General features: G+C 41.2%; 38 protein-coding genes and 1 tRNA gene. 32 read left to right on the top strand and 7 right to left on the bottom strand.

Annotation, left to right across the window (positions count from 1 at the left end):
* The 4 genes from WKF69_RS03475 to WKF69_RS03460 form a co-directional block, all read left to right on the top strand.
* Positions 1-3,698: response regulator (locus WKF69_RS03475; RefSeq protein ID WP_340379516.1), on the top strand; the 3,698-nt coding region annotated here is incomplete at its 5' end.
* 19 nt (positions 3,699-3,717) lie between these two features.
* The gene (locus tag WKF69_RS03470) at positions 3,718-4,938 is read left to right on the top strand and encodes a hybrid sensor histidine kinase/response regulator (RefSeq protein WP_340379515.1); all 1,221 of its coding nucleotides are present in this window, start codon (positions 3,718-3,720) and stop codon (positions 4,936-4,938) included.
* Between the two features lie 103 nt (positions 4,939-5,041).
* Positions 5,042-5,257, top strand: coding sequence for a hypothetical protein (locus tag WKF69_RS03465; RefSeq protein WP_340379514.1), 216 nt, complete (start codon positions 5,042-5,044; stop codon positions 5,255-5,257).
* Between the two features lie 97 nt (positions 5,258-5,354).
* Entirely contained in the window at positions 5,355-6,308 is a 954-nt protein-coding gene (locus tag WKF69_RS03460) for an acetyl-CoA carboxylase carboxyltransferase subunit alpha (RefSeq protein ID WP_340379513.1), read from the top strand.
* Between the two features lie 121 nt (positions 6,309-6,429).
* On the opposite strand, the gene WKF69_RS03455 is transcribed toward WKF69_RS03460, so the two are convergent.
* Positions 6,430-9,585 carry a DUF2723 domain-containing protein gene (locus WKF69_RS03455; RefSeq protein ID WP_340379512.1) on the bottom strand — a complete coding sequence of 1,052 codons (3,156 nt, stop codon included), beginning with the start codon at positions 9,583-9,585 and terminating at the stop codon, positions 6,430-6,432.
* 287 nt (positions 9,586-9,872) lie between these two features.
* Here WKF69_RS03455 and WKF69_RS03450 point away from each other — a divergent pair.
* From WKF69_RS03450 to WKF69_RS03425, 6 genes are all read left to right on the top strand, one after another.
* Positions 9,873-9,946, top strand: a tRNA-Gln gene (locus WKF69_RS03450).
* A gap of 96 nt (positions 9,947-10,042) precedes the next feature.
* A complete protein-coding gene (locus tag WKF69_RS03445; RefSeq protein ID WP_340379511.1) occupies positions 10,043-10,987 on the top strand; it encodes a ribose-phosphate pyrophosphokinase in 945 nt (314 codons plus the stop codon).
* Positions 10,988-11,153: 166 nt separating this feature from the next.
* On the top strand, positions 11,154-11,729 hold the full coding sequence (locus WKF69_RS03440) for a 50S ribosomal protein L25/general stress protein Ctc (protein WP_340379510.1): 576 nt from the start codon (positions 11,154-11,156) through the stop codon (positions 11,727-11,729).
* 90 nt (positions 11,730-11,819) lie between these two features.
* Entirely contained in the window at positions 11,820-12,380 is a 561-nt protein-coding gene (gene pth, locus WKF69_RS03435) for an aminoacyl-tRNA hydrolase (protein ID WP_340379509.1), read from the top strand.
* A 112-nt stretch (positions 12,381-12,492) separates the two neighbouring features.
* Positions 12,493-12,843, top strand: coding sequence for an ArsC family reductase (locus tag WKF69_RS03430; protein WP_340379508.1), 351 nt, complete (start codon positions 12,493-12,495; stop codon positions 12,841-12,843).
* A gap of 62 nt (positions 12,844-12,905) precedes the next feature.
* The gene (locus WKF69_RS03425) at positions 12,906-14,915 is read left to right on the top strand and encodes a M1 family metallopeptidase (RefSeq protein ID WP_340379507.1); all 2,010 of its coding nucleotides are present in this window, start codon (positions 12,906-12,908) and stop codon (positions 14,913-14,915) included.
* 601 nt (positions 14,916-15,516) lie between these two features.
* On the opposite strand, the gene WKF69_RS03420 is transcribed toward WKF69_RS03425, so the two are convergent.
* Positions 15,517-17,958, bottom strand: coding sequence for an HRDC domain-containing protein (locus WKF69_RS03420; protein WP_340379506.1), 2,442 nt, complete (start codon positions 17,956-17,958; stop codon positions 15,517-15,519).
* A gap of 533 nt (positions 17,959-18,491) precedes the next feature.
* On the opposite strand from WKF69_RS03420, the gene WKF69_RS03415 reads away from it, so the two are divergent.
* The 8 genes from WKF69_RS03415 to WKF69_RS03380 all read left to right on the top strand — a co-directional run bounded on the left by WKF69_RS03415 (position 18,492) and on the right by WKF69_RS03380 (position 29,162).
* Entirely contained in the window at positions 18,492-21,605 is a 3,114-nt protein-coding gene (locus tag WKF69_RS03415; protein WP_340379505.1) for a TonB-dependent receptor, read from the top strand.
* Positions 21,606-21,711: 106 nt separating this feature from the next.
* On the top strand, positions 21,712-23,331 hold the full coding sequence (locus WKF69_RS03410) for a RagB/SusD family nutrient uptake outer membrane protein (RefSeq protein ID WP_340379504.1): 1,620 nt from the start codon (positions 21,712-21,714) through the stop codon (positions 23,329-23,331).
* 82 nt (positions 23,332-23,413) lie between these two features.
* Positions 23,414-24,331, top strand: coding sequence for a sugar phosphate isomerase/epimerase (locus WKF69_RS03405; protein WP_340379503.1), 918 nt, complete (start codon positions 23,414-23,416; stop codon positions 24,329-24,331).
* Positions 24,332-24,335: 4 nt separating this feature from the next.
* Positions 24,336-25,142 carry a DUF1080 domain-containing protein gene (locus tag WKF69_RS03400; RefSeq protein WP_340379502.1) on the top strand — a complete coding sequence of 269 codons (807 nt, stop codon included), beginning with the start codon at positions 24,336-24,338 and terminating at the stop codon, positions 25,140-25,142.
* 107 nt (positions 25,143-25,249) lie between these two features.
* The gene (locus WKF69_RS03395) at positions 25,250-26,596 is read left to right on the top strand and encodes a Gfo/Idh/MocA family oxidoreductase (RefSeq protein WP_340379501.1); all 1,347 of its coding nucleotides are present in this window, start codon (positions 25,250-25,252) and stop codon (positions 26,594-26,596) included.
* A gap of 134 nt (positions 26,597-26,730) precedes the next feature.
* Positions 26,731-27,795 (top strand): PmoA family protein, encoded by a 1,065-nt coding sequence (locus tag WKF69_RS03390; RefSeq protein WP_340379500.1) that lies wholly within the window; start codon positions 26,731-26,733, stop codon positions 27,793-27,795.
* A 35-nt stretch (positions 27,796-27,830) separates the two neighbouring features.
* Entirely contained in the window at positions 27,831-28,295 is a 465-nt protein-coding gene (locus tag WKF69_RS03385) for a VOC family protein (protein ID WP_340379499.1), read from the top strand.
* A 78-nt stretch (positions 28,296-28,373) separates the two neighbouring features.
* Entirely contained in the window at positions 28,374-29,162 is a 789-nt protein-coding gene (locus WKF69_RS03380) for an NIPSNAP family protein (RefSeq protein WP_340379498.1), read from the top strand.
* A 41-nt stretch (positions 29,163-29,203) separates the two neighbouring features.
* Here the strand turns inward: WKF69_RS03380 and WKF69_RS03375 are convergent, their stop codons facing one another.
* Both WKF69_RS03375 and WKF69_RS03370 read right to left on the bottom strand, forming a co-directional pair.
* Positions 29,204-30,919, bottom strand: coding sequence for a DEAD/DEAH box helicase (locus tag WKF69_RS03375; protein ID WP_340379497.1), 1,716 nt, complete (start codon positions 30,917-30,919; stop codon positions 29,204-29,206).
* Positions 30,876-31,850, bottom strand: coding sequence for a hypothetical protein (locus WKF69_RS03370; RefSeq protein ID WP_340379496.1), 975 nt, complete (start codon positions 31,848-31,850; stop codon positions 30,876-30,878). Before WKF69_RS03370 ends, WKF69_RS03375 begins: the two co-directional genes overlap by 44 nt.
* Positions 31,851-32,080: 230 nt before the next feature.
* Here WKF69_RS03370 and WKF69_RS03365 point away from each other — a divergent pair, with 230 nt between their 5' ends.
* The 10 genes from WKF69_RS03365 (at position 32,081) to WKF69_RS03320 (ending at position 40,518) form a co-directional block, all read left to right on the top strand.
* The gene (locus tag WKF69_RS03365) at positions 32,081-32,698 is read left to right on the top strand and encodes a Uma2 family endonuclease (protein ID WP_340379495.1); all 618 of its coding nucleotides are present in this window, start codon (positions 32,081-32,083) and stop codon (positions 32,696-32,698) included.
* Positions 32,699-32,709: 11 nt separating this feature from the next.
* On the top strand, positions 32,710-33,336 hold the full coding sequence (locus tag WKF69_RS03360; protein WP_340379494.1) for a Uma2 family endonuclease: 627 nt from the start codon (positions 32,710-32,712) through the stop codon (positions 33,334-33,336).
* A gap of 52 nt (positions 33,337-33,388) precedes the next feature.
* Positions 33,389-33,661, top strand: coding sequence for a DUF2442 domain-containing protein (locus WKF69_RS03355; RefSeq protein WP_340379493.1), 273 nt, complete (start codon positions 33,389-33,391; stop codon positions 33,659-33,661).
* Positions 33,648-33,908, top strand: a complete 261-nt coding sequence (locus tag WKF69_RS03350; RefSeq protein ID WP_340379492.1) for a DUF4160 domain-containing protein — start codon at positions 33,648-33,650, stop codon at positions 33,906-33,908. Before WKF69_RS03355 ends, WKF69_RS03350 begins: the two co-directional genes overlap by 14 nt.
* 311 nt (positions 33,909-34,219) lie before the next feature.
* A complete protein-coding gene (locus WKF69_RS03345; protein ID WP_340379491.1) occupies positions 34,220-35,320 on the top strand; it encodes a hypothetical protein in 1,101 nt (366 codons plus the stop codon).
* 487 nt (positions 35,321-35,807) lie between these two features.
* Positions 35,808-36,221 carry a 30S ribosomal protein S12 gene (gene rpsL / locus WKF69_RS03340; protein WP_340379490.1) on the top strand — a complete coding sequence of 138 codons (414 nt, stop codon included), beginning with the start codon at positions 35,808-35,810 and terminating at the stop codon, positions 36,219-36,221.
* A 19-nt stretch (positions 36,222-36,240) separates the two neighbouring features.
* Positions 36,241-36,708, top strand: a complete 468-nt coding sequence (gene rpsG / locus WKF69_RS03335; protein WP_079703558.1) for a 30S ribosomal protein S7 — start codon at positions 36,241-36,243, stop codon at positions 36,706-36,708.
* Between the two features lie 15 nt (positions 36,709-36,723).
* Positions 36,724-38,829, top strand: a complete 2,106-nt coding sequence (gene fusA / locus WKF69_RS03330) for an elongation factor G (RefSeq protein ID WP_340379489.1) — start codon at positions 36,724-36,726, stop codon at positions 38,827-38,829.
* Positions 38,830-38,990: 161 nt separating this feature from the next.
* Positions 38,991-39,296, top strand: a complete 306-nt coding sequence (gene rpsJ, locus WKF69_RS03325) for a 30S ribosomal protein S10 (protein WP_090706153.1) — start codon at positions 38,991-38,993, stop codon at positions 39,294-39,296.
* A gap of 64 nt (positions 39,297-39,360) precedes the next feature.
* Complete coding sequence (locus WKF69_RS03320; RefSeq protein WP_340379488.1) at positions 39,361-40,518, top strand: MFS transporter; 1,158 nt, start codon at positions 39,361-39,363, stop codon at positions 40,516-40,518.
* An 81-nt stretch (positions 40,519-40,599) separates the two neighbouring features.
* On the opposite strand, the gene WKF69_RS03315 is transcribed toward WKF69_RS03320, so the two are convergent.
* The gene (locus WKF69_RS03315) at positions 40,600-41,085 is read right to left on the bottom strand and encodes a hypothetical protein (RefSeq protein WP_340379487.1); all 486 of its coding nucleotides are present in this window, start codon (positions 41,083-41,085) and stop codon (positions 40,600-40,602) included.
* Positions 41,086-41,200: 115 nt separating this feature from the next.
* Complete coding sequence (locus tag WKF69_RS03310; protein WP_340379486.1) at positions 41,201-41,719, bottom strand: hypothetical protein; 519 nt, start codon at positions 41,717-41,719, stop codon at positions 41,201-41,203.
* 363 nt (positions 41,720-42,082) lie between these two features.
* Here WKF69_RS03310 and WKF69_RS03305 point away from each other — a divergent pair, with 363 nt between their 5' ends.
* The 4 genes from WKF69_RS03305 to WKF69_RS03290 are packed head-to-tail and all read left to right on the top strand — an operon-like array spanning position 42,083 to position 46,317.
* Positions 42,083-43,357, top strand: coding sequence for a gliding motility-associated C-terminal domain-containing protein (locus tag WKF69_RS03305; RefSeq protein WP_340379517.1), 1,275 nt, complete (start codon positions 42,083-42,085; stop codon positions 43,355-43,357).
* Between the two features lie 3 nt (positions 43,358-43,360).
* Entirely contained in the window at positions 43,361-44,296 is a 936-nt protein-coding gene (locus WKF69_RS03300; RefSeq protein WP_340379485.1) for a type IX secretion system membrane protein PorP/SprF, read from the top strand.
* 5 nt (positions 44,297-44,301) lie between these two features.
* Positions 44,302-45,078 carry a hypothetical protein gene (locus tag WKF69_RS03295; protein ID WP_340379484.1) on the top strand — a complete coding sequence of 259 codons (777 nt, stop codon included), beginning with the start codon at positions 44,302-44,304 and terminating at the stop codon, positions 45,076-45,078.
* Between the two features lie 60 nt (positions 45,079-45,138).
* Entirely contained in the window at positions 45,139-46,317 is a 1,179-nt protein-coding gene (locus tag WKF69_RS03290) for a hypothetical protein (RefSeq protein WP_340379483.1), read from the top strand.
* On the opposite strand, the gene WKF69_RS03285 is transcribed toward WKF69_RS03290, so the two are convergent.
* On the bottom strand, positions 46,314-46,498 hold a 185-nt coding region (locus tag WKF69_RS03285; protein ID WP_340379482.1), incomplete at its 5' end, for a hypothetical protein. The two genes, WKF69_RS03290 and WKF69_RS03285, sit on opposite strands and share 4 nt — an antisense overlap.

The following is a 46,498-nucleotide window of genomic DNA, read 5'->3' as shown; positions in this document are numbered from 1 at the left end:
GAACGTGGAAGGATTTAACCGATTCGGTTAATAAGATGGCGGGTAATCTTACTGCCCAATTAAGGAATATAGCAGATGTTTCCATCGCTGTGGCGAATGGTGACTTGTCTAAGAAAATTACGGTGGATGTACGTGGTGAGATCCTTCAGTTGAAGGAAACCATCAATACGATGGTGGATCAGCTTAGAGGTTTTGCCTCTGAGGTAACCCGGGTGGCACGTGAGGTGGGAACGGATGGTAACCTTGGGGGCCAGGCCTTTGTGCCGGGTGTAGCGGGAACCTGGAAAGATTTAACTGACTCAGTGAATCAGATGTCCAGTAACCTTACTTCGCAAGTGCGTAACATTGCTGAGGTAACTAAAGCTGTGGCGGGGGGTGACCTTTCCAAAACGGTGATAATCGATGTAAAAGGTGAAATGATGGATCTGAAAAACACCATTAATACAATGGTGGATCAGCTAAACTCATTTGCATCTGAGGTAACGCGTGTTGCGCGTGAGGTAGGTACGGAAGGAAAGTTGGGAGGCCAGGCTCAGGTAAAAGGTGTAGGTGGAACCTGGAAAGATTTAACGGACTCTGTAAACCAGATGGCTTCGAACCTGACGGGACAAATTCGTGGTATTTCTAAGGTGGCAACAGGTATTGCGAAAGGAAATCTGAAGCAAAGGCTTTCTATTAACGCCCTTGGTGAGGTTGCCCAGTTGACAGATACCATCAACGAGATGATTGATACGCTCGCAGTTTTCGCTGATCAGGTAACAACAGTTGCCCGTGAGGTGGGTGTGCAGGGACGTCTCGGTGGCCAGGCAAGTGTGCCGGGCGCTTCAGGAACCTGGAAGGATCTCACGGAAAACGTAAACCAATTAGCTCAGAATCTTACCACACAGGTGCGTTCGATTTCTGAGGTAGCCTCCGCGGTAACAAAGGGTGACCTTACCCGGACTATTCGTGTGGATGCAAAAGGGGAGCTCGAGGCCTTAAAGGATACGATTAACCAAATGATTGCCAATCTGAAAGATACAACATTAAGAAACCACGAGCAGGATTGGCTGAAATCCAACCTTGCGACGTTTGCTCAGATGCTTCAGGGACAGCGGGACAGAAATGCTGTTGCTAATAACGTACTTTCTGAACTTGCAGAATTGGTGAATGCCCGATACGGGGCATTTTATATTCTGGAACAGCCTGAGTCTTCTGACGACCCTAAACTGAAACTGATTGCTGCATATGCCCAAAAAGGTAAAATTGTACGGAACCAGGAGTTTGCTTTAAATGAAGGATTAGTCGGGCAGTGTGCTTCCGACAAAGAGCAGATTAGATTAAGCAATGTTCCCGGTGAATATTTACAAATAAGCTCGGGAATTGGAAATGCCCCTCCCCTAGACCTGGTTATTTTGCCGGTTCTGTTTGAGAATAATGTCAAAGCGGTTATTGAACTGGCTTCTTTTGAAAGCTTCAGTGATACACATATCGATTTCCTGGATCAGCTGACCGAAAGTATCGCGATCGTACTTAATAACATTGAAACGAATACTCGTACAGAAGAACTGTTGTCTCAATCGCAGTCGCTGGCAGGCGAGCTTTCATCGCAACAGGAAGAGCTGAGACGGGCAAATGATGAACTCCATGATAAGGGAAGATCTCTGGAAGAAAAGGCAGAACAGCTTACGCTGACTTCCAAGTACAAGTCTGAATTCCTCGCCAACATGTCTCATGAGTTAAGGACTCCGCTTAATAGTTTATTAATATTAGCGCAGCAACTCTTTGAGAATCATGAAGGGAATTTGAATGAAAAACAGATCAGCTATGCTAAAACCATCCATTCATGCGGGGATGACCTGATACAACTGATAAATGACATTCTTGACCTGTCTAAGATCGAATCTGGTGTAATATCAGCGGATTTCATGTCGGTAGGATTCAGAGAGATCGCATCATTTGTTGAGTCAACGTTCCGCCCTCTTTCCGAAGCGAAAAACCTTCAATTCGAAATTGATATCGAGGAGGGTCTTCCTGAAGTAATGGAGACGGATATTCAGCGCTTGAATCAAATCCTGAAGAACCTGCTTTCTAACTCCTTTAAATTCACCGAGAAAGGCAGTATAAAACTTAATATTTACAGACCCGATATAGAAAAGTCTAACCCAATCCCAGGTGCCGATTCAGTGATCGCTTTCGCAATCGAAGATACCGGAATCGGAATATCGCAAACTACACAAGGCATAATCTTCGAAGCATTTCAACAGGCGGAGGGTTCTACCAGCCGGAAGTACGGAGGTACGGGTCTGGGCTTATCGATCAGTAAGGGTTTTGCGGAGCTTTTGGGCGGAACGATCGATGTTCAAAGCGATCTGGGCAAGGGAAGTACATTTACGCTATTCCTGCCATTGAAATATAGTGAAGTTCCCGTACCTGCTATATTAAATGATCTGAAGGCTAAAGAAGATTACACTCCGGTTCACTCGAAAGTAATTCAAACCGAGCCGGTTGAGATGGTTATTGATGACGACAGACATAATATACTGCCGTCAGATAAAGTTCTGCTGGTAATTGAGGACGATTTACGTTTTACTAAGATTGTTATCGAAAGATCTCATAGTTACGGTTTAAAAGTAGTTGTTGCTACCCATTATCTGGAGATATTTGACGCTCTAGCTAAATTTAACCCTATTGCTATCACGCTGGACGTGAAGATGCCTGAATCTAACGGGTGGAAAGTGCTAAAGGCATTGAAAAATAGTCTCAAGTTCAGGCATATTCCCGTGCATCTGATCTCAGGGGAGGATGATAGGTCGGCGGCAATGAAATTCGGTGCAAGAAGCTTCCATTTAAAGCCACTTTCAAATAGTGCCCTTGACGAACTTATTATTGGAATTGTCAATTTCCATGAGCAAACCAAAAAGAAAGTTCTGTTGATAGAGGACAATGAAGTGGAGTTGGAGCATTTGTCAAAATTGTTGGTGAACGATCATGTTTTAGTCGTAACTGCAACTACGGCCAAGAAAGCCATAGCTGTCCTCAAGAAGGAGATATTCGATTGTATAATCGTTGACTATACACTTCCGGACGCCAAAGGGTTGGATTTACTTAAGCAAATAAACTTATTTAAGAGCCCGCAAGCAACAATTCTCTTGCATTCAGCCAGGGATTTTACGTCAAACGAACTCATTCAACTGAAAAGGCTTACTTATAAATTGATAACGAAGACACCTACTTCACATGGTACCATCCTTGAGGAAGTATTGAATCTTCTTCATATTGATGTGAAAACATTAAGTACTACTAAACTAGACCTGATCAACAAAGTCAGGGGTAATACAGATATACTTGACGGAAGAACAGCTCTTGTTGTTGATGATGATGTGCGTAATTTATTTGCTCTTACCGCAGCATTTGAGCGATCAAAGCTAAATGTGATCACAGCGGAGAGCGGCAGGGAGGCATTAGAAATATTAGCCAGTCAAAAGGGCATAGATATTGTACTGATGGATATAATGATGCCTGAAATGGATGGTTATGAGACAATACAGTGGATGCGCAAAGAGAACAAAAATAAAAACTTACCTATTATCGCAGTGACAGCCAAGGCAATGATCGGGGACAGGCAGAAATGCATTGCTTCCGGTGCATCAGATTATATTACCAAACCAGTGAAAACAGATCAGCTACTATCGTTAATGCGTGTTTGGCTGTACTAACTAGAAGACGCTAAATAATTTGGATCCGGTTAAAATACTTCTCGTAGACGATAATGCGGACAATCTTATGTCCATGCAGGTTGTTTTGGAAAAAGATGATTATGCTTTCGTGACGGCAACATCAGGCCGTGAAGCTCTTTCAATTCTTTTGAAAGAAGAGGACTTCTCTCTGATACTGCTTGATATCCGTATGCCTATCATGGATGGTTATGAGACGGCAGAGGTTATATACCAGCGTGATAAGCTTAAGAATATCCCTATAATTTTTATCAGTGGTCAGGACGATGAAGAGGCAGCAATATTTAAAGGTTATCAAGCTGGCGCGGTCGACTATATCCGTAAACCGGTTAATACTCAGATCCTTCGATCTAAAGTTGCGATTTTCGTGGAGCTTTATCGCAAGAATAAAATATTGAAAGCCCAGGAAGACAAACTTACACGTATTAATGGTGATCTGCGGAAGCTAAATCAGGAACTGGAAGATCGTGTGAAAGATCGGACAAAGGAGCTGGAAGACTTGAATCATGAGCTTAAAGATTTAAATCTTTCAAAGGATAAGTTTCTGTCGGTTATATCGCACGATCTAAGAAATCCTCTAACTGCTTTATTAGCATCCTCAGACAGACTGAAAAAAAGCAAGACCGAGAGCCCTGAGGAAACCCAGCACCTCGCTTCGATAATTCACCGGACATCAAATAAGATTTTGGAGCAGTTAAATGAGCTTGTAAATTGGGCGAAAAATCAGCGCGAGAAAACTGCCTTTAATCCGGTTAGTATCCAGCTTAGAAATGGAATCGACGTGTCCCTGGAGATACTAAAGCCGAATGCTTTACAAAAAGATGTAAAGCTTGAAAACAATATTCCTGAGAATATTTTCGTGAAAGCAGATGTGTTTATGCTTCGTTCGATACTTCAAAATTTGGCAATGAATGCCATTAAATATACTCCTGAAGGCGGAATAGTCACCGTGTCAGCATCTTTTACCGATCACATGGTTGAAGTGTGTGTAATGGATACAGGAATTGGAATGACTCCGGAAGTACAACAATCACTATTTAAAAGCATTAGCCCGGTTTCTATAACAGGTACCAACAATGAACAAGGATCTGGCTTGGGCCTCTTATTGGTTCGTGATTTTGTTGCGCAGCATGGTGGATCAATTCATATTGATAGTGAGCTTGAAAAAGGTACTTGTTTTAAATTTACTATTCCCGCCGACGATGTTGCTGCTACCGTATGAAGCGAGTTGTATGTTTTAAGTGAATCATAACCGATATGGAGCTTGTAGCCTTTTACCGCGTTTAGTAACTTAAAACTTAGAACGTACAACATATAACTCCCTTATGATAGAAGGCATAAAATTTATTACAGATGAGAAAGGCAACCAAAAGGGGATCATTCTCGAACTGCCAGCTTTGAAGAAACATAAGGTCAAAGCGTCAGAGGTAATCGAAGCTCTTTCCGGTTTGCAGGAATTAATAGATAATGCTGAGCTAGATACCCAAAAAGCCAGCAATTGGGATCTTGCAAAAGAGCACCTGAAAAATCTACGTCCCTGATTCGCAAATAGGTAATTATTTGTGGTATATTCAATTTGAAAGGTTCTGTTGAGATAGTTTTAATTTCCCTAATTTAGCCGGCTCACTAATATTTACGATGACTACAACATTCGATTTTGAAAAACCTATTGCCGATCTTCAACTACAGATTGATAAGGTCAATCAGGTAGCTGATAAGACCAAAGTTGATATGTCTGTTACGCTGACAGAGTTGGAAGCAAAGATCGAAGCAACAAGGCAAAATATATATTCTAATTTAACAGGCTGGCAAAAAGTTCAGATATCCCGCCATCCCGAACGCCCATATACTTTATCCTATATCGAAATGATCTGTGATGATTTCATCGAGATGCATGGCGACCGTACGGTGAAGGATGACAAGGCGATCGTAGGAGGTTTTGCAAGTATTGGGGGAGAAACCGTGATGGTTATTGGCCATCAGAAAGGCGTTAACACCAAGATGAGGCAGTATCGCAATTTTGGTATGGCAAATCCAGAGGGTTATCGCAAAGCTTTAAGATTAATGAAGCTTGCCGAAAAATTCAATAAGCCAGTGATTACATTTATAGATACTCCGGGGGCATACCCGGGTCTGGAGGCCGAAGAACGGGGACAAGGTGAAGCTATTGCAAAGAACCTGATGGAGATGTCTGTATTAAGAGTGCCTATTCTTTGCTTCATTGTAGGAGAAGGCGCTTCTGGTGGGGCCTTGGGAATAGGTATTGGCGACAGAGTTTACATGCTCGAGCATACCTGGTACTCCGTTATCTCACCTGAATCATGTTCGTCAATCTTATGGCGTAGTTGGGATTTTAAAGAGAAGGCGGCCGATTGCCTCAAACTTACTTCCGAAGATATGTATCGTAATAAGTTAATTGACGGGATCATACCAGAACCCCTTGGAGGAGCACATCATAATCCAGAGCGAATGGCTAAAGCCGTGCAGGAAAAGATAATAAAAGACCTTAGAGAATTAAAACCCAGAGATATTGATTCAGTTATTAGCGACCGTATCGACAAGTTTTGTGCGATGGGTGTGGTTGTGGAATAGTTATACGTGTTACGTTATACGTTTTACGTGTATAACGGTTGAAGCCACGTTTATACTCATCGGAACACGAACCTTCTAGCAGCGTTTAGAAACTTAAAACGTAGAACGTATCACGTACAACTTATTTCAGTCCCATAAACTTACTATCCATTGCACTATATCTCGCCTGCAATTTTTTATTCAGGTCGGCCTGATTGTTCTGAGCCGTCAGCTTAACCATTTCTGCAATTACATACATTCCGAGTTGCATTTCACGGACATTCAGATTTTCCTTAGTTTCAGCAATAGCCGACAGGTACGTCAGCTGATCTTCAATATATTCTGCCGTGTTTGTAATAAGTTCGTTTGCCTTTGCCGGTTCCTTTACTTTATAAAGCAGGTCGGCCATGTAAAATTTCCGGATGGTGAAATTTAATGAGTAATTATTATCAGGCACTACTGCGATACATTTTAACAAGGCTTTACGAGCCTCTTCAATTTTGCCTTGCTTATATAAGTTCTCAGCCAGAATGTTGAAATGGTTAATTATTGTAAAGCTCATGCGCAATGACTCAGGATCTAAATAAGAAGCATTTTTCATGTTGCCCCATTTAAACTTGGTCATCATATTAGTATACATCGCATCTGTATTAGTCAGATCAGGTTTCTCGCCTGCCGCTGAGTCTGCCACCTGAGGCTTAAGGGGTAATAAGCGATACGCAAAACCTTCATTATACAAGTAGTTGTCCAGACCGATATAATTATCTGAAGGGACAGTAATTGCGAAATATATTGGCCTCTTCCAGTCATTGTGGGCAAGGATATCGATTAACGCAAGCTCTGTTTTGGTTACGTAGTTTTTATTGTAAGACCAATCTATGGACGGTGCCAGCAGTCCCAGGTATTCAGAAGGCACAGTCTTAGAAGCTGTAACCTGAGCTGGGTCAACGGTAATCTTAAAATTCTTAGTAGGAAGGAAGTTTTCTTTTGATCCGTCCTGGTAAGTTGCTTTGTCGGCTTCATCTTCAGATGTCAGAATGTCAAAGAGATTTTTTAATTCGACATTTCCCTGAACCTGATAATCCTGATACCCCATTACATCGCGGACACCCTGAACGAATTTTTCATCCGCCATTGTAATTGGCAAGGCATCTGCCTGGTTCACTTTCTTTTTCATTTGTCGGATATACCAGTCTGTACCAAGGAGACTAAGGTTGACTACCCTGACGTCCGGACGGATATTCTCAACCTCCTGCGCGTACCATAGCGGGTAAGTATCATTATCGCCATATGTAAAGAGGATTGCATTTGGTGCACAAGATTCCAGATAATCTGCCGCCATGTCCCGTGCGGTAAATTTCGTGGACCGATCATGGTCATTCCAGCCGTCTTTTGCCATTAGCATTGGAGCAGCTAGTAATCCAATTACAGTGGCAAGTACAGCTGCAGTGGGTGTTTTGATCTTCGAACGCAGGAAATCGGCAATTCCGGCAACTCCAAGTCCGATCCAGATTGCAAAAGCATAGAAAGATCCTGTGTAAGCATAGTCCCTTTCTCTTGGCTGCAGAGGATTTTGATTCAGATAAAGAACAATCGCAACTCCCGTGAAGAAAAACAGCAGGCCTACAATGCCGGCGTCCTTTTGATTCTTTTTAAAGTGCCAAAGAGCCCCGATAATTCCCAAAATGAATGGTAAAAAATAATATCTGTTATATCCTCCGTTCTCAATCTGGCTTTTTGGAAGATCATACTGGCCCCCCAAAAGCATATTGTCGATAAACTTTATACCGGAAAGCCAATTCCCCTGGGTGTAATTACCATGACCCTGCTCGTCATTCTGCCGTCCAATAAAATTCCATGCAAAATAACGTGCATACATGAATCCGGTTTGATAACTCATCAGGAATCCAATATTATCGACGAATGTCGGCGACTGAGTTTCACTCATGCCCATCCAGTCGCGGTAGGTTGCTGCATGTTGAGGGTCATCGCTGTACATCCGAGGCATTATGGTATTACGATCATACACACGCTCGTATTTCTGACCGGCTGACTCATATTTCTCTTTTCCCTTGCGATATATGATATCACCTTGCTTACTATCGATAGGCTTCGAATCAAAATACTGACCATAAGCCAGCGGTCTGTCGCCGTACTGCTCACGGTTTACATAGCTTAATAAAGAAAAAGCGTTGTCGGGATCATTATTATTTAACGTCGGATCAGCTTTGGCCCGTATAACGATCATTGCAAACGAACCGTATCCTAATATGATGAACACTACTGATATTAGAGCAAGATTTAATACACGTCGCTTTTCCCGAATCTTTAGCATGTACTCCAATGCTGCCAAAATAATACCTGATACTATCAGACCTCCGATGCCGCCGCCTATGGTCATAAGAGCTACAAATGAAATTACTGCAGCGAGAAGGTGGGATTTCTGACCGTTAATTGTATAAAGTATACCGGCAGTAAGAGCTGTAATTATAAGAATTCCGAAGAAAACTACACCGGTTCCAAAGCCTTCGCCCAGGGTATTAACAAAGAACAGATCAGAATAGGCTGCGAATTTGATTGTGTATTGAACAATTCCGTATTGTATAAAAGCCAGAATTATAATCCCCGCGAGCAGGGTTAGGAGAGTTCCGGAAGAGGTCCTTGTAGTTGATCTTCGGAAGTAATACACCAAAGAGATAGCCGGAATAGCAAGCAGGTTTAGCAGGTGAACGCCTATTGAAAGCCCCATGACATAAGCGATAAAAACGAGCCATCTGTCGGCGTAAGGCTCATCGGCATGCTGATCCCATTTTAAGATGGCCCAGAATACAACAGCCGTGCATAATGAAGAAAGTGGGTATACCTCAGCTTCAACAGCAGAGAACCAGAATGAATCTGAAAATGTGTAGGCGAGAGCACCAACAAGGCCAGAACCCATGATCGTAATCATTTCACCCTGAGTAAGGCTGACACCAGGTTTAACAATAATCTTTCTTGCAAGGGCTGTGATCGTCCAGAACAGGAAAAGGATAGTGGCAGCACTGGCTAGTGCCGAACAAATGTTTATCCAGAATGCAACCCGACTCGTATCCCCGCCTGCAAGAAGTGAAAAAACCTTGCTTACCATCAGATATAACGGTGCTCCGGGTTGGTGTACGACCTGTAATTTATAAGCTGAAGCAATAAACTCCCCGGAATCCCAGAAACTGGTAGTCGGCTCAAGAGTAAGAGTATATACAATTAATGCTGTCAGGAAACTTAGCCATCCTAACAAGTTATTAGTTCTATTATAGTTCATATATTTCAGTTCAAAATACTGCTGCCGAAAATAGTGAATTTGATGTAGAAATGTGGTAAGGTTTAACACTAATTAACTATCGAAGATCTGAAGTCGGAGGTCATAAGCCTGAAGTAGGAAGTATGCACATAAGGTGGCTGACAACTGGGATATTCTTTCCAACGAGGTAAAGCTTCCTCAGACCTCAGACCTCCGAACAAACAAAAATCAATTTTTCATTTGCACATTATAGTTTATCAAGCTATATTTGCATTCCATTTCAAAAAGACCTTCTTTTTGATTTTGATTGCCCGATAGTATAATGGTAGTACAACTGTTTTTGGTGCAGTTTGTCTAGGTTCGAATCCTGGTCGGGCAACCATAAAAATTTCGAGTTTCGGAATTGTATTGATAATGAGGCCTTAACAGGCCAGACATGTTAAGTATCTGCTTTTAATCATCGATATCCGAAACAAAAATGCCTCTATCTTTTAATCCTATCAAGTTATTTTCAGGCTCAGGCACTATTGACCTTGCGACTAAGATTGCTGCTGCATATGGTAAGAGCTTAGGCGATGTCGTTCTTTCAAGGTTTAGCGATGGTGAATTCCAGCCACATTTTAATGAATCAGTACGTGGCTGTGATGTTTTTCTGATCCAGTCAACAAATCAGCCGAATGATAACCTTGTTGAGTTGCTTTTGATGACTGATGCGGCTAAAAGAGCTTCGGCACATTACATTACTGTAGTCGTTCCATATTTTGGGTTGGCAAGACAGGATAGGAAAGATAAACCAAGAGTTGCAATTGGAGCTAAACTCATGGCCAATTTGATCACGGCTGCTGGCGCTCACAGGATCATGACAATGGACTTGCACGCAGCACAGATACAAGGTTTCTTCGATATACCGGTAGATCATTTGGATGCGTCGGTGATTTTCGTCCCGCATATAAAGAGCCTTAACCTCCCAAATCTTACGATAGCATCGCCAGATATGGGAGGATCGTACAGAGCAAGGACCTTCGCTAAATATTTTAATGCTGAGGTCGTTATCTGTGACAAGCAAAGAAAGCGTGCAAACGAAATAGAATCAATGTCGATCATTGGAGATGTAACCGGAAGAGATGTGGTTTTGATCGATGATATTTGTGATACGGCAAGGACGCTGGCAAAAGCTGCCGAACTTATCATGGAAAATGGAGCGAACAGTGTAAGAGCAGTATGTACTCACCCGGTTTTATCTGGGGATGCATATAAAACGATAGAGAAATCTGCTTTAGCAGAAATGATAGTTACCGATACGATAGCCGCGAGACAAACCAGTCCTAAGATCAGTGTGCTTTCAACAGCGGATCTTTTCAGCCGGGCTATAGCCAATGTAAATGAGCACGGATCGATGAGCGCTTTATTCAATATAGATTAAGGGACAAAGAACCAGGAGTCAAGACTGCATAGCTGTCATTGCGAGCCTGCCTGTCCGGTAGGCAGGCGGAGCGCGGCAAAAGGAACAAAGAACAAAGACGTTAGTTAGGGAGTTGGATGTCCAACAACTAACAACTAATAATAAACAACTAATAATAAACAAAATAATGAAATCAATTGCTATTAGCGGTTCTCCAAGAGAGAACGTAGGGAAAAGAGACGCTAAAGAGCTGCGTTACGAAGGCAAAGTGCCAGCAGTTCTTTATGGTGGAAAAAATCAAATCCACTTTTCTGTGTCTGCATCTGATTTGAAAAGTTTGGTGTATACACCAGAAGTTTCATTCGTTGCGCTGGAAGTTGCTGGTGTTAAAGCACAAGCTATCATCCAGGATGTACATTTTCATCCATTAACTGATCAGCCACTTCACGTGGACTTTTTAGAGCTTGATGAAAAGAAACCAGTTGTTATGCAGATCCCTGTAAAACTTACGGGAACTTCACCAGGTGTAAAGACTGGTGGTAAGTTAGTTCAAAAGCTGCGTAAGCTGCGTGTCAAGGCTTTGCCTAAAGATATGCCTCAGTATGTTGAAGTGAGTATTGAGAAACTTGATGTTGGTAAATCAGTTGGTGTGGGAGAATTGGAATTTGACAAGTTCAAAGTAACCAACAATGCCGACGACACTATTGTATCTGTTACGATGTCACGTGCATTAAAACAAGCAGAAACTGAAGCTAAGAAATAATTCTTCAGAACCTATTTTTAAAAGATCCCGCACTTGCGGGATTTTTTTTTGCTGTAGTAATGCCTCAAACTTTCTTCATATTTGCATTACATGAAATACCTTATTATAGGATTAGGAAACATAGGCCCCGAGTATGCAGACACACGTCATAATATCGGATTTATGATCGCTGATGAACTTGCCAAACGGGAGCATTCTTCCTTTTTTAATATGAGGCTGGCTAATTACACCGAGTTTAGCCATAAAGGTAGAAAGGTACATGTGATCAAACCTACAACCTATATGAACCTCAGCGGTAAAGCGCTAAACTATTGGATGCAGGATCTTAAAATTCCTGTGGAAAATGTGTTGGTTCTTGTGGATGAACTGGCACTTCCACTTGGTACGATAAGGCTTAAGCCCAAAGGCAGCGCCGGAGGACACAATGGCCTGAAGAGTATAGAATTGGCCTTAGGCCATTCTGATTACTCCAGGTTACGGTTTGGGATTGGAGATAATTTCCCTAAAGGACGTCAGGTAGATTATGTTCTAAGTGGATTTGATGAGGACGAACAGCCAGAGCTGCCGGCATTAATAGACCAGTCGGTAGAGATGATAAAGAGCTTTATCTCCGTTGGAGCCGAGCTCACAATGACCAGGTTTAATAAATAGCTGGAGATAAACCTGACAAGTATAGTATTAAGCAGAATAAAAAAGGCTTGAACAATGATGATGTTTCGGGCGGATGTTCGGGCGCCACACAGTAATTTTTATATTTGCCTTTATGAAAGTATACGGAATTAAGAACTGTAATACAGTAAAGAAAGCTCTTGACTGGCTGAGAGAAAACAACATCGAATACGATTTTCATGATTTTAAGAAGCAGGGAATAACAGAACCCAAACTGGAAGAATGGACATCAAAATTGGGTTGGGAGCCTCTCGTCAACAAGCGTGGAACTACCTGGAAGCAGCTTGAGCCAGAAAGACAAACAACTGTAAGCTCGAAGACAGAAGCTTTCAAACTAATGCAGGAAAAAACAAGCGTTATAAAGAGACCTGTTATCGAAACTGAGAGGGGAATACTTCTCGGTTTCGATGAGGCAGCTTATAAAGAACTGTTTGAGATAGCTTAAGCTTAGTTTCATCTCAGATGTCATAAGATTTTCTTTAATTTGTCTCTTTAAAATTTATTCAGATGGGCAGATTAAAGTTTTTAACACTAACGTTAATATCGTTAGGTGCGGTATTCAATGCATTTTCACAACAAACGGCGACAACAGGACAGAATGTTTCTTTGCAACCCGCTACGAAGTATGATTACCATGACACCTTCGGACCTGTTTTTTATACAAAAAACGGGAACGATATCAGGTCAGCGGGTGGCCAGCCGGGACCTAAATACTGGCAAAATCGAGCGGATTATAAATTATCTGTACGGCTTAATGAGCAAACAAATGAGATTTCAGGAACAGAGATTTTAACCTACACAAATAACAGCCCGGATAAGATGTCGTTTATCTGGATGCAGCTGGACCAAAACTTGTTTAAAGAAGACTCGCGGGGCCACGCTCTTATATCTCCGGGAGGGAGCAGAAGCGGTGCCCAAGGCCAGAAGTTCGATGCAGGCTACAAGATAAAATCAGTAAAGATTGTAGAAACTGAAAATGGCAGAGCCGTTGAGAAGGATCCAGAGTACTTCATAGAAGATACTCGTATGCAGATATATCTTCCTTCAGAGCTTGCAGCCACCGGAGGAAAGTTGCAGGTTAAAATTGAATATTCTTTTGTTTCACCTCAGTACGGTTCTGACAGAATGGGGATACTGAACACCAAAAACGGTAAGATATTTTCTGTTGCGCAGTTCTATCCAAGAATGTGCGTTTACGATGATGTATCCGGGTGGAACACGATCCCATACATGGGTCCTAGCGAGTTTTATCTTGAGTATGGCGATTATGACATTAGCGTAACTGTTCCGGCAAGCCATATCGTGGTTAGTTCGGGAGAACTCATGAACCCTAAGGAAGTTTATACAGCCGAACAGCAAAAGCGCTGGGCTGCTGCCGCTCAAAGTGATAAGACAGTCATCATCAGGTCGGCATCTGAAGTAAAGGATGCTGGGTCAAGACCTACAGGAAAAGATGAACTTACATGGAGATTTAGTTTGAAAAATGCCCGCGATGCCGCTTTCGCAACATCAGCAGCATTCATTATCGATGCAGCCCGAATGAACCTTCCAAGCGGAAAGAAGTCGATGGCTATTTCCGCCTATCCGGTTGAAAGTGACGGTCCAGAGGCTTGGGGGCGATCTACTGAATACAATAAAGCTTCCAACGAGTTCAACTCCAAAAAGTGGCTTGAATTCCCATACCCTGCAGCTACAAATGTTGCCTCAAACGTTGGAGGAATGGAATATCCGGGAATCGTATTTTGCGGTGCGACAGCAAAAAATGCCGGGCTTTGGGGAGTAACAGACCATGAATTCGGTCACGCCTGGTTCCCTATGATAGTTGGCTCTAATGAGCGTGTGCACGCCTGGATGGATGAGGGTTTTAATACATTCATCAACTCACTGGCGAGTGAAGACTTTAATAACGGAGAATATAGACCGAAACCTTATGACTGGCATGTTTACGGAAAACTGTTAACTAATTCAGTATTTGAGCCTGTAATGAGCAGCCCGGATAATATGAAAGAGCAAAGTATCGGATACCTGGCTTATTACAAACCAGCTGCCGGACTAATATTGCTCCGTGAACAAGTGATAGGGCGGGATCGATTTGACCGGGCTTTTAAAGAGTATATCAAGCGTTGGGCGTATAAGCATCCCACACCAGATGACTTCTTCCGAACGATGGAAAATGTTACGGGTGAAAATCTTGCATGGTTTTGGAGAGGCTGGTTCCTGAATAACTGGAAGTTAGACCAGGCGGTAGCTGGTGTCGCTTACGTTAAGAATGATCCAAAGCAGGGAGCCCATATAACACTGGATAACCTGGAGAAGATGGCTATGCCTACTATTCTTCAGATCGAAACAAAGAGTGGTAAAATTAGCCGGATTAAATTACCAGTAGAAGTTTGGGAGCGAAATCTGCGATTCACTTTCCTTTATCCCTCAGATGAGGAGATCAAATCAATAATATCAGATCCCGATAAGGTAATGCCTGACTCTAATTCTGCTAACAATACCTGGACCGCGCCCTGATTATTAGTGACAAAAAGGAATTGCATCCATATCGTTTTAGATGCAATTCTTTTTTAGAAAATATTGATAATCCTGCGAGCCTGACGTTGAATCTTCCTTGATTTTTTGATTTTAGATCGGTCGGTTTTCCCTTTCCTGTAGACTCGCGCAACCTTTCTGACCACTTTTTTAATTTTTCTTTTTTTTACTCGTATACTTCTGGACGAGCTATTTTCACTTTTGCCGAATAAAAGACTGATTACACTACTTGAAATGGTGTTAGTTGCCGTTTCACTCCGGGCTTCTGGCAATACCGCCGCAAAAAGGAAAAGGAAGATAAGGGAGAAGATGCTCTTTTTCATTTGTGTATAGTTTGTTGTTTAATGTCTATGAACCTGCCTGCCGGCAGGCAGGGCTTGCATGTGCCTGCCTACCGCAGGCAGGCTTGATTTCATGTCCTGTGCAATCGGTAAGCTCATGCAGGTTTAATACGGTTTGTGCTTTAGGTGTAAATATTCAATAGCTTTTATAAAAAGACGCACGGCTTGCAGTTTAAGTTGCATCGATCTGGCAAATAAAAAATGTTTGCTGCAGCAAATATGTTGTAGATAGAAGGAAGCCTTTAAAATTCCCCACCTTGGATGAACTGAAGATGGTTCATCACTGCCTTCAACTCACCATAGGAGATAGTATCGCCAAGCTCCATTTTAGTCTCGTTTGTTGACTTGCCAGGGTTTTGAACTATAAATGCCATGATTCGTGCTACTTTAATTTTACTCACGATATCAAAGACAGATACTTCTCCGCTAGTTATAAAGTTAGCCAAGTGTGATTCAATTGTACCAGCTGTTAATCCCCTTTCGCTGGCAATATCAGAAACGGTTTTCCCTGAGTGAAAGAGGCTAAGAGAAACTTGTTTAGTATCAACCTTTATCCGGGATTCTTTGATTGGGATTTCGATTACACTTTGTTCAATACCCTGATCACGACAGTAGGAGTCTATAATCTCTAAAATATCCGACCCGAACTGCTTAACCTTCATCTTGCCAATTCCTTTGATACTCTCAAGTTCTGCTAGTGTTGAAGGAAGCATTTTCACAAGCTCCAGTATAGATTTCTGGGCAAGGACAAGATATACAGGGACATTTTTTTCTTCCGCAAGTTCATCACGCCAGGCTTTCAGTAATTGATAGAGCTCCGGATGACTGATGTTTTTTAATGTTGCGGCCTTTGGTGTTGCACTCACTTTTGATGCTGACTGATCAATCTCTATATCGGCCTTTGTTTTCAGATAGGAGGAAGTGGAAAAGCCACCGGAACAAAGTTTCATCAAAGCTGTCTTAACGTTAATATCCTTCGCCAGAGCCTCCATTATGGCACTCATGGTAGCTTTTACAGCTTTATTATCGGTGTCGGTGTTTAGTTGGTGCAAGCCCACTTTTAACACTGAGCTTATTTTGTCTAAGAAATATGTGCTTGCTTTTTTAACCCTCGTTTGCAGATCGGAATTTTCTTCAGGAAGAGAGTTCTCGCTGAGCAAGCTTCGAATCTGTCTTTTAAATATATCACCAACCTCAAAGATCTCTTTTTCACTCGCAGCTTTTAATTCGTTTAAAACATTATTGAACTCCGGATCAAGAATAGTGTGATGGTCTTCAAATACCTTCCTGAGCTGAAAGAAAAGTGCTTTTGTAGATGTGAAGTCATATAGCTCATATAAAAGGTCTTGCTGAAAAGCGATCTTGGCGTCAGTGAGATCCTGTTCATTAGGCTCATTGGCATTCCGTGTGTATTCTGCAACCGTACCATCAGTTTTTACACTATTAAAGTTTATCGGCGATCGCAGAACCATTCCCTCAAAGCTTTTGCATCGGCTTAACGCAACGTATACCTGCCCGTGGGCGAATGCCAGATTAGCATCTATAATGGCTTTCTCAAACGTTAAGCCCTGACTTTTATGGATGGTTATGGCCCAGGCTAGTTTAAGTGGATATTGAGTAAAGGTACCGATCACTTTTTCCTGGACCTCCTTTGTCTGAGGGTCAAGCACATATTTTATGTTCGTCCATTCTACGGGACTCACAGCTATTTCAGAATATTCACCCGGACACTTAACAAAGATTGTGTCATCCGTGATGTTGGTAACAACCCCAATCTTACCGTTATAATACAACCGGTCGCGAGACGAGTCGTTTTTGACGAACATAACTTGTGCCCCCTTTTTTATTTCAAGTTCGGGAATGGTAGGATAGGAGTATTCGGGAAAATCATCCTGGATACGTGCGGTGAAAAACTTTCCGGGTTTATCTATTTCGGCAAGTTTAGTTTCATTTATATCATGGGCGGTCTTATTATGCGTGGTCAGGATAATATAGCCTTCGTCATCGGATGGATTAAAGTCCGGTATGTGACGTTCATTAAGCTTGTTCAGGACGTTCTGATCTATCTCGTTTTGACGCACGCTGTTCAGAAGATCAATGAAATTCGCATCAGCCTGCCGATAGATGTGTTTTAATTCAATACTGACAGGCTTCGTCTCGCTTAGTGCCCTGCTGCTAAAGAAAAACATGTTTGGATAAAAATCTTTAAGCATCATCCAGTCTTCGTCTTTTACCACCGGAGAAAGCTGATGCAAATCGCCGATCATCAAAAGCTGAACACCTCCAAATGGCTTATGATGATTTTTATAACGCCTCATCACCTCATCAATATGGTCAAGCGTATCTGCCCTTACCATACTAATCTCGTCAATAACGAGCAAGTCCAGACTTCTGATCAGATTTATTTTATCCTTGCTAAATCTCTTATGTTGTCCGTTTTTATTAGTTATTCCGGGTATATAGGGACCAAAAGGCAGCTGAAAAAATGAATTTATCGTAACCCCTCCTGCATTTATTGCAGCAACTCCGGTGGGGGCAACAATGGTCATACGCTTTGGAGATGACTTCTTTAGGTTGTGCAGAAATGTAGTTTTGCCGGTACCTGCTTTTCCCGTAAGGAATATGTTCCGGTCTGTATATTGGACGAAGTTAAAAGCCAGTTCAAGCTGGGCATTTTGTTCCATTTTGTCTTTTTCGGGAGATGTCAGACAAGATAAAAATTTAATTTATATAGATCCGGATGAGATACCATTCGCTAATCAACTCATACCGGTCAGGCCCCGCTTTTCACTTCCGGCCCGTGAATCGATTTTCGGGATTGTTTGCGCGTTTTTTTAAGAGATGTAATTCATTTTATAAATACTTATCGAAATTCAAAAAAAAAGAAAATCAGAAATAGCAATTAGACGTAAATAGAAATAGGTACATGTTCCGATCGAAATGTTTTGCAATTCTTTTCGGTTTCATTGCGTCGGCAACGATTGCATAAATTTCTGTATCGGAATGTTTTTTTTTATTAAATTTACTTCTTACACTAACTAAAAAAATGGAATGTTCAAGAAAAATTAATCTTCATAAAATCAGTGCTGTTGCATTATGCGTTAGACATCACAAGAGTGTAAACGGCCTTCACGTAATATTTCTATAAAAACGAGTTTTACTTTCTGAAAGGTTTTTCTATCTCACACCGTTTCATCAACATTTAACTTCTTAAATTATGACAAAATTTTTACGCTTTAGGCAAATAAAAATTTGCTTTATTCTTTTAGTATCCTTGTTTTCAAAAGAAGCATTAGCTCTCAACAGTAATGAGGACGCTTACGGCTCGACTCGAGTGACTCGAATTGCCTATGCTGCACGTGTAAATTGGCCAATCACTGGAAAAGTAATTTCAAATGGTGAACCACTCCCGGGTGTTAGCGTAAGGCTAAAAGGAACGAATATTGGCGCCACCACCGGAGCTGATGGTAATTACACAATAAATGTCCCTGAAAATGGAGGAACCTTGGTATTTTCTTTTTTAGGTTTCATCAGTCAGGAAAAGACTTTTTCAAGGGCAAGTACGATCGACGTCAGTTTGATCGAAGATTCTCAATCACTAGATGAAGTATTGGTAGTTGGTTATGGAACCCAGACAAAGAGTCAGGTAACCGGAGCAATTTCTTCAGTTTCAGCAAAGGAGATTTCTGAACTGCCAATAACAAATGCCCAGCAGGCTTTGCAGGGTAGGGCAGCTGGGGTGGAAGTGCTTAGTTCTGGCAACCGTCCGGGTGACGGAGTTAACGTGCGGATAAGAGGACGACGATCGTTTAACGCCGGCAATGATCCTCTTTATGTTGTAGATGGTATCCCTCTTTCCGGCGGCATCAATGATATCAATCCTCAGGATATACAATCCATGGAGATCCTCAAGGATGCATCTTCAACTGCAATTTACGGTTCAAGAGGGGCAAACGGTGTTGTAATCATTACAACTAAAAAAGGTGCACCTGGAAAAACAAATATCGATTTTGATAGCTATTACGGAATTTCCAAGCCCATTAATCTATATGATGTAATGAACGGCGAGCAATTCGCTGAATATAAAAGAGAATCACGGCGAGCAATCGGGAAGTATAACGATGCAGATCCAGTGGCGGCTGATAAAGCACTATTTGAAGCTATAGAACAGGAATCTCTGGCCCTTGGCCGGAGCACAGATTACCAATCTTACCTTACTCAAACGGGCGGTACTCAGAACTACCAGCTCGGTATTTCGGGAGGAAGTGAGAAAACACGTTTCGTAGTATCGTTTAATCATTTCAAAGATAAAGGCGTGCAAATTGGTCAGGATTTTAACCGTGATAACATAAGGGTTAATCTGGATCAGGAAATAAGTCCTAAGTTAAAGTTTGGAGTGTCTTTACTAACCAGCTTAAACCAACAAAATATAGGTTCGAATCCCTGGGGAGTTACATTAAGAGAAAACCCTCTTGGTATTCCATTTGATAAAGACGGAAAGTTGCTGTTCCGGAATACTTCGGATGGGGCACAAACCAATCCATTACTCGAGGTTCAAAAAAACGCATTGATTGATCAAAATCGTCGTACCAGGGTTTTCGCCAGTTTATATGCAGAGTATAAAATAGTAGATGGGCTGACCTATCGATTAAATTTTGGACCAGATTATTCAGTTCGCCGGTTTGGACAGTTCCAGGCAGCCTTAACGAATGCCAGAGGGAATGGTACTGCTTTTGCCCGAAATGACTATAATCAGCAGTTTTCTTACACGGTTGAAAATATTTTAAACTACAGCAAAAAATTCAATAAGATTCATGACTTGAATTTTACGGGCTTATTTAGTGTGCAGAAGCAGAGAAATGAATTTTCCAGTATCAGGGCCAGCGGTTTACCTTACGAATACCAATTGTTTTATAAGCTTTCTTCAGCACCAACCATTGAAGGGGTTGATAGTGACCTGAACGAAAGTGGCTTGTTGTCCTACATGGGGAGGATAAATTACGGATTGAAAGATAAATATTTGCTTACTCTTACAACCAGAATTGATGGTTCTTCCAAATTTTCAGGAGAGACGAGTTTATTTGGAGATACTAAAAAGTATGGATTCTTTCCGTCGGCAGCCCTGGCATGGCGTATTTCAGAAGAGCCTTTTATGAAAGGGATCACTGCTATTGAGAACCTGAAATTAAGAGTCAGTTACGGACTTACTGGAAATGAAGGAATAAGTCCTTATGGAACACAAGGATCACTTAGCCGGACTACTTATGTATTTGGTCCAACAAGTGCTTTCGGTTATCGACCTAATTCTTTGGTTAATCCGGATTTACGATGGGAAACCACTGCTACTACCAACATTGGTCTTGATTACGGATTGTTGAATAACCGCATATCTGGTTCATTGGAGCTTTACGAACAGGACACTTTTGACCTTCTAATGCCAAGAAATCTACCATTTACCAGTGGATACGGTAGCGTTTTGCAAAATGTAGGCAAAAGTCGCAATAGAGGTATTGAGTTTACCGTCTCTACAGTAAATATTGATAAAGGCGGAGATAATGGATTTCAGTGGACGACTGATTTCAATGTGAACAGTAATAAAGAAGAGATTGTTGAAATTTACAGTGGTAAAAATGATGATGTGGGCAGTCTGTATTTTATTGGTAAGCCCTTAACTGTTTATTATGATTTCGAGAAGACAGGTATTTGGCAGACTGAAGAGGCCGCTGAAGCATCGAAATACACACAAAAACCCGGAGAGATCAAGGTTAGGGATCAAAACAACGATGGAGTTATCAATGCTCTCGACCGTGTGATTCTTGGATCAGATATCCCGAAATGGTCAGGCGGTTTTACTAACCGGTTTAGCTTTAAAGGAGTAGACCTTTCGATATTTGTATTCACCCGCCAGGGTAGTATGATACGAAGTAGTTTATATACGAGCGGTGTAAATGCATTGGCTGGCCGTTACAATAATCTGAATGTAGACTACTGGACGCCTAAAAACCCAACAAACGCTTTCCCGCGGCCGAATCAGAACCAGGAGAATCCGTTGTACAGCAATACGATATCTTATTTTGACGGATCATTCACCAAGATCCGTAACATTAACCTCGGATACAACATTCCAAGCACTGTAACTACCAGGTTGAAAATGTCTTCACTTAGGTTATACGCAAGCGCTCAAAATCCCTTCATATTCTCAAAGTATGGCGACAATCTTGACCCTGAGCAGGCACGTGGGAGGAGTAATAACCGTGAGCAAACTAATGAGGTTGGCGTCGGTGTTCCTTCTACACGCCAGTTTATTTTCGGTCTAAATGCTAAATTTTAATTAAAAAAGACAATTGATGAAACCATCATGATTTTGCCAAACCCGCAGGGGTATAATTATCAAATCATGATAGATTCATCACAGTTAAAAAACAAAAAATAAACAGATGAAAAAGATTATATTAACCATGTGTTGTTTGGCTTTAATAAGTCAATCTTGCAAAAAAGTATTAGAAGAGGATATAGTTTCAAATATCACCCCAGAGTATTATAAATCAGCCGCAGGATTTGAAGATGCAGTAAAGGCTTCATACGAGCCGCTTCGTTCCCACTACGGTACTCAAAGAGGTTTTACTCTTACCGTCTTCGGTACAGATACCTATACTAAAGGAGCAGATGGTGGTTTTAAGCATATTAACGATTATACATCTGGCTTTAATTCCCAAGACTCATATATCCGGGACTTATGGAACGATTTCTACAGAGCTATCAATACCACGAACACCGTGATTGACCGCGCTCCGACTGCAGATGTTCCAGCCGCTTTGAAAGCTCAAAGGGTTGCAGAAGCACGTTTCCTGCGAGCACACTATTACTTCATTCTGGTTCAAACATATGGCCCGATACACTTAAGCTTAAAAGAGACAACAGAAATTCAAACAACAGCCACTCGATCTCCTGTAAAAGCAGTTTACGATGTGATTGTTGCAGATTTGGAATTAGCGATTACAGGATTACCTGCAAAACAAAACGATTATGGCAGGGCAAGTAAGGCAGCGGCTGAGCATATGCTTTCAAAGGTACTTTTAACAAGGGCGAGTATCCCTTCGGCCGCAAAAGCTGACGATTATCAGAGGGCTGCAGTCCTTGCTAAAAGTGTGATCGCCAATTATGGACTTAAACTTTTACCGGTATTTGCAGATGTTTTTGATCAGGCTAAACAGGAGCATTCTGAAGTAGTTTTCGCTGTACAGTATACCAACGATTTATTAACTAATGGTGGTGGCAACAGTGGTCATCTTTATTTTATTATGGAATATGATGCAGGACACAAAGGAACTCAACGCGATATCGCTAACGGGAGACCATTTAAGCGTTTCAAGCCAACTATGTATACACTTGATTTGTTTGACCGCACCAAAGATTCCCGGTACAACGGGTCTTTCAAGCAAGTGTTTTTTGCCAACAACGCGGCAACTCTGGCGACAGGAATGAAGTTAGGGGATACAGCTATTTATGTTGCACCCGTTAATGTGTCAGCCGCTGTGAAAGCATCGAAAAATTACCGGACTATCGACCGTGCAGAAGTACTCTCATCAGGAAACTACCGGTATTTTCCAACATTAAGTAAGTTTTTAGATCCGCTTCGTCCTTCAGTTCAGGAAGAAAGAGGCTCACGCGATTATATGGTGGCCCGACTTGCAGAAACTTATTTAATCGCGGCTGAAGCATTGTTTAAATCAGGGAATACTACTGAAGCTTTGACATTTATCAATGAGGTTAGAAAGCGTGCCGCATTGCCTGGCAAAGAGCTGGCAATGCAGATAACCGCTTCGGAATTAACGATGGATTTTATTCTGGACGAAAGAGGACGTGAATTACTGGGCGAAATGGATCGGTGGTTTGACCTGGTCAGAACAGGAACTTTGGTAGATCGGGTAAAGAAACACAATCCGGATGCTGCACCTAATATTCAACCATTCCACATTCTACGTCCTATTCCGAGTGATCAGATTGACAGAACCGAAGGTGGGGTAACGAATTTTCCTCAGAATACAGGGTATTAAAAAGTGTATATACATAATCCAGCCGACCTAACAGTTAGAAAATAAACTGTCAGGTCCCAGGATTTTAATCTTTCGTTAATCTATGAATTCCGAACTATCTCGCAGAAGATTTTTAACCCAGTTAGGTGTGGCAAGTATTGCTATGCCCCTATTTTCATGCAAAGCTGTTAATGTATTGAGTGCTCAGCGACTTCCCGGACTAAAAGTAGGCTACTCGGCAATCACCTGGGGTGGAAATGATGTGCAGGCAATGAAAGATATCTCCTCGTTAGGTTTCAAAGGAATTCAACTGAGATCTAATATTTTAAAAGAATATGGTAGCAAACCAGAAGCGATAAAGGATTTGTTAAATCAGTACAAACTGGATTTTCCGATGTTTTCAAGTGGCAATGCAAATATCAATACAGGGAATGATGCGGGAGTGATTCAAATGCATCTGGATAATGCAAAATTTGTAAAGGCAGCAGGAGGTAAATTTATCCAGGTTACCAATTCTTCCAGACCAAAAAATGGTGTTCCAAGTCGGGTGGATTTGAAAAAATATGCCCTGCTCTTAAATGAAATTGGTAAAAGAACCAGTGATATTGGGATTCAAACAACCTATCATAACCACATGCATCAATTAGGGGAAACTCCCGGAGAAGTGCAAACAATTCTGGAAAATTGCGATAGCAATGTTAAATTTCTACTTGATATTGCTCATTATCATCAGGGGGGTGGTGATCCGGTAAAAGCTGTACGGGATTATAAAGACCAGTTAGTTGCTTTGCACCTTAAGGACGTTAGACCCAAAGGGGGTTCCGATCCTAAAGCCTATACATTTGTGGAGCTTGGGCAAGGTAAAGTTGATCTGCCCGGTGTATTCAAATCTCTGGAAGCAATAAATTTTAAAGGCTGGGGAATTGTAGAACTGGATTCCGTTCCTGACAAAGAGAAATCACCTCGCCAGTGTGCTGAAATTACGATGGCTTACCTTCAAAAAGCCGGCATCAAAATTTGATTCTATGAATATATTCAATAATATGTTTCAAAGTAAATATAGTGTAGGGATCACCTTTTTCCTGAGTGTTCTGGCAATCAGTTGTCAGTCAAAAAAAGAAGTTGCATCACAATCTGCTGGTAGGAGCGATGGAATCATGTCAGCTAGACAAAATACCTTAAGTTCCATGGAACAAAAGAATGGCTGGGTTCTTCTCTTTGATGGTAAAACTTCCACTGGCTGGCGTGGGGCTTATAAAGATGATTTCCCATCCCAGGGTTGGAAAATAGAGGGGGGAGAATTAGTAGTCATCAAATCTGATGGCAAAGAAGCCCGCAATGGAGGTGATATAATTACTAAAGCTAAATACGACAATTTTGAATTAGTCCTGGAAGCTAAACTAACTCCCGGGGCCAATAGCGGGGTTAAATATTTCGTGACTGAACAGCTTCCTAAAAGCCCGGGATCCGCTATTGGACTTGAATACCAGGTTCTGGATGACAATCTGCATCCGGATGCGAAAATGGGTATAAATGGAAACCGTACAATTGGATCTCTATATGACCTGATAACGGCAAACGGGAAAAAAGCTAAGCCGATTGGTGAGTGGAACCAGGTGCGTATTATTTCTAAAAATAACCATGTAGAACATTGGCTTAATGGAACTAAAGTAGTGGAGTATGAGCGTGGAAGCACTTCATTTCGTGCACTCGTTGCCAAGAGCAAATATAAAAACTATGAGAAATTCGGGGAAGCTCCCGAAGGATATTTACTTCTTCAGGACCATGGCGACGAAGTTCATTACAGAAACATCAAGATCCGTAAGTTTTAAAAATAAAATTATTTGCACATGAAACCAGCATGATTTGCCAAAATCCGCAGCGGGTACTATCAAATAATGATCGATTCATCACATTAAGAAAAACAATAAATAAAAAGATGAAAAATATAACAGAAAATTCACGTCGTGAGTTCATCAAAAAAGCCTCGATAGGTGTTGGTGCCATAAGTTTGGGTGCGATGGGCTTTAGCGCAAAGAGTTATGCCAGAATAATTGGAGCCAATGAACGGGTACAGGTAGGTATTGTCGGATTCTCCAGCCGTTTTAAAAGTTCTCTGCTTCCTTCATTTATGAACCATGCTAAGGAGTTGAACTTTGAGTTTGTGGGTGTTTCGGATATCTGGAACCGTCGACGGGATGAGGCAGAAGCATTCGTAAAAGAAAAGACGGGCCAAACAATTAAAAAATTCCGTAATAACGATGAACTGTATGCTTCAAAAGACCTGGATGCTGTTATAATTAGTACTGCGGATTTCCAACACGCCCTGATGGGAGTTGAAGCCGTACGCAACGGGAAGGATGCTTATGTAGAAAAACCGATGGCTGAAACATTGGACGATGCTAAGGCTATTTTAAAAGCTGTAGAAGAAACCGGTAAAATCGTTCAGATCGGGTCACAGCGTCGTAGTGCTCCAAATTATATAGCTGCAAACGAATATATTCGTTCAGGTAAGTTTGGCGACATTACCATGGTCGAAATGTGCTGGAATGTCAACCAGCCGGGTAGGTGGAGAGTGCCATTAGTAAAAGAAATCCGACAGGAAGATACAGACTGGAACCGCTTTTTAATGAATCGGCCCAAGGTTGCGTGGGATCCGCGAAAATATTTAGAATTCCGTCTCTTCTGGCCATACTCTTCCGGTATCCCTGGTCAGTGGATGTCTCATCAGATTGATACTGTGCATTGGTTTACGGGCTTGGATCATCCACGCAGTGTTGCTGCCAATGGTGGTATTTATAAGTGGAATGATGGCCGTACAAATGCGGATACGATGACTGCGGTGTTCGATTATGGTCCACAGAATGATATGAGTAAAGGTTTTCAGGTTGTGTTTTCATCTCGCTTTCATAACTCTGCCGGTGAAACAAAAGAATTATACTACTCTAATGGCGGGATGATTAATCTGGACACAAATAAAATTACTCCTGAAGGAGGTTTGAACGCCAGAATGGCTGCTGAGATGAATATGAAAGCCAACTTACTGGAGCCGGCTACATTAGCTAATGCAGCAAAGATGGAAACGGGTGCAAATACAGGTGGCGATCAAATGACTTCACTACACATGCGTAACTGGATGGAATGCGTACGCAGCAGGAAAACACCAAATGCTTCTGTTAAGGCAGGCTATAATCATTCTGTAGCTAACATCATGACCCGTACGGCTTTGGAAACTGGGAAAAAGGTAACTTTTAATGATGCGAAGCAAAAGGTAGTTATTGGTTAATTTCAAGCTTTCACACAGATAAACATAACCCTGAACCGTACAGGGTTATGTTTTTTCATTAATTGTTTTAGAGATAACATACAATTCGGAAGGTGAACTCTGATTGAAGAGTTTGTCATCATAGATATTTGAATATGGGAAGAAATTTCATTCTAGTATTTTCGATTTTATCAGCGATGGTTGGTTTAATCAGTTGTAATGCCCAGATGGTTCAAGGTAAAAAAGAACGTTTTACGCTTACTGAAAATAAAGACGGTAAGCGTATCGACGTCGCTATTGATGGTAGACCTTTTACGTCTTATATATATCCTGATGTATTAATGAAGCCAGTTCTATATCCTTTAAGTACTTCTAAAGGTACTCTTGTTACACGTGGATGGCCAATGGATCCTCGTCCCGGAGAGCGTGTAGATCACCCGCATCATGTCGGATTATGGTTTAACTATGGAGACGTCAACGGTTTGGATTTTTGGAATAATTCGACTGATATACCCGCAGACAGGAAAAGCGGATACGGTACGATAAAACACAGAACCGTAACAAAAATGACTAATGGTAACAACAGTGCAGAATTGGAGGTCTCTATGGATTGGCAGAAGCCAGATGGTACGAAATTGCTTAGTGAAGAGACTAAGTTTATTTTCAGTGAAGCTGGAACTACACGTGCCATAGAGCGAATTACAACACTTAGAGCATTAAGAGAAGAAGTTGCCTTTAAAGACAACAAAGAAGGACTTATTGGAATAAGACTAGCCCGAGAGTTAGAGCATCCTTCAAAAAAGGCAGAAATATTTACCGATGCAGGAGGTAAAACTACAAATGTAGCCAAACTCAATAATGAAGGTGTAACAGGTAAATATCGCAGCAGTGAAGGAAAAGAAGGGGATGATGTGTGGGGTACACGCGGTAATTGGGTAAACCTTACTTCAACTATCGGAGGAGAACCAGTGTCTTTGGTAATTTTAGACCATCCTCAAAATGTAGGTTATCCAACTTATTGGCATGCCCGCGGTTACGGATTATTTGCTGCTAATCCGTTGGGTCAGAAAGAAATGAGTGCTGGAAAAGACGTGCTGAACTTTAAGTTGCCAGCAGGTCAATCCGTAACTTTTCGGTATAAAATACTAATTCACTCAGGAAGTAATCTATCCGATGATCAGGTCAAAACTGAATTTATCAAGTTTGCGGCAACCAAATAAAGAAATGTTGTATACAGAGGATCTATTTTAAGTTAATGAAGAAAATTTTATACTACTCAGCCATTTTAATTAGTTGTGTGCTACTAACGCAGTCAGGTGTCGTTGCCCAGGTCAAGCACAAACCTGTCCTCAATCATATTGCCTTATATGTCTTTAATCTTGAAAAGAGCACCCGATTTTATAGAGATGTTTTGGAATTGGAAATAACACCTGAGCCGTTTAACGATGGAAAGCACACGTGGTTTAAAATTGGAGATTATAGTCAGCTTCATCTCATTGAAGGTGCAAAGCAAATCACTCCTCATGAAAAAAGTTCACACATTTGTTTCAGTGTAAAATCTGTAAAAGAATTTATAGTGCTTCTCGATAAGTATAAAATTGATCGTATCAATATGAAAGGTGATAGCAAATCCCCAACGATACGGCCCGACGGAGTATCTCAAATTTATTTTCAGGATCCGGATGGATATTGGATCGAAGTAAATGATGCTAAATTATAACACTCGTTTGAAAGCTTCATTCGTGTCTTCCCTTGAATATTTTAACTGTACATTTATTGCAAACAAGTTTTATATAGTATGAAAACGTCTAAATTCACTGCTGCACTAACTATTTTATTGATTTCGATCTTTGCTTCTGAGCTTTTCAGCCAATCAAGAAAGACACCATTTTATGAAATAAAGGTTTATCATTTTGAAGATCAGGGTCAGGAAGCCGTAATTGATGAGTATTTAAAAAATGCTTTTATGCCTGCGATGAATCGTCAGGGTATAAGAAATGTGGGCGTTTTTAAGCCGATAAATAATGGGGAAGTAAAAGACAAGCGAATCTATGTTTTAATCCCATTTAAGTCTGCAAAAAACTACATTGGTGCATCGGAACTTTTAGTTAAAGACGCATCATACAATAATGACGGTAAGTCGTATCTGGAAGCTGTTTACAATAAGGCTCCTTATCAAAGGATGGAATCTATTTTCATTAAAGCGTTTGACGATATGCCTGCCATGCAGATCCCGGCTTTAAAAAACGAACTTCAAAAACGTGTTTATGAGTTAAGAAGCTATGAAGGCCCTACTGAAAAAATGTATGCTAAAAAGGTAGAGATGTTCAACAAGGGTGGTGAAATTGCTCTTTTCAAAAGATTGGGTTTCAATGCAGTGTTTTATGGAAGTGTTATTGCAGGCAGCAAAATGCCCAATTTAATGTATATGACAACCTTTGAAGATATGGCTGCCAGAAATGCGCATTGGGATGCATTTCGTGTTGATCCTGAATGGAAAAAGCTTGCTGCGATGGATTACTACAAGAATACGGTGTCAAAAAATGAAACTATCCTTCTGCATCCTACAGAATATTCGGGTATATAATTCCTTTACCGACTGGGGAGTATTCTTGATTATTCCGTTGCTTACATCTTTGGCATTTTAAACCGCATTACGACATCTCCTGTTTCTTTGTCTATTTCTATTTTCTGGCCTTCAAAACCCAGGTCCTTTCCTGTAGCCATTTTAAACATACCCGACAAAAAATCCATTCCCTGGTTCATTACCTTTTCCATAGTTTGCATTTTTTCCTGTTGTTCAATAGCTGCGGTGCTTTCCTGCGCTTCTGTACGCTCCCCAGCAAATACTATATCCGGACTATCCTCTTCGGAAACAATATCCTGAAGGATTTCTTCTGCCATCAGGGTTTCGGCTTCAGGTACAGTATCTAATTCCCGGGAGGTATCAGGAGCAATAAATCCGTTCATAATTTCTTCCAGTTCCTGTAGGAACTGGGCTCTACCCGATGCGGAAAAATCAACTTCATCAGGGCCGTTTTCGTTTTTTAACACGCCATCAAAAAGGTTTTGTTTCAGGGTTAAACCCGATGCAATCTTTGTTTCAATTGAATTTTTGGTGATTAAGTTTATTACGGTAAGCTGCTTGCTTAGCTGCCCCAGGCGATCTATACGGCCGATGCGCTGGTTCTTTTTTGCAGGGTTCCAGGGCAGCTCAAAATTGATGACCGTTTCGGCTACCTGCAGGTTAAGGCCTGTACCACCTGCTTCTGTCGAAAGAAACACCTGGCAGTCAATATCGGTTTCGAACTTCTTCACTAATTTATCTCGGTTTTTTACAGCCACCTGGCTGCTTAACAGGGCAAAGCCGATGCCGCATTCATGCAGCATTTTGCCAATAAGGTGAAGCATAGTGATCCATTCTGAGAAGATTATGACCTTACCTTTATGGTTTTTGAGGTCTAATTTCTCAAGGATAATATGTTTCAGTTCATGAAGTTTGGGCGAGATATATGATTCCTTGTCAACCAGAAAAGTAGAGTCGCATACCATGCGCATGCTATTCATCAGCAGCATCAATTTTTGGAGATCAAACGGAGAGATGAATTTTTTCCGCAGGATGGCCGCAATACCCTTGGCATAGCTGGCGTGATATACTTCCTGTTCCAGGTGCAGTGCGACAGGTACCGTAATTTCTGTAACCTGAGGAAGTTCTTTAAGCACCCTTCTCTTTTCCCTTCTTATCAGGATGGACTTCAACCGCTCATTTAATTGCTGCAGGTTGTAATAACCGGTAATTTTATCAGCCTTGTTTTCGTCAAAATAGCAATGCTGGTATGAAAATTCCCATAAAGGAGCTAAAAATTGAGGGTCAATGAACTGGATAATAGAGTAAAGGTCTATCAGGCGGTTTTCAATAGGCGTACCGGTAATTACTAAAGCATGTTTCTTTTCCAGCAGCTTAATACTTTGCGCAGTAATGGTAGAGAAATTTTTGATTTTCTGCGCTTCATCTAAAATTATAAAATCCGTTTCCATACGGTTCATTTCCCGCCAGTCGCGTAATACGGTTTCGTAATTAGCAATGATAAAATAAGCATCACTATTGCGATACAGGCTGGCCCTTTGTTCCGGAAGTCCCTCTGCTACTACGGCTTTTTCATGCGAAAATTTTTCAATTTCCTGTTTCCACTGTTCTTTTAAAGAAGCAGGGCAAATGATAAGGGTCTTTTTAAAGCCAAACAGCTTTTTCTTCATTACTGCCGTTGCTATAGCCTGAATAGTTTTGCCGAGGCCCATTTCATCGGCAATGACGGCGCCATCGCGGAAGGTGGCAAAGGTCACTCCTTCCTGCTGATAGGGGAAATAAAGTGCCTTTTAAAAGTGAAAAATCTAATTCTTCTTCTTTCTTTACTACTTCAAGCATTTCCCTGTCCCAGGCTTTCTTTATTTTTTCCTCTACTTCCGGCCTTATCAGGATTTGTGGCTGCTCTGCGGCTTCCCTGATAAAGGTGAGAAAATCTTTAACTGCGTCTTCTTCGATATGTTTTTTATCGCCAAAATATTTGGTAATTAAAGCTGCAGTTTCAGATTTCAAACTGTGCGGATAATGCCAGGTTATGCGGTAATCGTTCAGCGGGTCAAGATAAATTTCTACAAAAGGATAGAATTTGCTCAGGTTGTTGTATGTTTCCGGCTGGGCCTTGAGTGCATCAAATGCAAATATGATATGTTTAGTGGTGCCCAGTTTATTTGTTTTAAGGTCCGGGTTATCAGTATAGCCGGTTTCATTTTCGAAATCGCGGAGCGTAATTTTATAACGCGTACCCTTTTCATTGATCAGCAGGTGCTCACCGTAAATATTATCGGCAAACCGTATAGTGTATTTTGCTTTTAGAGCTTTCGCTTTCCGCTCTTTCAACACGCGTTTTGCCATCCCTTCACGGCTATATCGTTTCCCTTCTAAAGCAATTGTATGTTGCGGTTTTGCCAATTCCTCGTCTATTTGCATTAATGCTGCCAGGCCATAACTATCCCAGGGGAGAGGTTTTCCATCACGAAAATAACGCAGGCTTTCTTCTTCAGAATATAGAATATTTGCTTCAAGGTTATCCTCATCGTCATCATTCACCAAAACGTCAAAACCCCGTGCAGAGCGGCTCAATATCTGGCAATTGCCGTTAATGTAAATCGCTCTTGCTTTTCGATAATCGGTTTGAGATAATTCTGGAGATCCTATAAGCGCTTTGATTTGTTCTTTAATGGATTGTGTCATGAAGGATAATTTTATACTGCAAAAATACAATAGAGGATTAAGCTTGCGGATTTTAAGTAAGAATTATTTTCACGACAGGGAGTTTTTTAACAAAGCACAATCGACACGCGTTTTGCCAGCTTAGTTCACAAATGTCTTAAAATTTCATAAGGAAAAAATACCGTTAACTAAGATTTTTAGGAATTAGCATCGGATTTAATTAAATTTGAGAATCATTTATTTCATGCACAATGTCAGGGCCATATCATAATTTAAATGAAAAGGTTTTATCACTGGAGGATATTGACTTGTCTTTAACTTACAGTTATGCCAATTACCTTACGTGGTTATTCGATGATCGTGTGGAGCTAATCGAAGGAAAGGTGTTTAAAATGAGTCCTGCGCCGTCTCCCTTACATCAGGAGGTATCCGCCAGCATATCTTATTCTCTTTATCATTACCTGAAAAATAAGTCATGTAAGGTTTATTATGCACCTTTTGACGTCCGCTTTCCTAAAGAAAGTTTAGCGGATAAATGTATCTATACTGTTTTGCAGCCTGACATTTGCGTCATCTGCGATACCTCGAACATAGATGACCGTGGGTGTATTGGAGCGCCGGATATCGTAATTGAAATTCTTTCACCGGGGAACAATATAAAGGAGCTTCTTAATAAATACAACATTTACGAAGAGTTCGAAGTCAAGGAGTATTGGGTTGTGAGCGCCATGGAAAAAACCTTCCTGAAATATACGCTGGATTCAATCGGCAAATATCAGCCATCCAGGTTATTCACGCTGGGTGAAAAAGTGTATTCGGAGATCCTTCCTGGTTTTGAACTGGATCTGGATGAGGTATTTAATGGTTAATTTGACGGAAAATGACAGAGCATCTTTCCTATAAGGAAACTAATGACAAGAACAAGGTCGTATCGCTGGAAGATATCGACCTGTCTTTAACGTATAGCTATGCCAGTTATTTAAATTGGCTGTTCGATGATCGTGTCGAACTGATATTGGGAAAGATTTATAAAATGGGTGCACCTTCCCGGCCTCATCAGAAGATTTCAGGAAAAATTTCATACTTTCTTTTCCACTATTTAAGAAATAAGACATGCGAGGTTTACACCGCGCCTTTTGATGTCCGGTTTCATACAGGAAGTAAAGCTGACAATGATATTTATACAGTTCTGCAACCCGACCTCTGCGTGGTCTGTGATCTGGCAAAACTGGATGACAGAGGCTGCATTGGTTCCCCTGACATCGTTGTTGAGATCTTGTCGCCAGGCAATAATAAAAAGGAGCTCTTCAACAAATATCAGGTTTACGAGGAGTTCGGAGTAAAAGAGTATTGGGTTGTAAGTCCCAGTGAAAAAACATTTCTGAAATACACGCTCAATGCAGAAGGTAAATATCAGGCTTCCAAGTTATTTACATTAGGTGAACGAGTTAACTCAGATGTGCTTTCAGGGTTTGAGCTGGATTTGGATGAGGTTTTTAAGGATTGAAATTCTAAACATTAACGCCAAAATTTGTAAATTTGAAAAATGCCCGTTGAATATGAAAGTAATTAAAGTAAAGTCATTGCGTGGATATAGGATCGATGTTTCTTTCGAAGATGGTGTAAATGGAATAATTGACCTGACTGAACTTGTAAAAAAAGGAATTTTTCAGGAATTACGAGATGAAATCTTATTTTCAAATGTATATACAACAGGTTACTCTATTGCATGGTCCGAAGAACTTGAAATAGATGCCTTAACGATTTATGCGGAATTATTGGGCAAGTCGCCAGAAGAGGTTTTTCAATCTCCTCATTATGCCTCAAATTAGTAGCTTCCTTGGAATTATTATCAGGATGTTTTACCGGGATCACAATCCGCCTCATTTTCATGCGGTTTATTCAGAATTCGAAGCCTTAATTGACATAAGTAAACTTGAATTGTATAGTGGTCACTTGCCTCCTAGAGTACTCGGCCTAGTGATTGAATGGGCAGCTCTGCATCAAAAGGAGCTATCAGATAATTGGGAAAGAGCGAGGAAAATGGAAGCATTGGTTGATGTGGCTCCATTGGTGTAAATTAAATAATCGAAGTTGGTCGTCATAAATTCTGTCTTATCTAATCATCATTGGGAATTAACGAGCTAAAACGAAAGTCTTTTCAGAATAGTAATACGTAAGAAGTTCTTTTACAACAGCGGCTTCTTGAGCTCCATTTTTTGGTTTTAGAACTATTCGAATCGTAGTAGAGTATACCGATCATGTTAATTAATATGTGTAATTCCATGTGTTATAATTAGGACTTTAAATCATCGCGCTATAAATGTTCAGAAGTGTATGCTGGATACAGTTTGTACATTTAGGGCTTTTAAGCAATTGTGAATCATTAAATGGAAAAACATTTTGAATTAACTGAAGAGAAAAGTGCCTTAAATTCAACATTATTTAGAATCAAAGCAACTATTGACATTCCTGAACATGAGATCAGAAGGGGTGATTTAGGAGGATTTGTAGAGAGTTTAGACAATTTAGCTGAAGATTATTCATTTGGAGGGTACGGCTGGGTTTCGAATGACGGTTGTGTCTCAGGAAAAGCTTGCGTTTCAGGAAATGCGATAGTAAAAGATCAAGCTATTATTCAAGATAATTCTCAGATATATGGGAATGCTATAGTTAGAGGCAATGCACAAATATCTGGCAATGCCGCAATATGGGGGAATGCCATAATTGAAGGATTTGGTACTGTTGGAGGGAATGCTAGAATATATGGAAACTCATTAGTTTTAGGTCATGTTTATGATGATGCCAGTGCATTTGGAAATAGTGAAATATTTGGAATGTTGTGTGGATTTGCAAAAGTTTTCGATAATGCGAAAATTGTAGGCTCTAATACAAGGGTTGCTGAAGATGCAATGGTATATGGGAACGCGGTTATTTCTAATGGTGCAGGTATATTTGGAGAAGTAAGAGCATATGGGAATGCCATAATATATGGGAATGTTGGAATTTATGATTCAGTTGAAGTACTCGATAATTCAAAAGTTTTTGGAATAGACATGCCAAATGATACTAATTCTGGAAGTGTCAATATTTATAACTTTGCAAAGATTTACGGAGAGGCGTTTATAAATGGGAGAGGCGGTGGTGAGATAGATATATTGGATTTCACAGAAGTATATGATTATGCTTGCATAACGTCCATTTATAATTTTCAAGATAAAAAAATCATTATAAGTGGTAAAGCTAAAATTTATGGCTTTTCCAGGATTGAAGATAATGTAAAGATTTTTGATAATGCTAGGATTTTTGGTGATGCAAAAATTCTAGGGAATGCAGAAATTAGTGGGTATACAAAGGTATTTGGAAAAGCTTGTGTTCGTGATAACGTAAAAATTTCCGGGAATGTAAAAGTCTATGAAAACTCAGTTGTGAGTGGTGAAGCAATCCTTTGCCAAAATGAACAAATTAAAGGTAAAACGACGTATAGATAAAATAACTAGCTTCAACAATTAGAATATTTCGTTGTCAGAATGACATTTGCCCAGTGGTATAAATGCGTTTAGTAGCGGATTTCAATAGAACTAAGCTTCGTTAGAATAAACCGGCTTGCAGCGGCAGCCCCGAGGGAGGCACGACCGAGGGCTACAGCGGAAAGCCGGGCTGCCCAAACCGACAGGCACAGGCTTCGCTTTCCAAAAAACATCTATATAATTCTAGCATTACATTAATTGGATCTTCTTTGTTTTAGACAAGGCCTAGCTTGAAAGTGATTAGGATTAGCAATATTCGTCATTTAATCATCTGATGACTTCGAGTCATCGGATGAGGTTACCGAACAGCCATTGTCCATTGTCCATTGTCAATTTTTTCCTTTCAACCTCTTGAATATCAAAAATAAGTTCGTACTTTTGCAGTCCCTAAATGAAAGCTATAACAAGCTCATTCAGGTTAAAAACAAATAAACACTAAAAGGAAAAAATGCCTACAATCCAACAATTAGTTAGAAAAGGTAGAGTAGCTCTGGTGGATAAGAGTAAATCCCCAGCGTTGGACAGCTGTCCACAGCGAAGAGGAGTGTGCACACGTGTGTATACCACTACCCCTAAAAAACCAAACTCAGCAATGCGTAAAGTTGCCCGTGTGCGCTTAACCAATGGAAAAGAAGTGAATGCTTATATCCCTGGTGAAGGTCACAATTTACAGGAGCACTCGATCGTGTTAATCCGTGGTGGTCGTGTTAAAGATTTACCTGGAGTGCGTTACCACATCATCCGTGGTGCTTTAGATACGTCTGGCGTAGCTGGTCGTAACCAACGTCGTTCTAAATATGGAACAAAGAAACCAAAACCTGGACAGGCAGCAGCCGGACCAGCTAAGGGTAAAAAGAAATAATTAAACGGAGGAAAGCAACATGAGAAAGTCAAAACCAAAAAAGAGAATCTTACTGCCTGATCCAAAGTTTAACGACGTAATGGTAACCAGGTTTGTAAATAATATGATGTATGACGGTAAAAAATCTATCGCATACTCTATTTTCTACGACGCAGTTGAATTAGTAGAGAAAAAAACAAGCGAAAACGGGTTAGAGTCCTGGAAAAAAGCTTTGAATAATGTAATGCCTGCTGTTGAGGTTAAATCCCGCCGTGTAGGTGGTGCAAACTTCCAGGTTCCTACAGAAGTTCGTCCTGAGCGTAAAATAGCTTTGGGAATGAAATGGCTGATCAATTACTCTCGTAAACGTGGTGAAAAAACCATGACTGAGAAATTGGCCGGAGAGATCATTTCAGCTTCAAAAGGTGAAGGTGCTGCAGTAAAGAAGAAAGAGGATACGCACAAAATGGCGGAAGCTAACAAAGCATTCTCTCATTTTAGATTCTAATCAGGAAACAATATAATGTCAAGAGATTTAAAATACACAAGAAATATCGGGATCGCTGCTCACATTGATGCGGGTAAAACTACAACTACTGAGCGGATCCTTTACTACTCTGGTGTTAGCCATAAAATTGGTGAAGTGCATGATGGTGCTGCAACGATGGACTGGATGGCGCAGGAGCAGGAGCGTGGTATCACGATTACTTCAGCAGCAACAACTGTTGACTGGAAATACAGAGATCAAACCTACCACATCAATATTATCGATACTCCGGGACACGTGGATTTTACCGTAGAGGTAAACCGTTCATTGCGTGTTCTTGACGGGTTGGTATTCTTGTTTTCTGCAGTTGACGGTGTTGAGCCTCAGTCTGAAACCAACTGGAGACTTGCAAATAACTATGACGTTGCCCGCATAGGTTTCGTTAATAAAATGGACCGTTCTGGTGCTGACTTCTTAAAAGTTGTTAAGCAGGTTAAAGACATGCTAGGTTCTAATGCAGTTCCATTGCAATTACCCATCGGTGCTGAAGATTCATTCAAAGGTGTTGTTGATCTGATCAACTTCCGTGGTATTGTTTGGAATGAGCATGATAAAGGTATGACCTTTACTGAAGTGGCTATCCCCGATGATATGGTTGAAGAAGCTACCGAGTGGAGAGAAAAATTACTGGAATCTGTTGCTGAGTATGATGAGACTTTGATGGAAAAATTCTTCGAAGCTCCTGAAACCATCACTGAGCGTGAAGTTCTTGATGCATTGCGTAAAGCAGTTCTTGATGCGAAGATCGTACCGATGGTATGTGGTTCATCATTTAAGAACAAAGGCGTTCAAACTATGCTTGACTACGTGATGGAATTACTTCCTTCGCCAATGGATGTTGAAGGTATCGTTGGAACTCACCCGGAAACTGGCGAAGAAATTCTTCGCAAGCCAAGTGAAAAGGAACCATTTGCTGCTTTAGCATTTAAGATTGCAACAGATCCGTTCGTTGGTCGTTTGTGTTTCATACGTGTGTATTCAGGTAACCTGGAAGCAGGTTCTTACGTGCACAATATGCGTTCTGACAATAAAGAGCGTATTTCACGTATCTTCCAGATGCATGCAAACAAGCAAAATCCTATTCCTAATGTTGGAGCAGGAGATATTGCTGCTGTTGTTGGATTTAAGGACATCAAAACAGGCGACACGCTTTGCGATGAGAAACACCCAATTGTATTAGAGTCTATGAACTTCCCTGAGCCGGTTATCGGTTTAGCGATCGAGCCTAAAACTCAGGCTGACATAGATAAGTTAGGTATGGCTTTAGGTAAATTATCTGAAGAGGATCCTACTTTCCGTGTTCAAACCGACGACGAAACTGGACAAACGATAATTTCTGGTATGGGTGAGCTTCACCTGGACATCATTATGGACCGTTTGAAACGTGAATTTAAGGTTGAAGTAAATCAGGGAGCTCCTCAAGTATCTTACAAAGAAGCGATCACTGGAACTACACAACATCGTGAAACGTATAAGAAACAAACGGGTGGTCGTGGTAAATTTGCTGATATACAAATTATCATATCTCCGAATGATGAAGGTAAAACTGGTCTTCAGTTTGTGAATGAAATTTCTGGTGGTTCAATCCCACGTGAATTCATTCCTTCTGTAGAGAAAGGTTTTGCAGCTGCGATGGTTAATGGTGTTCTTGCAGGATATCCGTTACAGGATATGAAAGTTCGTCTGATCGACGGATCATTCCACGCGGTCGATTCAGACGCACTGTCTTTCGAGATCTGTGCTAAATCTGCATTCCGTGAAGCATTGCCAAAATGTAAGCCAGTATTGATGGAGCCGATCATGAAGATCGAGATCCTTACTCCTGAAGAAAACATGGGTGATGTTATCGGTGATATGAACCGTCGTCGCGGCCAGCTTTTGGGAATGGATACCCGTGCGGGTGCTCAGGTTATTAAGGCTACTGTGCCACTTTCTGAAATGTTTGGTTATGTAACTCAGTTACGTACGATCACTTCAGGACGTGCAACTTCTACAATGGAATTCGATCACTATGCTGAAGCTCCTAAGAACGTTCAGGAAGAGGTTGTTGCCAAAGTGAAGGGTAAGAAAGCGAATGCATAATAGAATCAAGAGCCAAGAATCAAGAATCAAGATCCAAGAACCAAGAACCAAGATCCAAGACCGGGGATATTTGTCCTGATTCTTGATTCTAGGTTCTTGGCTCTAAAAATAAACCGGTTACCGTTACTAATAGCTCTAACGTTAACCATAAACAGACAAAAATGAGCCAAAGAATCAGAATCAAATTAAAATCTTACGATTACAATCTGGTAGATAAATCTGCTGAGAAGATCGTTAAAACCGTTAAGCCTACGGGTGCGGTAGTTAGTGGACCAATTCCATTGCCAACTGAAAAGAGGATCTTCACAGTGCTTCGTTCACCACACGTAAATAAAAAAGGACGTGAGCAGTTCCAGTTGTGTGCTTACAAACGTTTGTTGGATATCTATAGTTCCAACTCTAAAACGGTTGATGCTCTGATGAAACTTGAGCTTCCAAGTGGAGTCGAAGTAGAGATTAAAGTTTAAGGCCTTAAAACCCAAAGAGCTACCTAATTGGTAGCTCTTTTTTTGATATTATTTCCCTTTTACGATGTCTACCTATTCTAAAGAACTGAGTCGGCGTAAAAGCCGATTTGCAGTTAGTGCTATTTTTTTCGCTTACGGTCTAACCTTCGCCAGCTGGGCTTCCAGGATTCCTACCATACAACAAGAATTAAATATATCTGACCGCGTCCTGGGTCTGGTCCTGTTCGCATTGCCTGCCGGATTGTTTCTTTGTCTCCCGTTCTCGGGGTCGATAATTAACCGTTTCGGAAGTAGAAAGGTTGTAATCGTATCCGCAATGATCTATACGCTCCTTCTTTTAGCTATTGGGATAGTCCAGGGTCTTGCCGGCCTTGTATGTGTTTTATTAGCGTTTGGATTTTTTAGCAACCTTCTGAACATAGCTGTTAACACACAAGCCGCTGGCGTAGAAGCAAGCTATAACAAGCCCGTGATGGCGTCGTTTCATGGTATGTGGAGCCTTGCCGGCTTCGCTGGAGCTGCTATCGGAACCGTCATGATGGGTTATGGCATAAGTCCGCCTTATCTTTTTTTATTGATACTTGTCATAATGCTGTTAATCATCGCGTTAAGCAATGGGAATCTGATTGCAAAGGACGATGGGCAAAATGCTGACGGACTGAAGTTTGTTATGCCTGACAGACCTCTTTTGAAGCTTGGGGTCATAGCTTTTTGTTCGTTGATTTGCGAGGGGACAATGTTCGATTGGAGTGGTGTTTACTTCCTTAAAATAGTAAAGGCTGAGCCAGGAGCGGGCTACACTGCCTTTATGATAGCAATGGCCTCTGGACGCTTCATTGCCGACTGGCTGACCCACAAGATTGGAGTAAAAAGGGTATTGCAGTTGAGCGGATCACTTACCGTTTTGGGCTTACTCATATCGGTGATTTTTCCTCAAGAAATACCCGCAATAACTGGGTTTTTGATCGTCGGTTTGGGAGTATCTTCTGTGGTCCCGTTGGCTTACAGTGCAGCCAGTAAATCGACGACTATGCCAGCCAGTCAAGCCCTCTCAACAGTCACTACCATTGGGTTTTTCGGCCTGCTGGTGGGACCTCCCATAGTCGGGTTATTAGCGGGTGAAACCGACTTAAAAACTGCGTTTACTTTCCTTATTTTTATGGGAATGCTGGTCCTGATACTGTCTTCATTTGGAAAATTCAAAGAGGATACAATTAGCTGAGGTTTAGTTGTTTATGGACTTCTTTAAAATAAAAAAGCCCCCTCAAGAGAGGAGGCTTTCTGTGAGAATATATTTGATGGATTAGTTCTTTGGCTTAACCTTAACAGTGTCGCCTTCTACCTTAATTTTTCCATCGGCACTTTTAGTTTTCATGTCACCGTCAGCCTCGATTTTTACTTTGCTGCCGTCCTCATTTTTTATCTTAATATCGTCTCCGTCACGCTTGATTTTCGTTTCATCAAGAATCCATTTTCCATCGCTTTTCATGATTGCATTGTTCACGACCACACCGGTTTGAAATATTGTATCACCTGTTGTATCGATGTAAAACTCAACCGGAACTTTCGTTATGCTATCAACGGCCCATCCTGTGGTCGGATCTGCTATGATGTAAACAGTTTTACCGGTGCTTAAATTCCTATAGCTTCCTGGTACAACACTAGCTGTTGAGGTCGTCATTTCGGTCGATTCGCTCATCATAGTAGTGTCAGTGTCTCCGTCTGCTGCGTTTTTGTTAGTGCAGGCAACAACCGCCGAACTGATCACCGCAAATGATAGAATTTTCATTAGATTTTTCATGTGTTTATCGTTTAGTTTTTGGATGTTTATTTAACAGGTTATGATTCTTTTTGTTTTAACTTGAATTTTAAAACTGTGATTATTAACGAAAGTGTTAGATCTATTAGTTTTTCTTTTTTACTACTCCATCTTCTATTTTGGTTTTCGAATCACCATCTTTAATCTTAACATCACCATCTTCGGATACTTTTTTCTTGTAATTTCCGTCTTTCAATTTTGAATCTCCGTCACCTTCTACTTTTAACTTGTAATTATCGTCTTTTACTTTATAGTCATCGCCATCAAATTTCTTTTTATAATCGTCATATTTTATAATTACATCTTTATCTTCCACCGTCACTTTTGTATCGTCAATCTGATAATAATCGTCGTCAACACGGGTTATTTTATTGTTAACAACCGCTCCTGTTGTGAAGATTGTATCCCGGTTGTTATCAACATATAAATACACAGGTTTTTGATTTTTGCTATTGATCGCATAGCCAGTTACAGGGTCAACAATTACCTGAACAGAGTCGCCGGAATTAAGATCTACGTAAGTTCCTGGAACAACTTCCTGTTGTTTGTTTGTACAAGCTGCGAACAGGATAAGTCCGCCTAAAAATATGTTTGAAGTTTTCATAATTACTTGTGTTTGGTTTTTTCTTTAACAACCTGTTTATCAAATAGTTTGGTCTATAACAAATCCATTAAAAAAACCTTGATTTTAGCGGGTAATAAATTGCCCACATTGGGGAGTTTTATCCCGATTCTCCTCATCGGTAATTGAATTATAAATTTCATATTAATGAGGAAATAGCCTTTGTGAGGCGTAAGCAGAGATCTTCGGAAAAAATTCCTATTATCCTTCATCTGAGGGTGAAAATGGACCTGCTGGTACGATTATGGCTTTATTACGCGCGCGGATGATTAACAGAAGATTAAGAGTAGTTAGATAATTGAGGTGCAGCATTTTAGACGAGTAGTTTTTTCCATTTTCTTGATAGTGTTATTTCTCGCTTCTACGCTTAGCCAAGCGCAGGAATTGATTCAAATCTCTCTTCAGTCGGGTGACGCGTTTGCAGTTCATTCCGGCGAAACTGTAGGGATTTTTTCTGACGTGAAAAACGCGGGTTCTTTCGTCACTCATCGAAATTCAGTTATTAGTTTTTTTGGACAACGCTGGACCAATACACCGGCAGGCAGGATCATGGATGAAAGCACCGGTGGTGTTAATGGTCAGGGTGGCATTTTCAGATTCCAGTCACTTACAAATTCAGCACAGTATATCGAAAGTCAGAATATTCAGGCAAACACGGGTTTTCCCAACCTAACTATTGCCAATTCCGGAAATGTAAACCTCGAAGGTGCCGACCTGGTAGTACGTGGAAATTTGCATTTCGATACCGGCCATCTTATTTTGAATAACAGGAATGCAATATTGGGATCGAACGCAACGATCACGGGTTTTAACAAAGACAAGTTCGTTGTTACCGGCTCTGGAACCAACGGGGGATTTCTTGTTAGAAGTTCATCAGGTTTGGCACAGCCGGACTTGGTTTTTCCTGTGGGTACCGGTCTTTCCAGCTATACCCCCGGAGCTCTGAACCATCGGGGTGTTGCGCAGGAAATCAAGGTTAGGGTGTTTGACAATGTTTATAGCAAAGCCGTATTGGGTATTCCTGATAACGTGACCTTTGTTCCTAAAACCTGGAGTGTTTCCTTTTCTATCAATGATCCAACAGCCGTTCTGGCTTTAAATACGCAGCATCACGCGAACGACGAGGGACCCAACTTCGCAGCAAATCGATCAACAAGTTATTTGAGCCGATATGTGGCGTCCACAGAATCATGGGACAAAGTTGCTCCTACTGCAATTGCAGCAGGTTCCATCACCTCCGGAACGGCAATTCCAAATGCATATGTGCATACTCGTACGGGAATAACTGGCGTTGGACTGAGAGAATATTTCGCCAAATCGACAGGGAAAGCGACAGCTACATCAGGACTGAGAATCCCTGAAGGTATATCGCCTAACAATGACGGTCTGAACGAGAAGTTCATTATTGAAAATCTTAAACCTACGGACCAGGTTAGACTTGACATTTACAACAGGTGGCAAACACTTGTTTTCCGAGACGGAAATTACAAAAACACATTTGACGGGATTGGTAATCAGAAGGGTTTGGTCAACAATGAGCTTCCCGATGGCACTTATTACTACATTTTGAATATAAATACGGAAAAACCTATCACAGGTTACCTCGTAATCAATCGGTAATGCATGAATAGAGAAAATATATATTGGAGGTTGACGGTGGGGATATTTTTATCCATCTGCTTCTCAATGCAGCTTTCAGCGCAGCAGTTGCCGCTGTACTCCGAGTATATGTTCAACACATTTGAAATCAATCCTGCTTATGCCGGCGCAAGAGAATCCATTCAGATAACCTCCATGTACCGCAAGCAATGGACTGGTTTTAAGACTGCACCTCAAAGCACTTTTCTTTCCGTTGACATGCCGATTCCGGATAAAAGAATTGGCTTGGGCATCAAAGTGGTTGATGACAGAGACGAGATCACAAAAACCGTCGGTGCACAGGCTGCCTATGCTTACAAAGTTCCGGTAGGAAGTTTTTCTACACTGGCATTAGGGCTTCAGGCAGGGATAATGAACTTCAAATCCGATTTTACGAAAATCGATGTGATCGATCCAAATGATCCGAGCTTCAGCCAGGTTATAAATTCTTCGAAAGCCAATTTTGGAACGGGAATCTTTTTTAACACTGAAACTTTCTTTGTAGGGGTTTCCCTTCCCAACCTGATAAGACATAATCTTAAGAAGAATAACGCTACTAGTCTTGGGGATATAAAGCAAAATATGCACATCTATTTCAATACCGGATATGTGTTTTTCCTTAACGACAATTTTGTTTTTAAGCCTTCGGTGCTTGTGAGAGGTTTGGTTGGAAGCCCTGTTTCTGTGGACGTCAATTCAAATTTATGGATCGCAGATATGTTGGGGCTTGGCGTATCCTACCGTAATAAAAGTGCGCTTGTAGGTATAATTAATCTAAGGATTTTACCGGAATTGTATGCGGGTTACGCATATGATCATAGTATATCCCGACTCAATATAATTGCCAAAGGCTCGCATGAAGTTATTTTAAGGTACGAAATCTCTAACGGGAGGACGGCTTTATCACCACGATATTTTTAAATCATATGGAAAATAAACAATTACCCTCACTGCCTCAGGGAAGTAATTTAAACATCAAATTCATACTGATCTTAATGGTCGGTTTCTTTTGTTTTAAGGCTTCTGTTGCCCAGGTGAAGATTGGAACCAATCCTGAGCAGATTCAACGTTCTTCGATTCTTGAGCTTGAGAGCCAAACAAAAGGTCTTTTACTTCCCAGGTTACAGGATACAGTGGCTATTAATGCACTTAACCCATCAGATGGTATGCTGATCTATCTTGAAAAGACCCCTAGAAATGGTTTATATGTTAGACGAAATCGCGGTTGGGTTTTTCTTACAGGAGTGACGGCGTCTACACCAGGTATTCCTGGAGGGCCTGGTTTTGATCCAAGTACATTAAACCTTGGAACTATCCCCGGTAAAGTTGACCCTGCAACGCAAATAGCAGCAACCCCAGGTATTGCCTCGGGACAGGTCCTTACATGGAATGGTACAAACTGGGAGCCTAAAAGCTTCATTCAAGTACCGACAGCAACCATTGAAAAAGCGAAAGACTTTACCTCATCATCAGGCGGAAATGTTGTCATAGAGGCTAACAGTACAGGCGTTGTAAAGGTTGCACTTATGGGGGCCGCTATAGGTGATATTGCAATCGTTGCCATTACCGAAGACACTCCTGATTTTTCCATCTACAACTCCTGGGTTAGTGCTGCAAATGAAGTAAGTATCCGTTTTGCAAATTATCAGTCAGAGCCCGTTACAATCATTGGCACACAATACAAAATAGTTTTACTGAAATAAGATTGTCCGCTTTATAGCGAATACATTTATCAAAAACCAAAGCATTCCAATTCCCAGTCTATGAAATACTTTTTACCAAGAATCCTTCGTTACGCTTCAATATCAGCCTTATTAGTTGGAGCCCTTAATACTGTTCAGGGGCAAAGCCGGCAAGTCAGGCTTGGAGATAATATGGGCGACCAAATTGCCACCAAGGACCTGGAGATGAACAATAAGAAAATCCTCAATTCTGCGGGCATTGCCATCGGGGTTGCTACGATAAGCAACATTAATATTGCCTTTCAGGTAGATGGGACTGATAAAGCCATACTGATTCCACGAATCACAAGTTTGACAGCTATTATAACACCAGAGAATGGGATGATGGTGTACAATATTGCGGACAGCAAGTTTTATGTTCGTCAGGCAAATAATTGGGTAAGTTTTGCCGGAGAAACGGGATCTGTGATTTCCATGAATGGTAAAGTAGGAGCTGTTGCTTTTGAAGGGGATGAAACTACGATCACAGTAAATAATACCGGTGCTAAAGTATTAATATCCGCTAAAAATGCTTTTGCAATATGGAACGCGAATAAGCTTAATGGCAATAATGTAGCATCAACAAATCCCGTCTCAGGGCAGGTATTAGGCTGGGATGGTACGCAGTGGATGCCGGTAAATATGACCCTTAATTCAGCGCTAGTAGTTACTAACCCGATACAATCTGCGATCACTTCTGTAGGTACTCTTAGCGGATTAGCTGTTACAGCTCCTATTGCAGGAAGTGTTACCGGAAATGCGGGCACAGCTACCAAATTAGCAACTGCACGTAATATAAACGGGGTGTTATTTGATGGTTCCGCGGACATTATACTTCCGGGAACTTCGGCTGCTGGAACACTAACTGGAACAACATTAAGCCATTCAGTAGTCACTTCTTCATTGACATCTGTTGGAACTTTAGCTGATTTAACTGTTACAAACCCAATTGCAGGTAGTGTTGCCGGAAATGCTGCAACAGCAACAAGTGCTTCGAAATTAACAACTCCTCGGATGATCAACGGAGTAGCATTTGATGGATCGGCGAATATCACAATTGCTGCTGCTGCAGATGCATCAGCGTTGACCGGCACAACGTTAAATGCGAACGTTTTAAATTCATCATTAACATCAGTAGGTACGCTTTCAAACCTGACAGTGACAAATCCCATTGCTGGAAGTGTAACTGGCTCAGCTGCTTCGGTTACCGCCGGAGCTTAGCCAGCCATCACTTCGGTTGGAACCCTGACAAACCTGACTGTCACAAATCCTATTGCAGGTAGTGTTACCGGAAATGCGGCAACAGCAACATCCGCTTCAAAACTAGCAACATCGAGGACGATTAATGGAGTTGCATTTGATGGTTCGGCGAATATCACGGTTACAGCTGCCGCAGATGCAT

It is taken from the genome of Daejeonella sp., from assembly GCF_037719425.1.
Lineage (GTDB): Bacteria > Bacteroidota > Bacteroidia > Sphingobacteriales > Sphingobacteriaceae > Daejeonella.
The sequence above is the reverse complement of the archived record's forward strand: the minus strand, read 5'-3'. Positions and strand labels throughout refer to the sequence as shown.

Coding starts and splice junctions, on each gene's coding strand:
- WKF69_RS03465 (WP_340379514.1), top strand. CDS start 5,042: ATGATAGAAGGCATAAAATTTATTACAGATGAGAAAGGCAACCAAAAG.
- WKF69_RS03460 (WP_340379513.1), top strand. CDS start 5,355: ATGACTACAACATTCGATTTTGAAAAACCTATTGCCGATCTTCAACTA.
- WKF69_RS03455 (WP_340379512.1), bottom strand. CDS start 9,585: ATGAACTATAATAGAACTAATAACTTGTTAGGATGGCTAAGTTTCCTG.
- WKF69_RS03445 (WP_340379511.1), top strand. CDS start 10,043: ATGCCTCTATCTTTTAATCCTATCAAGTTATTTTCAGGCTCAGGCACT.
- WKF69_RS03440 (WP_340379510.1), top strand. CDS start 11,154: ATGAAATCAATTGCTATTAGCGGTTCTCCAAGAGAGAACGTAGGGAAA.
- pth (WP_340379509.1), top strand. CDS start 11,820: ATGAAATACCTTATTATAGGATTAGGAAACATAGGCCCCGAGTATGCA.
- WKF69_RS03430 (WP_340379508.1), top strand. CDS start 12,493: ATGAAAGTATACGGAATTAAGAACTGTAATACAGTAAAGAAAGCTCTT.
- WKF69_RS03425 (WP_340379507.1), top strand. CDS start 12,906: ATGGGCAGATTAAAGTTTTTAACACTAACGTTAATATCGTTAGGTGCG.
- WKF69_RS03420 (WP_340379506.1), bottom strand. CDS start 17,958: ATGGAACAAAATGCCCAGCTTGAACTGGCTTTTAACTTCGTCCAATAT.
- WKF69_RS03415 (WP_340379505.1), top strand. CDS start 18,492: ATGACAAAATTTTTACGCTTTAGGCAAATAAAAATTTGCTTTATTCTT.
- WKF69_RS03410 (WP_340379504.1), top strand. CDS start 21,712: ATGAAAAAGATTATATTAACCATGTGTTGTTTGGCTTTAATAAGTCAA.
- WKF69_RS03405 (WP_340379503.1), top strand. CDS start 23,414: ATGAATTCCGAACTATCTCGCAGAAGATTTTTAACCCAGTTAGGTGTG.
- WKF69_RS03400 (WP_340379502.1), top strand. CDS start 24,336: ATGAATATATTCAATAATATGTTTCAAAGTAAATATAGTGTAGGGATC.
- WKF69_RS03395 (WP_340379501.1), top strand. CDS start 25,250: ATGAAAAATATAACAGAAAATTCACGTCGTGAGTTCATCAAAAAAGCC.
- WKF69_RS03390 (WP_340379500.1), top strand. CDS start 26,731: ATGGGAAGAAATTTCATTCTAGTATTTTCGATTTTATCAGCGATGGTT.
- WKF69_RS03385 (WP_340379499.1), top strand. CDS start 27,831: ATGAAGAAAATTTTATACTACTCAGCCATTTTAATTAGTTGTGTGCTA.
- WKF69_RS03380 (WP_340379498.1), top strand. CDS start 28,374: ATGAAAACGTCTAAATTCACTGCTGCACTAACTATTTTATTGATTTCG.
- WKF69_RS03370 (WP_340379496.1), bottom strand. CDS start 31,850: ATGACACAATCCATTAAAGAACAAATCAAAGCGCTTATAGGATCTCCA.
- WKF69_RS03365 (WP_340379495.1), top strand. CDS start 32,081: ATGTCAGGGCCATATCATAATTTAAATGAAAAGGTTTTATCACTGGAG.
- WKF69_RS03360 (WP_340379494.1), top strand. CDS start 32,710: ATGACAGAGCATCTTTCCTATAAGGAAACTAATGACAAGAACAAGGTC.
- WKF69_RS03355 (WP_340379493.1), top strand. CDS start 33,389: ATGAAAGTAATTAAAGTAAAGTCATTGCGTGGATATAGGATCGATGTT.
- WKF69_RS03350 (WP_340379492.1), top strand. CDS start 33,648: ATGCCTCAAATTAGTAGCTTCCTTGGAATTATTATCAGGATGTTTTAC.
- WKF69_RS03345 (WP_340379491.1), top strand. CDS start 34,220: ATGGAAAAACATTTTGAATTAACTGAAGAGAAAAGTGCCTTAAATTCA.
- rpsL (WP_340379490.1), top strand. CDS start 35,808: ATGCCTACAATCCAACAATTAGTTAGAAAAGGTAGAGTAGCTCTGGTG.
- rpsG (WP_079703558.1), top strand. CDS start 36,241: ATGAGAAAGTCAAAACCAAAAAAGAGAATCTTACTGCCTGATCCAAAG.
- fusA (WP_340379489.1), top strand. CDS start 36,724: ATGTCAAGAGATTTAAAATACACAAGAAATATCGGGATCGCTGCTCAC.
- rpsJ (WP_090706153.1), top strand. CDS start 38,991: ATGAGCCAAAGAATCAGAATCAAATTAAAATCTTACGATTACAATCTG.
- WKF69_RS03320 (WP_340379488.1), top strand. CDS start 39,361: ATGTCTACCTATTCTAAAGAACTGAGTCGGCGTAAAAGCCGATTTGCA.
- WKF69_RS03315 (WP_340379487.1), bottom strand. CDS start 41,085: ATGAAAATTCTATCATTTGCGGTGATCAGTTCGGCGGTTGTTGCCTGC.
- WKF69_RS03310 (WP_340379486.1), bottom strand. CDS start 41,719: ATGAAAACTTCAAACATATTTTTAGGCGGACTTATCCTGTTCGCAGCT.
- WKF69_RS03300 (WP_340379485.1), top strand. CDS start 43,361: ATGAATAGAGAAAATATATATTGGAGGTTGACGGTGGGGATATTTTTA.
- WKF69_RS03295 (WP_340379484.1), top strand. CDS start 44,302: ATGGAAAATAAACAATTACCCTCACTGCCTCAGGGAAGTAATTTAAAC.
- WKF69_RS03290 (WP_340379483.1), top strand. CDS start 45,139: ATGAAATACTTTTTACCAAGAATCCTTCGTTACGCTTCAATATCAGCC.